This is a genomic window from Frondihabitans sp. GW821-FHT04F02 (assembly GCF_059420045.1).
In genome coordinates, this window is record NZ_JBWKSZ010000001.1 from 1 (window position 1) to 56,411 (window position 56,411).

Annotated in this window: 52 protein-coding genes (1 of these 52 running past the window's edge); 22 read left to right on the forward strand and 30 right to left on the reverse strand. The window is 71.5% G+C overall.

Features of this window, described 5'->3' with window-relative positions; genetic code table 11:
* The first annotated feature begins 335 nt into the window (after positions 1–335).
* Positions 336–1,160, forward strand: a complete 825-nt coding sequence (locus tag AC07TY_RS00005) for a helix-turn-helix domain-containing protein (protein WP_494783935.1) — start codon at positions 336–338, stop codon at positions 1,158–1,160.
* A 131-nt stretch (positions 1,161–1,291) separates the two neighbouring features.
* Here the strand turns inward: AC07TY_RS00005 and AC07TY_RS00010 are convergent, their stop codons facing one another.
* Positions 1,292–1,969, reverse strand: coding sequence for an SDR family oxidoreductase (locus AC07TY_RS00010; RefSeq protein WP_123505117.1), 678 nt, complete (start codon positions 1,967–1,969; stop codon positions 1,292–1,294).
* A 244-nt stretch (positions 1,970–2,213) separates the two neighbouring features.
* Between AC07TY_RS00010 and AC07TY_RS00015 the strand changes: the two genes are divergently transcribed.
* The 5 genes from AC07TY_RS00015 to AC07TY_RS00035 are packed head-to-tail and all read left to right on the forward strand — an operon-like array spanning position 2,214 to position 10,939.
* On the forward strand, positions 2,214–3,536 hold the full coding sequence (locus AC07TY_RS00015; RefSeq protein ID WP_123505116.1) for an ABC transporter substrate-binding protein: 1,323 nt from the start codon (positions 2,214–2,216) through the stop codon (positions 3,534–3,536).
* Positions 3,536–4,540, forward strand: a complete 1,005-nt coding sequence (locus AC07TY_RS00020; RefSeq protein ID WP_488626676.1) for a carbohydrate ABC transporter permease — start codon at positions 3,536–3,538, stop codon at positions 4,538–4,540. Before AC07TY_RS00015 ends, AC07TY_RS00020 begins: the two co-directional genes overlap by 1 nt.
* Positions 4,537–5,400: a carbohydrate ABC transporter permease gene (locus AC07TY_RS00025; RefSeq protein ID WP_488626675.1), complete on the forward strand. Its 864-nt coding sequence runs from the start codon at positions 4,537–4,539 to the stop codon at positions 5,398–5,400. Before AC07TY_RS00020 ends, AC07TY_RS00025 begins: the two co-directional genes overlap by 4 nt.
* Positions 5,397–9,896, forward strand: a complete 4,500-nt coding sequence (locus AC07TY_RS00030; RefSeq protein WP_494783936.1) for an alpha-galactosidase — start codon at positions 5,397–5,399, stop codon at positions 9,894–9,896. Before AC07TY_RS00025 ends, AC07TY_RS00030 begins: the two co-directional genes overlap by 4 nt.
* A 29-nt stretch (positions 9,897–9,925) precedes the next feature.
* Positions 9,926–10,939, forward strand: a complete 1,014-nt coding sequence (locus AC07TY_RS00035; protein ID WP_494783937.1) for a LacI family DNA-binding transcriptional regulator — start codon at positions 9,926–9,928, stop codon at positions 10,937–10,939.
* Between the two features lie 150 nt (positions 10,940–11,089).
* Here the strand turns inward: AC07TY_RS00035 and AC07TY_RS00040 are convergent, their stop codons facing one another.
* The gene (locus tag AC07TY_RS00040; RefSeq protein ID WP_494783938.1) at positions 11,090–11,845 is read right to left on the reverse strand and encodes a YqjF family protein; all 756 of its coding nucleotides are present in this window, start codon (positions 11,843–11,845) and stop codon (positions 11,090–11,092) included.
* Positions 11,846–12,006: 161 nt separating this feature from the next.
* Here AC07TY_RS00040 and AC07TY_RS00045 point away from each other — a divergent pair, with 161 nt between their 5' ends.
* The 3 genes from AC07TY_RS00045 to AC07TY_RS00055 all read left to right on the forward strand — a co-directional run bounded on the left by AC07TY_RS00045 (position 12,007) and on the right by AC07TY_RS00055 (position 15,821).
* A complete protein-coding gene (locus AC07TY_RS00045; protein WP_494783939.1) occupies positions 12,007–14,049 on the forward strand; it encodes an MDR family MFS transporter in 2,043 nt (680 codons plus the stop codon).
* An 11-nt stretch (positions 14,050–14,060) separates the two neighbouring features.
* Positions 14,061–14,696, forward strand: coding sequence for a TetR/AcrR family transcriptional regulator (locus tag AC07TY_RS00050; RefSeq protein WP_488626670.1), 636 nt, complete (start codon positions 14,061–14,063; stop codon positions 14,694–14,696).
* Positions 14,697–14,864: 168 nt separating this feature from the next.
* A complete protein-coding gene (locus tag AC07TY_RS00055; RefSeq protein ID WP_494783940.1) occupies positions 14,865–15,821 on the forward strand; it encodes an NAD-dependent epimerase/dehydratase family protein in 957 nt (318 codons plus the stop codon).
* Here AC07TY_RS00055 and AC07TY_RS00060 read toward each other — a convergent pair.
* Positions 15,818–16,624, reverse strand: coding sequence for a TspO-related membrane protein (locus AC07TY_RS00060; RefSeq protein WP_488626668.1), 807 nt, complete (start codon positions 16,622–16,624; stop codon positions 15,818–15,820). The two genes, AC07TY_RS00055 and AC07TY_RS00060, sit on opposite strands and share 4 nt — an antisense overlap.
* A 103-nt stretch (positions 16,625–16,727) precedes the next feature.
* Here AC07TY_RS00060 and AC07TY_RS00065 point away from each other — a divergent pair, with 103 nt between their 5' ends.
* From AC07TY_RS00065 to AC07TY_RS00075, 3 genes are read left to right on the forward strand one after another with little or no spacing between them, the layout of a single operon-like run.
* On the forward strand, positions 16,728–17,729 hold the full coding sequence (locus AC07TY_RS00065) for an SDR family oxidoreductase (RefSeq protein ID WP_494783941.1): 1,002 nt from the start codon (positions 16,728–16,730) through the stop codon (positions 17,727–17,729).
* Entirely contained in the window at positions 17,726–19,177 is a 1,452-nt protein-coding gene (locus AC07TY_RS00070; RefSeq protein WP_494783942.1) for a phytoene desaturase family protein, read from the forward strand. The genes AC07TY_RS00065 and AC07TY_RS00070 overlap by 4 nt, the downstream gene beginning before the upstream one ends.
* Before the next feature lie 10 nt (positions 19,178–19,187).
* Positions 19,188–19,628 (forward strand): SRPBCC family protein, encoded by a 441-nt coding sequence (locus tag AC07TY_RS00075; RefSeq protein ID WP_494783943.1) that lies wholly within the window; start codon positions 19,188–19,190, stop codon positions 19,626–19,628.
* Here the strand turns inward: AC07TY_RS00075 and AC07TY_RS00080 are convergent.
* Positions 19,625–19,858: a hypothetical protein gene (locus AC07TY_RS00080; RefSeq protein ID WP_233579825.1), complete on the reverse strand. Its 234-nt coding sequence runs from the start codon at positions 19,856–19,858 to the stop codon at positions 19,625–19,627. The two genes, AC07TY_RS00075 and AC07TY_RS00080, sit on opposite strands and share 4 nt — an antisense overlap.
* Before the next feature lie 31 nt (positions 19,859–19,889).
* Here AC07TY_RS00080 and AC07TY_RS00085 point away from each other — a divergent pair, with 31 nt between their 5' ends.
* The gene (locus AC07TY_RS00085; RefSeq protein ID WP_494783944.1) at positions 19,890–20,342 is read left to right on the forward strand and encodes a MarR family winged helix-turn-helix transcriptional regulator; all 453 of its coding nucleotides are present in this window, start codon (positions 19,890–19,892) and stop codon (positions 20,340–20,342) included.
* Positions 20,343–20,349: 7 nt separating this feature from the next.
* On the opposite strand, the gene AC07TY_RS00090 is transcribed toward AC07TY_RS00085, so the two are convergent.
* Positions 20,350–20,841 carry a hypothetical protein gene (locus AC07TY_RS00090; protein ID WP_494783945.1) on the reverse strand — a complete coding sequence of 164 codons (492 nt, stop codon included), beginning with the start codon at positions 20,839–20,841 and terminating at the stop codon, positions 20,350–20,352.
* A gap of 61 nt (positions 20,842–20,902) precedes the next feature.
* Complete coding sequence (locus AC07TY_RS00095; protein WP_488626664.1) at positions 20,903–21,304, reverse strand: DUF7882 family protein; 402 nt, start codon at positions 21,302–21,304, stop codon at positions 20,903–20,905.
* A gap of 274 nt (positions 21,305–21,578) precedes the next feature.
* Here AC07TY_RS00095 and AC07TY_RS00100 point away from each other — a divergent pair, with 274 nt between their 5' ends.
* Positions 21,579–22,943, forward strand: coding sequence for an amidohydrolase family protein (locus AC07TY_RS00100; RefSeq protein ID WP_494783946.1), 1,365 nt, complete (start codon positions 21,579–21,581; stop codon positions 22,941–22,943).
* Positions 22,944–22,963: 20 nt separating this feature from the next.
* Here the strand turns inward: AC07TY_RS00100 and add are convergent, their stop codons facing one another.
* The 12 genes from add to AC07TY_RS00160 all read right to left on the reverse strand — a co-directional run bounded on the left by add (position 22,964) and on the right by AC07TY_RS00160 (position 36,948).
* Positions 22,964–23,983: an adenosine deaminase gene (gene add / locus AC07TY_RS00105; RefSeq protein WP_494783947.1), complete on the reverse strand. Its 1,020-nt coding sequence runs from the start codon at positions 23,981–23,983 to the stop codon at positions 22,964–22,966.
* Between the two features lie 9 nt (positions 23,984–23,992).
* Positions 23,993–24,856 (reverse strand): alpha/beta fold hydrolase, encoded by an 864-nt coding sequence (locus AC07TY_RS00110; RefSeq protein WP_494783948.1) that lies wholly within the window; start codon positions 24,854–24,856, stop codon positions 23,993–23,995.
* Positions 24,763–25,752: an ABC transporter substrate-binding protein gene (locus AC07TY_RS00115; RefSeq protein WP_494783949.1), complete on the reverse strand. Its 990-nt coding sequence runs from the start codon at positions 25,750–25,752 to the stop codon at positions 24,763–24,765. The genes AC07TY_RS00110 and AC07TY_RS00115 overlap by 94 nt, the downstream gene beginning before the upstream one ends.
* 28 nt (positions 25,753–25,780) lie before the next feature.
* A complete protein-coding gene (locus AC07TY_RS00120) occupies positions 25,781–26,575 on the reverse strand; it encodes an ABC transporter ATP-binding protein (protein WP_123505101.1) in 795 nt (264 codons plus the stop codon).
* Positions 26,572–27,675 carry a FecCD family ABC transporter permease gene (locus AC07TY_RS00125; RefSeq protein ID WP_494783950.1) on the reverse strand — a complete coding sequence of 368 codons (1,104 nt, stop codon included), beginning with the start codon at positions 27,673–27,675 and terminating at the stop codon, positions 26,572–26,574. Before AC07TY_RS00125 ends, AC07TY_RS00120 begins: the two co-directional genes overlap by 4 nt.
* Positions 27,672–28,736 carry a FecCD family ABC transporter permease gene (locus AC07TY_RS00130; RefSeq protein WP_494783951.1) on the reverse strand — a complete coding sequence of 355 codons (1,065 nt, stop codon included), beginning with the start codon at positions 28,734–28,736 and terminating at the stop codon, positions 27,672–27,674. The genes AC07TY_RS00125 and AC07TY_RS00130 overlap by 4 nt, the downstream gene beginning before the upstream one ends.
* Positions 28,737–28,875: 139 nt before the next feature.
* Complete coding sequence (locus AC07TY_RS00135; RefSeq protein ID WP_494783952.1) at positions 28,876–30,678, reverse strand: hypothetical protein; 1,803 nt, start codon at positions 30,676–30,678, stop codon at positions 28,876–28,878.
* A gap of 121 nt (positions 30,679–30,799) precedes the next feature.
* Complete coding sequence (locus AC07TY_RS00140; RefSeq protein WP_494783953.1) at positions 30,800–31,825, reverse strand: aldo/keto reductase; 1,026 nt, start codon at positions 31,823–31,825, stop codon at positions 30,800–30,802.
* A 3-nt stretch (positions 31,826–31,828) separates the two neighbouring features.
* Complete coding sequence (locus AC07TY_RS00145) at positions 31,829–33,595, reverse strand: glycoside hydrolase family 35 protein (RefSeq protein ID WP_494783954.1); 1,767 nt, start codon at positions 33,593–33,595, stop codon at positions 31,829–31,831.
* A gap of 95 nt (positions 33,596–33,690) precedes the next feature.
* On the reverse strand, positions 33,691–35,034 hold the full coding sequence (locus tag AC07TY_RS00150; RefSeq protein ID WP_123505096.1) for an ABC transporter substrate-binding protein: 1,344 nt from the start codon (positions 35,032–35,034) through the stop codon (positions 33,691–33,693).
* A 67-nt stretch (positions 35,035–35,101) separates the two neighbouring features.
* Positions 35,102–36,043: a carbohydrate ABC transporter permease gene (locus AC07TY_RS00155; RefSeq protein ID WP_488626654.1), complete on the reverse strand. Its 942-nt coding sequence runs from the start codon at positions 36,041–36,043 to the stop codon at positions 35,102–35,104.
* Entirely contained in the window at positions 36,040–36,948 is a 909-nt protein-coding gene (locus AC07TY_RS00160; RefSeq protein ID WP_494783955.1) for a carbohydrate ABC transporter permease, read from the reverse strand. Before AC07TY_RS00160 ends, AC07TY_RS00155 begins: the two co-directional genes overlap by 4 nt.
* A gap of 96 nt (positions 36,949–37,044) precedes the next feature.
* On the opposite strand from AC07TY_RS00160, the gene AC07TY_RS00165 reads away from it, so the two are divergent.
* Both AC07TY_RS00165 and AC07TY_RS00170 read left to right on the forward strand, forming a co-directional pair.
* Positions 37,045–38,064, forward strand: a complete 1,020-nt coding sequence (locus AC07TY_RS00165) for a LacI family DNA-binding transcriptional regulator (RefSeq protein ID WP_494783956.1) — start codon at positions 37,045–37,047, stop codon at positions 38,062–38,064.
* A 99-nt stretch (positions 38,065–38,163) separates the two neighbouring features.
* Positions 38,164–39,054 (forward strand): aldo/keto reductase, encoded by an 891-nt coding sequence (locus AC07TY_RS00170; protein ID WP_494783957.1) that lies wholly within the window; start codon positions 38,164–38,166, stop codon positions 39,052–39,054.
* Between the two features lie 6 nt (positions 39,055–39,060).
* Here AC07TY_RS00170 and AC07TY_RS00175 read toward each other — a convergent pair whose 3' ends face one another.
* The 11 genes from AC07TY_RS00175 to AC07TY_RS00225 all read right to left on the reverse strand — a co-directional run bounded on the left by AC07TY_RS00175 (position 39,061) and on the right by AC07TY_RS00225 (position 50,838).
* Positions 39,061–39,744 carry a GNAT family N-acetyltransferase gene (locus AC07TY_RS00175; RefSeq protein ID WP_494783958.1) on the reverse strand — a complete coding sequence of 228 codons (684 nt, stop codon included), beginning with the start codon at positions 39,742–39,744 and terminating at the stop codon, positions 39,061–39,063.
* Between the two features lie 120 nt (positions 39,745–39,864).
* Entirely contained in the window at positions 39,865–40,527 is a 663-nt protein-coding gene (locus tag AC07TY_RS00180; RefSeq protein ID WP_494783959.1) for a hypothetical protein, read from the reverse strand.
* Between the two features lie 236 nt (positions 40,528–40,763).
* Entirely contained in the window at positions 40,764–42,311 is a 1,548-nt protein-coding gene (locus tag AC07TY_RS00185; protein WP_494783960.1) for a GMC family oxidoreductase, read from the reverse strand.
* On the reverse strand, positions 42,311–42,961 hold the full coding sequence (locus AC07TY_RS00190; RefSeq protein WP_488626645.1) for a thiamine pyrophosphate-dependent enzyme: 651 nt from the start codon (positions 42,959–42,961) through the stop codon (positions 42,311–42,313). The genes AC07TY_RS00185 and AC07TY_RS00190 overlap by 1 nt, the downstream gene beginning before the upstream one ends.
* On the reverse strand, positions 42,958–43,458 hold the full coding sequence (locus AC07TY_RS00195) for a thiamine pyrophosphate-binding protein (protein ID WP_123505089.1): 501 nt from the start codon (positions 43,456–43,458) through the stop codon (positions 42,958–42,960). The genes AC07TY_RS00190 and AC07TY_RS00195 overlap by 4 nt, the downstream gene beginning before the upstream one ends.
* Before the next feature lie 33 nt (positions 43,459–43,491).
* Positions 43,492–44,868: an NtaA/DmoA family FMN-dependent monooxygenase gene (locus tag AC07TY_RS00200; RefSeq protein WP_494783961.1), complete on the reverse strand. Its 1,377-nt coding sequence runs from the start codon at positions 44,866–44,868 to the stop codon at positions 43,492–43,494.
* The gene (locus AC07TY_RS00205) at positions 44,868–46,382 is read right to left on the reverse strand and encodes an aldehyde dehydrogenase family protein (protein ID WP_494783962.1); all 1,515 of its coding nucleotides are present in this window, start codon (positions 46,380–46,382) and stop codon (positions 44,868–44,870) included. The genes AC07TY_RS00200 and AC07TY_RS00205 overlap by 1 nt, the downstream gene beginning before the upstream one ends.
* Positions 46,379–47,443, reverse strand: a complete 1,065-nt coding sequence (locus tag AC07TY_RS00210; protein ID WP_494783963.1) for an adenosine deaminase family protein — start codon at positions 47,441–47,443, stop codon at positions 46,379–46,381. Before AC07TY_RS00210 ends, AC07TY_RS00205 begins: the two co-directional genes overlap by 4 nt.
* 8 nt (positions 47,444–47,451) lie before the next feature.
* Positions 47,452–48,798 carry an NtaA/DmoA family FMN-dependent monooxygenase gene (locus AC07TY_RS00215; protein ID WP_494783964.1) on the reverse strand — a complete coding sequence of 449 codons (1,347 nt, stop codon included), beginning with the start codon at positions 48,796–48,798 and terminating at the stop codon, positions 47,452–47,454.
* Between the two features lie 145 nt (positions 48,799–48,943).
* Positions 48,944–49,615 (reverse strand): response regulator, encoded by a 672-nt coding sequence (locus tag AC07TY_RS00220; protein WP_233579823.1) that lies wholly within the window; start codon positions 49,613–49,615, stop codon positions 48,944–48,946.
* A complete protein-coding gene (locus tag AC07TY_RS00225; protein WP_494783965.1) occupies positions 49,612–50,838 on the reverse strand; it encodes a sensor histidine kinase in 1,227 nt (408 codons plus the stop codon). Before AC07TY_RS00225 ends, AC07TY_RS00220 begins: the two co-directional genes overlap by 4 nt.
* Positions 50,839–51,052: 214 nt before the next feature.
* Here AC07TY_RS00225 and AC07TY_RS00230 point away from each other — a divergent pair, with 214 nt between their 5' ends.
* Entirely contained in the window at positions 51,053–51,799 is a 747-nt protein-coding gene (locus AC07TY_RS00230) for a response regulator transcription factor (RefSeq protein WP_488626638.1), read from the forward strand.
* Between the two features lie 8 nt (positions 51,800–51,807).
* Complete coding sequence (locus AC07TY_RS00235; protein ID WP_255410932.1) at positions 51,808–51,939, forward strand: hypothetical protein; 132 nt, start codon at positions 51,808–51,810, stop codon at positions 51,937–51,939.
* A gap of 39 nt (positions 51,940–51,978) precedes the next feature.
* Here AC07TY_RS00235 and AC07TY_RS00240 read toward each other — a convergent pair whose 3' ends face one another.
* A complete protein-coding gene (locus AC07TY_RS00240) occupies positions 51,979–52,245 on the reverse strand; it encodes a helix-turn-helix transcriptional regulator (protein WP_494783966.1) in 267 nt (88 codons plus the stop codon).
* Positions 52,246–52,278: 33 nt separating this feature from the next.
* On the opposite strand from AC07TY_RS00240, the gene map reads away from it, so the two are divergent.
* From map to AC07TY_RS00260, 4 genes are all read left to right on the forward strand, one after another.
* Positions 52,279–53,049 (forward strand): type I methionyl aminopeptidase, encoded by a 771-nt coding sequence (gene map, locus AC07TY_RS00245; RefSeq protein ID WP_494783967.1) that lies wholly within the window; start codon positions 52,279–52,281, stop codon positions 53,047–53,049.
* A gap of 60 nt (positions 53,050–53,109) precedes the next feature.
* The gene (locus tag AC07TY_RS00250) at positions 53,110–54,315 is read left to right on the forward strand and encodes an MFS transporter (protein ID WP_123505080.1); all 1,206 of its coding nucleotides are present in this window, start codon (positions 53,110–53,112) and stop codon (positions 54,313–54,315) included.
* A gap of 122 nt (positions 54,316–54,437) precedes the next feature.
* Entirely contained in the window at positions 54,438–55,718 is a 1,281-nt protein-coding gene (locus AC07TY_RS00255; RefSeq protein ID WP_123505079.1) for a Bcr/CflA family efflux MFS transporter, read from the forward strand.
* Between the two features lie 123 nt (positions 55,719–55,841).
* On the forward strand, positions 55,842–56,411 hold the 5' portion of the coding sequence (locus tag AC07TY_RS00260; protein ID WP_494783968.1) for a carboxylesterase/lipase family protein. Its footprint extends 951 nt past the window's final position; only the first 570 of its 1,521 coding nucleotides appear in the window; its start codon is at positions 55,842–55,844; its stop codon lies beyond the right edge, outside the window.

The window sequence follows — 56,411 nt, forward strand, 5'->3', positions numbered from 1 at the left end:
TCCACGTTCAAGACCGACGCCGTCAAGCCCGGACTCCTCGTCGGCACCGCCACCATCGCCGCCCAGATCGCCGAGTAGCACCCACCATCACTGAAGAGCCCGCCGCCATCGCGGCGGGCTCTTCCGTGTCTCCGACTGCGCCGCGCCCGAGGGTCGACGGCGGGAGGAAGTCTTCACCGGGCTCGCCCGGGGGAGATCAGTCCGGGGATTGGATGCTCCGGACGACCCGATGGGGCCCGTCACGTCGAGAGGCGCGGCGGGCTTCGGTGCGTCCGCCGCCGTACTGGTAGCGGCGCACCCACCCGGAGTCGGGCGCGATCGGCCTACCGTGGAGCATGACCGAAGAGCCGAACCCCCTCGGCGAGTTCCTGCGTGCGCGTCGCGAGCTCGTCACCCCCGAGCAGGCGGGACTCCCCGTCGTCGGCACCCGCCGGGTCGCGGGGCTGCGCCGCGAGGAGGTCGCGATGCTGTCGGGCATCAGCGCGGAGTACTACCTGCGGCTGGAGCAGGGCCGCTACCGAAACCCGTCGCTGCAGGTGCTGGAGTCGATCGCTCGCGTGCTCCTCCTCGACGACGAGAGCTCCGCGTACCTGCTCGCGCTCGACGCCGAGAAGCCGCGCGTCGCCCGCCGTCGGCCCCAGCGCGAGACGGTGCCCCCGGGTGTCCGGCGGCTGCTCGCGCAGCTCCCGCAGCCCGCGTTCGTCGAGGGACGCTACCTCGACGTGCTCGCCGCGAACCCGATGGCCACGGCGCTGTCGCCTCGCCTGGCCTCAGGGCGCAACCGGCTGCTCGACGTCTTTCTCGACGCCGACGAGCGCGCGCTGTTCGTCGACTGGGAGCCCGCCACCGAGCAGCTGATCGGGCACTTCCGGCAGGCGGCAGGCATGGACACCGACGACCCGAGGTTCGTCGAGCTGGTCGGGACGCTCTCGATCGCGAGCCCGCGCTTCCGGCGGCTCTGGGATCGTCACGACGTCGGCGGGCGGCGGGGTGCGATCCTGCGCCTCGACCATCCCCAGGTCGGCGAGCTCGAGCTCGGCCGCGAGAAGCTGGTCGTCGGCGAGGCCCCGAACCTCACGGTCGCGATCTACCACGCCGAGCCCGGCAGCGAGTCGGCCGAGAAGCTCGCGCTGCTGCAGGCTGTCGCCGTCGCCCCCTGAGCCCCCGACCCCTGAGCCGCGGCCGGTGCCAAGCGCGCACCGCCCGCTGCTCGCGAGATGGCCGTGGCCGTCGGGTCGCGTTGCCGCCCCCGACGCCCACGGCCACCTCGGCGGCGGCATCCGCCGTCGGGTCAGGCGCTGGCGATGCCCAGGACCCGGTGGCCGACGGCGATCTGCTCGCCCGACGTCGACGAGAGCGGCGACGCGAGGAAGGCGATCAGGTCGGCGATCTGCTGCGGGCTCGACTGGCCGGCTCCCGCGCGCGAGACCTCGGCTCGGGGCTCGTCGGCCACGACGCCCGGGTTGACCGTGTTGACGGTGATGCCCGAGCCGGCGAGCTCGTCGGCGAGGTTCTTCGCGACGATGTTCAGCCCCGCGTTGCGGATCGACGCCGTGATGTTGCCGGTGAAGTACGCGTTCTGCCCCGAGACGCCGATGATCCGGCCGAAGCCGCGCTGCCGGAGGTGGGGGATCACCTCGTTCGCGGTGCGCAGGAAGGTCATCGCCTTGCCGTCGAACGCGCTGAGCACCTGCTCCGGGTCGGAGAGCCGCTCCGCGTCGAGCGTCGACGCGCTCGGGGCGGCCGTCACGATCAGGCCGTCGAGGTGGCCGTGCTGGGCCACGGCGGCGTCGACCCCCGCTTTCACGGACGCAGGATCAGCACCGTCGATCGCGATGCCGTCGACGGCGTGGCGCGACGCCGAGATGGCGATGGCCCCCTCGGCGCGGAGCCGGTCGACGATGGCGGAGCCGATGTAGCCGGCGCCGCCGAGAACGAGGTAGACGCGGTCGGAGATCTGAAGGTCCATGGCTCGACGCTACCCCCGGGGCCCGTCGTCACGATTTTGATAACGTTTTCAGGGGCACCCCTTGCGCCGCCCGAGTTCTCTGATAACGTTTTCAAAAATCGACGGACCGGCACCCTCCGCCCCACCTGACGAAGCCGTCGGGCACTGCGGCCGGCGGCTCCGTCGACCCCGTCTCGCTGCCCACCCGGCGGCGATCTCGGCGACCCCGCACCACTAACCCCTCGCTACGAACTCAGGACACTCAATGAAGAAATCCTCCCTCGCGACCGGCCTGGCGCTGGTCGCCTCGGCCGCCCTCCTCCTCACGGGCTGCGCTTCCGGCGGCAGCCTCTCGGGCTCGGGCGGCGACGACTCGGGCAAGGTCGTCTGGAACGACCCGGGCAAAGACCTCTCCGGCGTGACGCTCACCTACGGCGGCGGCGTGGCCGGCGGGCCCATCGACCAGGTCATCAAGGCCTTCGAGAAGAAGACGAACGTGAAGTTCAAGAAGGTCGCCTACCCCGACCCCTACGAGCAGAGCCTGCTGACGAAGGTCGCGACCGGCGACAAGCCCGACCTCGCCAGCTGGCAGCCGACGACGAGCGAGCTGACGGCCCTGCAGGCGCCGACCAACCTGCTCAGTCTCGACGGGGCGCCGTGGCTCGAGAAGATCGACCCGTCGGTCCGCGACATCACCGGCTTCGTCGGCAAGACCCGCTACGCCGCGCTCGTCACCTCGCCGAGCGTCATGGGCATGTACTACAACAAGCAGGTCTTCGAGGACGCCGGCATCACCGACGAGCCCACCACCTGGGACGAGATGCTCGCCGACGCCAAGAAGATCAAGGCGGACGGCGGCACCGCCTTCTACGAGGCCGGCGCTACTCAGTGGCCGACCCAGTGGTGGCCGCAGGCCCAGCTCGGGTCGAAGGCCCCGACCTTCTGGAAGGACGTCAACGAGAACAAGCAGCAGTTCACCTCGCCGACGATGCTCACCGCGATCCAGAACTACAAAGACCTGATCGACCAGGGCTACTTCAACTCCGACATCAAGACGGGCACCTTCGAGAAGCAGGCGACCTCGCTCCTGTCGGGCAAGGTCGGAATGGTGCTGCAGGTGAACTCGTACCTCAACCAGATCCAGACCACTGCGTCGACGTCCGAGATCGACAAGAAGCTCGGCTGGTTCCCGATCTCGGGGGACGGCGCCATCGGCACCAACATCCCCGACAACAGCAACGCGGTCGTGGCCTTCAAGACCGGCGACGCGAAGCGCGAGGCGGCCAGCCGTCAGTTCCTGAACTTCTGGATGACCACCGACTACGCCTCGTTCATCAAGGCCGCCGGCACCCCGTCGATCGAGACGGGCGTCGACAGCCCCGCCGGAGTGCCGAAGATCGCCGACACCATCGCGGCGTCGCTCGGCACGTCGGTCGGCTCCATGCAGTCGCTCGCCATCGCCAACCCCGACCTCTACATCAACCTCGCCAACATGATCCAGGGCACGCAGACCCCGGAGCAGGTCGCCGAGACCACGCAGAAGCAGTTCGCCCAGCTGGCGAAGGCCCAGGGCGCGAAGGGATTCTGATGACATCCGCCACCGAAGCGCCGAACTCCGACGTGCTCCGTCGAGACGCCGGCCCTGCCGAGAGGCCGGGCCGGGCTCCCGGAGGGCCGTCGAAGACCGAACGGCACAACACGAAGAAGCTCCGCTCGCTCGCGCGGGCTCAGGCGAGGTCGTACCCGGCCTGGTTCCTGATCCCGGCGTTCGCGATCCTCGCGGTCTTCTTCTTCGTGCCGACGATCCTCAACTTCGTCTACGCGTTCACCAACTGGTCGGCCTTCCACCCGGGCGTCGCGTTCATCGGCTGGGACAACTTCGTCTCGCTGTTCAGCGACGGCCAGGTGCTGGTGTCCCTGCGGACGACGCTGATCTACGCGCTTCTGGTGGCGGTGTTCCAGAACCTCTTCGGGTTCGTCCTCGCGCTCTTCCTGGAGAAGGACACGCGGCTCAACCGCACGGCCCGCGTGTTCTTCTTCATCCCCGTCCTGATGTCGTCGCTCGCGGTCGGCTACATCTTCCAGGCGATCCTGCAGCCCGACGGCGCCCTCAACGGCTTCCTCGGCCTGTTCGCCGGCCACTCGGTCTCGATCCCGTGGCTCGGCTCGACGACCTGGACCATCGTGGTCGTCGCCCTCGTCCAGTCGTGGAAGTTCATGGGCTTGAGCATGCTGATCTACCTGGCCGGCTTCAAGACGATGTCGGAGGACGTCCTGGAGGCGGCGAAGATCGACGGCGCCTCCTGGCTCCGCACGCTCCGCAGCATCAGGTTTCCGCTGCTCGCCCCGGCCCTCACCTTCAACGTCGCCACGGCGCTGCTCGGCTCCATGAACGGCTTCGACGTCGTCCAGGGCACCACGAAGGGCGGGCCCGCCCAGACCACCGAGGTGCTCAACATCTTCATCTACCGCACGTTCGGCCAGGGCCTCTACGCCCAGGCGACGACCATGAGCCTCATCCTGTTCCTCGTGGTGATCATCATCGCGTTCCCCGTCATCAAGTTCCTGCGCAAGAGGGAGGAAGTCCTGTGACCGCCATCGGAAGAACCGCTCCCGTCCGGACGTCGCGCCGCCACGCCCGCGACTACGTCCGGCCCATCGGGGTCGTCATCGTCACGCTCGTCGTGGTCGGCATCCCGATGTGGATGGTGCTCGTCAACTCGTTCAAGACCACGGGGGAGTCGCAGTCGCCGAACCTGGCCCTGCCGAAGGTCTGGAACATCGCCGAGAACTACGCCCAGGTCTTCACGCAGGGCGACATCGTCGGCGGCTTCCTCGGCAGCCTCCTGGTCACGGTGCCGAGCGTCGTCGGCGTGCTCGTCGTCGGCTCGGCCGCGTCGTGGGTGCTCGCCCGCCGTACCACCCGCGTCATGTCGTTCCTCTACTCGGTCGGCATCTCGGGCATCGTGCTCCCGCCCGCCGTGATCACGATCGTGCTCACGCTCAAGAACCTCGGCCTCGCCGGTACCGTCCTGGGCATGGTCGGCGTCTACATGGGCATGTTCATGGCGACGGTCATCTTCTTCGTGACCGGATTCGTCCGCAGCATCCCGGTCGAGCTGGAAGAGGCCGCCCGCATCGACGGCGCCCGCCCGACCCAGGTCTACCTGCGGATCATCCTGCCGCTGCTCGGCCCGGTCATCGCGACCGCGACGATCCTCGTCACCCTCAGCGTCTGGAACGAGGTCTTCTACGCGTTCTTCGTGCTCGGCGGCGGCTCGACCTCGACCCTCCCGCTCAACCTGTTCCAGGTCGCGTCGCAGACGCAATACACCCAGAACTGGAACCTCATCTTCGCGTACGTGGTGATCATGAGCCTTCCGATGCTCATCGTCTTCATCGTTGCCCAGCGCCGGATCGTCTCCGGCATCACCGCAGGAGCAGTCAAGTGACCCTCGCCCCCGAGCGCACGTCGGGCCGCCTCGACAGCGTGACCATCGAGTTCGGCAACGACGACCTCGAGATCGTCCTGAGGCAGGATCCGGGCGAAGCCCTGCGCGTCCTCCGCCTGGGGCGCCGCGGGTCCGCCGCCGATGCGCCGTCCGGCCAGCCTGCCGTCGAGGTCGTCACCGTCGACTCGGGGCACGCTCCGTCGACGTCGCGGCTGACGCTGGGCGACGTGAGTGCGCGGCTGCGCTACGCCTCCCACGTCGAGGAGGTCGACGAGCGGGGGTGGCGGTCGCTGGTGGTGACCCTCGAGGAGGACGGCCTCGCCGGCGGGCTGTCGGCGTTCCTGCGCCTCTCGCTCCCGTCGACGGGCCTCGCCATCCGCTCGACCGTGCGACTGGAGAATGCCGCGGGCGCAGGAACTCGGGTCGTGCGCTCGGTCGCGAGCCTCGCGCTCCGGATCGGGCTCGGCGACGCCGCGGTCTCGAGCCCCGACGGCCTCCTTCTCGCCAGCGCCGCCAGCGACTGGATCGGCGAGGCGCGCTGGTCGCGGAAGCCGCTCCGCGAGGCGGGTCTCGCCGACCTCCGTCTCGCCGAGCACCGGACCGGCAGCCGCGGCGCGATCGTCGCCGCCTCCGAGGGCACCTGGTCGACCTCGCGGGCACTGCCCACCGGCGTGCTCGAGGCCGTGTCGGGCGGAGCACTTGCCTGGCAGATCGAGCACAACGGCGGCTGGCGCTGGGACATCGGCGAAGACGAGCAGGGCACCTCGCTCGCCCTCTCGGGCCCCACCGACGCCGACCACCAGTGGCTGGGCGTGCTCGCGGCCGGCGAGTCGCTCGAGACCGTCCCCGCGACCGTGGCCGCCGGCGACGACCTCGAGGGCGCCATCGCGGCCCTCACCGACTTCCGGCGTGCGGCCCGGCGCCCGCACCCCGACGACGCGGCGCTCGGCGTGGTCTTCAACGACTACATGAACACGCTCATGGGCGACCCGACGACCGAGAAGCTGCTGCCGCTCATCGACGCGGCCGCCGAGACCGGCGTCGAGTACTTCGTGATCGACTGCGGCTGGTACGACGACGACTCGGGCTGGTGGTACTCGGTGGGCGACTGGCAGCCGTCGACCGTGCGGTTCCCCGGCGGTCTCGACCGCGTCATCGCGCACATCCGCGACCGCGGCATGATCCCGGGACTCTGGTTGGAGCCCGAGGTCGTGGGCGTCACGAGCCGAGCCGCCGACTCGCTGCCGGCCGACGCCTTCCTGCAGCGGCACGGGGTGCGCATCGTCGAGCACGGCCGCTACCACCTGGACTTCCGGCACCCGGCCGTCGTCGCCCACCTCGACGAGGCCGTCGACAGGCTGGTGACCGAGTTCGGCGTCGGCTACTTCAAGCTCGACTACAACATCAACCCGGGCGCCGGCACCGACGTGGCCGCCACGAGTCCCGGGGCGGCCCTGCTCGACCACAACAGGGCGCACCTCGCGTGGCTCGAGTCGGTGCTCGATCGCCACCCCGGGCTCGTGCTCGAGAACTGCGGGTCGGGCGCCATGCGCATGGACCAGGCGATGCTCCAGCGCCTGCAGCTGCAGTCCACGAGCGACCAGCAGGAGCCCGAGACGTACCCGCCCATCGCGGCGGCGGCTCCGCTCATGATGCTCCCGGAGCAGGCCGCCAACTGGGCCTACCCGCAGCCGGGCATGGGCGACGAGGAGCTGGCCTTCACCCTCTGCACCGCCCTTCTCGGGCGCTTCTACCTCTCGGGCCACGTCGACACGATGTCGATCGCGCAGACCACCCTCGTCGCCGAGGCCGTTGCCGCGCACAAGCGCATCCGCGCCGATCTCGCGGTCGGGCACGCGTCGTGGCCGCTCGGCATCGACCAGTGGGACGCCCCCTGGGTCGCACTCGCCATCGGCTCCGCCGACGCGCGCTACCTGACGCTCTGGCGCCGCGCGGGCTCCGTCGCGACGATCGAGGTGCCGCTGCCCGACCTCCGCGGTCGCGAGCTGTTCGTCGACACGGTCTTCCCCGCGCGACTCGACCCGTGGCAGACCGAGTGGGACGCCGCCGCAGGGATCCTGCGCGTGCGCGCCACCGGCGGCGAGGTCGCCGCGCGCACCTTCCGGCTGACGACCGAGCGGCCCGCTGTCACCGTCGTCGTCGACGCGACCCAGACAGGCAGCGACGTCCACGGCGGAGCGGCCGGCATGCTCTACGGCCTCGGCGAGCCCGGCGTGCCGTCGCGCGCGCTCGTCGAGGGAGTGAAGCCGCGCACCATGGCTCAGAAGGCGCCGGGCGGAGCCCAGCACCCCGGCGGCGACGCGGCGGTGCTCGCCGACGGCTACTTCGCCGCCGGCGGCGAGGAGATGGTCGTCTACCTCCAGGACGCCCTCCGCGAGTGGCCGTACGAGCAGCTCGGCATCGACGCCTACGCCGACCTCGTGCGCGACCTCGTCGGCCGGGTGGCCGATCGCCGCCGCTTCACCTGGGTGCCCTTCAACGAGGGCGACTGGATCTGGTACTCCGACTGGTCGGAGGCGGGCCGCGCCCGGTTCCTCGCCGACTGGGCGACCGTCTACCGCGCGATCCGCGAGGTCGATCCCGGCGCACGCATCGCCGGCCCCAACGAGTCGCAGTACTTCCCGGCGCGCGTGACGGACTTCCTGGAGTTCGCCCGCGACGAGGGCGTCCTGCCCGACGTGATGAGCTGGCACGAGCTCTCGCCGTCGTCGCTCGAGCGCTACCCGGCGCACTTCGCCCACTACCGCGCCCTGGAGCGCCGGCTCGGCGTCGGCCCGCTGCCGATCAACATCGACGAGTACGGCAACAAGCGCGACATGTCGAACCCCGGCCAGCTGATCCAGTGGCTGGCGCTGTTCGAGGGCACCGGGGTCGACGCCGACCTGGCCTACTGGACCATGGCGGGCAACCTCGACGACCACGCGGTCGGCACCAACCAGGCCAACGGCGGCTGGTGGCTCCTGCACTGGTACGCCTCGCTCCGAGGCCGCACCGTCGGCGTGACCCTCCCGCACGCCGGCGTCCGCGACAGCGTGAGCGCGCTCGCCGCAGTCGACGCCGACTCGCTCGTGCTCCGCGTGATCGTGGGCGGCACGGCAGACGAGGTCGACCTCGAGCTGCGAGGCGTCGACTGGGCGGGGGAGTCCGCGCGCGTCACCGTCTCGCGCACGACGTGGACGGGCTACGAAGGCGACGCAGGAACTCCTCCGATCATCCTCTCCGCCGAGACGCCGGTGACCTCGGGTCGGGCCTCCGTGCGCCTGCCGGGTGGCGACCCGCAGGCCGCGTACCTCGTCGTCGTGACTTCCGCAGGCCCCGGCGCCGCCCCCGCGGTGGCGCCCTGGTCGGCAGCCGTCGGCGTCGAGTCGGCGCGCATCGTCCAGGCGCCCCTGCGTCGCCACGGCGACGACCCGCAGGAGTACACGGGAGCCGGCCGCTATGCCGTTGCGGGCCTCCCGCACGCGGCGAGCTCGGTCGAGTTCGACGTCGCCGTGCCGGAGGCGGGCGAGTACCTGCTGGGGCTCGTCTACGGCACCGACGCGCGCCCCGGCCTGGTCGAGCTGCTCGTCGACGGCGTCTCGCTCGGCGGCATCGAGCTGCCGGCGACGCTGTCGCGGTTCTACTTCGGCCGGGCCGACGTGCCGGTCGAGCTCGCCGAGGGGTCGCACCGGGTCATGGCCCGCCGTCGCGCCGACGACGAGTCGGGAGCCGGCGATGTGGCGATCGACGGCCTGCGGCTCGCCCGCGCGACGACGGGCGGCACGCAGCGCCACGGGGCGCTCGACGCCTGGCTCGACGAGGGGGCGGAGCTGGTGCACGAGCGCGAGGGCGCCCTCACCGGGCCGGTCGCGGTTCGGGTGGGGCCGAGTTCCTGCGCCCGGTTCTTCGTGGCGGTCGCGCACCGGGGTGCGCACTGGATCTCGGTGGCGACGAGCGCAGGAACTCCCCGCCTCGCCGTCGACGGCAGGTTCGTGCCGCTGGACTCCCACGGCTCGGCCACCGTGGCCCTGCCCCTCGGGCTCTCCGTCGTGACGGTCGGCGCCGCCGATGCCGCCGTGGTGGAGCACGTCGACGTCACGGCGTCGTCGACCCCGCCCGTCGCCGTCTGGGATCTCGGTGCGGGCGCCGAGCACTCCCTGCCGCTCGACGCCTCCGTCTCGCCGGCGGGCGGGGGTCGTGCAGGCGAATACCTGCTCACGATCGAGTTCGCGAACGCCGACCGCGCGACCGGTCACCTCTACAACGCCGACGTGATCACGAGGTTCCTCGAGCTGAGCGCCGGCGACGCCGTGCAGAGGGTGCCGTTCCGGTTCACGTCGTCGTGGGAGAGCCCCCGCGAGATCAGCGTTCCCGTCACCATCGGCGTCGGCGTGACCGAGCTGCGACTCGGCGCCGTCGACGGCGCACCCGGTCCGCGGCTCGTCCGGGCGACCCTCGACGCGTTCACCACCGGGGTCGCGGTCGTCGGATCGTGACGGAGGTCAGCCAGTACAGTGGGCACACCATGTCGCGTGCCACTGCAAAGCCGGCCAGCATCGCCGACGTCGCCCGTGTCGCCGGCGTCTCCGTGCCGACCGTCTCGCGCGTGCTGACCGGCGCGGCGAAGGTGTCGCCCGACAAGCGCGACCGGGTGCTGCTCGCCATCGACGAGCTCGGCTACCGGCCGAACGGCGCCGCGCGCGCCCTCGTCAGCGGCAAGCAGCGGATCATCGCCGTCATGACCAGCGAGACGGCCATCTTCGGCTACTCCGCGACGATCCAGGGGATCGAGACCGCCGCTCGCGCCGAGGGGTACTTCGTCGTGATCTCCGTCGTCGAGAACCCCACGGAAGACGAGGCGCAGAGGGCCGTCGAGCTCGTGCTCGGCCAGCCGCTCGCCGGCATCATCGTGCTCAAGTTCGACCCGGTCGGCGTCCGGGTGCTCGAGGCGCTGCCGCCCGACATCCCGCGGGTCGCGGTGTCGGGCGAGGTGTCCGACGAGGTCTCCCAGGCCTCCATCGAGGAGGTCGCCGCCGGCGAGGAGATCGTGCGGTACCTGCTGTCGCTCGGGCATCCGACCGTGCACCACGTCACCGTGCCGGCCTCGCGCGACGAAGACCACCGCACGACCGGCTGGCGCAACGCGCTCGTGGAGGCCGGGGCCGAGGTGCCCGAGATCATCCCGGCGACGTGGGACGCCTCCTCCGGCGTCCGCATCGGCCGCCGCCTCGCCGCCGACGACTCGGTCACCGCGATCTTCTGCGGCAACGACGAGATCGCCATGGGCGTCATCACGGGGCTCAGCGACGCCGGCAAGAACGTGCCCGCAGACGTCAGCGTCGTCGGGTTCGACGATCACCCCCTGGCGCGGATCTGGCGGCCGGGAATCACCACGATCGCCCAGGACTTCCCGGGGCTCGGGCGCCGGGCGTTCGAGCTGCTGCAGGCGCAGCTCGACGGCGATGCCGCGGTCGCGCGGTCGACGTCGCGGCCGCCGCTCGTCGTGCGCGAGAGCGCCGGGCCTCCGCGCGTCCGCTGACGCGCCGCCCGGACGCCGCCGTCGAACCCGCCGGATCGGCACACGCCCGCCGTCGCGACGGCGGGTCTGCGCCGATCCGGCGGGTTCGAGGCAGACCCCGCGAAGCGGCACCCGTGCCGGCGGCAAAGGACCCGCAGCCGCGGCGGGTGCCTACACCGCGCGCCGCGCCGGCAGTGCGAACCGCGTCGACACGCCCCGTGAGTACAGCACCGAGTCGGGCGGCCGCGCCGCGACGCCGGCGAACCCCGTGGCGGCGAGCAGCTCGTCGTCGAGCTCGACGAGGTCGGCCGCCGTCAGGCTCCACGACGCGTGGTGGTTCGGCCAGAACCGGGTGCGGCCGCCGCGCGCGACGTGCATTCCCCAGCGGGCGGTGAGGAAGTCGGCGAGGGGGTCGTCGACGACGGCGCCGGGCCGCGGGCGCACGACGACGCGGGTGCGGGGGCGGGGCACGGGGCCGTCGGCGGCGGGCCAGTTCCTGCGGCTGGAGTAGGCGATGAGCCCGCCGCCGCGCACGATCGACATGTCGGCCCAGGTGTACGGCAGCCCGAGCCCGACGCGGGCCGTGACGACGGGGATGAGCTTCGACGCCTCGAGGGTGCGGAAGACGACGCTGCGGCGTCCGTCGGGGCCGACGCCGTAGAGCCGCATGTTGGTCTCGGCGAAGCGGCCGAGCCACGGCACCGGCGGAAACGGCCCGATTGCGGAGCGCGACAGCTCGAAGGGGATGAGGCCGACCCAGCTGGACCCGTCGAAGACGTCCGGCTCGACGCCGGGTGGCAGGTGCGGCGCCACCAGGGCGGGGTCGACGCGCCAGTGCAGAAAAGCGAGGTCGCCCCAGTGCTGCGAGATGACGGCGCGACCGGGCAGCGCCGGGGCGAGACGGCTGAGGGGTTCGGGGGCGGGCACCGGTCGAGCGTACGCGCCGCACATCCGACCGGGCATTTGCGTTGACGGCACTTATGCATGGTGTGTAATCTTGCAACCCTGCAAAACGTCGCCCGCCTCCCGTGCGCGCACTCACCGCAGCGACTTCCGACACCGCACCCCAGCACGCCCCGAAGGACCCCATGTCGACAGCTACCGCACCGCGCCCGGTGCAGACCACGGACGGCTCCAGCCGCCCGATCATGTCTCACCGCCAGATCCTCCTGGTCATCTACGGCCTCATGGCCGGGATGTTCCTCTCCGCTCTCGACCAGACCGTCGTCGGAACAGCGATCCGCACCATCGGCGACGACCTCCACGGTCTCAACCAGCAGGCCTGGGTCACCACGGCCTACCTGATCGTCTCGACGATCTCGACGCCGATCTACGGCAAGCTGTCGGACATCTTCGGCCGACGCCCGCTCTACATCTTCGGCATCTGCATGTTCATCCTCGGCTCGCTGCTGTCGTCGTTCTCGACGACGATGCTGATGCTCGCCGGGTTCCGCGCTGTCCAGGGCATCGGCGCCGGCGCGCTGATGTCGCTGCCGCTGGCCATCATGGGCGACATCCTCGCGCCGCGCGAGCGCGCCAAGTACCAGGGCTACTTCCTCGCCGTCTTCGGCATCTCGTCCGTCATCGGGCCGTTGATCGGCGGCCTGTTCTCGGGCGCGAACGAGATCCTCTTCATCTCCGGCTGGCGCTGGGTGTTCCTCATCAACGTGCCGATCGGAATCGCCGCGCTCCTCATGGTGATCGCCTTCCTGCACCTCCCGAAGGTCGGCGAGAAGCGCAGCCCGCGCATCGACTGGCTCGGCGCCACGTCGGTGATCCTCACCCTCGCTCCGCTCCTCCTCGTCGCCGAGCAGGGCCGCACCTGGGGCTGGGGCTCCGGCCAGGCGATCGCCTGCTACGTGATCGGCCTCGTCGGCCTGGTCGCCTTCCTCGTCATCGAGACGAAGATGAAAGACGACGCGATCATCCCGCTCAAGCTCTTCCGGTCGAGCACCTTCTCGATGGCCACGCTGCTCGGCTTCCTGGTCGGCTTCGCCATGTTCGGCGCGATGCTGACGATCCCCCTCTACCTCCAGATCGTCACCGGCCTCACGCCCACCGAGTCGGGCTTCGCTACCCTGCCGATGATCGGCGGCCTCATGATCGCCTCGATCGTCTCGGGCCAGATCGTCTCGCGTACCGGCCGCTACCGGATCTTCCCGATCATCGGCACCGCGTTCACCGCCATCGGCTTCGCCGTCCTGACCTTCATGACGATCGATCGACCGCTCTGGTTCCTCATGATCGGCATGTTCTTCATCGGACTCGGTCTCGGCCAGCTGATGCAGACGATCACCCTCGCCTCGCAGAACTCCGTCGCCCCACGCGACATGGGCGTGGCGACCTCGTCGGCCACGTTCTTCCGCCAGATCGGCGGCACGCTGGGCACTGCCGTGCTGCTCTCGGTGCTGTTCTCGCTCCTGCCGACCAACATCGTCCACGCGACGGCCGACAGAGACAACCTCACCGCCGCCCTCGACGCCGCCACGAACCCGACGGTCGCGACCGCGAGCGAGAACGCCGGCGTCATGAAGCAGATCTGGACCCCGATCGTCGCTCCGATCCAGAAGCAGATCCAGGCGGGCCTCGACAAGGGCACCGCCGCCGCGAAGCAGGCCGCCGACGACGCCGTCACCCAGCAGGTGACCGCCGCCGTCGAGAAGCAGGTGGCCGCAGGAACGGTCCCCGCCGCCGCCCAGCAGACCGTGATCGACCAGCAGGTCGCCGCCGCGACCCCCGCCGCGGAGGCCGCCGCCCTGAAGGCCGCTGCGACGAAGGCCCACGCCACCGTGCAGAACGGCGCCCTGACGGTCGACTGGTCGAACGCCTCGCAGCGCGAGCACTACGTCGGCCAGGTCGTCCCGGCGCTCGTCACGCAGCTCGGCAAGGGCACGTCGTCGAACAGCTCCTCGGCAAGCGAGACCAGCGACACGTCGTACCTCAACGGCGCCGACAAGCGCCTCACCCGCCCGTTCATGACCGGCTTCAACGCCTCGGCCGTGAGCATCTACTGGGTCGGGCTCGGCGTCGTGCTCCTCGCGTTCGTCCTCTCGCTGTTCTTCCGCGTCCCGCCGCTGCGCCAGCACTCGGCGCTGCAGGAGCAGTCGAACTCCGCCGCCGCGGCCGCCTGATCGACCGCATCGTGACGACCAGCACGGCGCCCGCCCCCGAGTGGCTCGCCTCGTCCGACCCGGACGAGGCCGCCTCCCTCCGGGCGCGCAAGAAGCAGCGCACCTGGCAGGCCCTCCACGAGGCCGCGACGACGCTCGTGCTCGAGCGCGGCCTCGCCGGAGTGACAGTCGAGGAGATCTGCGCCGAGGTCGACGTGTCGACCCGCACGTTCTTCAACTACTTTCCGTCGAAGGCCGCCGCCGCTGTCGGGCTCACCCCTCCGGTGGTGCGCGACGACGTGCTGGAGCGGTTCCGGCAGGGGAGGGGCCAGGCCGACCTCATCGGCGACCTGTGCGAGCTCGTCGCCCACACCATCGACCTCCCGGCCGACCGGGTCCGCATGAAGCGGCTCATCGACCAGCACCCCGAGCTCGTGCCGACCGTGCACGCGTGGATGGAGGAGCTTCGCGGGGCGATCGTGTCGGCCGTCGCCGAGCGCACCGGAACGGCCGAGCCCGCCGGAGACCACGTGGCGTACGTCGCCGTGGCGTTCGTCATGAGCGCGTTCATGGTGGCCGTGCACGGCGAACCGGTCGTGTCGCGGACGGCGCTGGCCGCCGCGCTGCGCGGGACCGTCGCCGAGATGGTGGCGCTGGCGGGCGGCTGAGTTCCTGCGCTCCTGCGCTCCCAGAAATGCAAGGAGATTCTCACCCTGGGGGCCGCGGCACGGCGATCGACCCGGGGCCGACGTCACAATCTCCTTGAATTTCTCTGCGGCGTCTGCCGGGAGCGGACGGGCCAGCCGCGCCCGGGGCCGGCGTGGTTGCGTGGGGGCATGAGACGCGTGCTGATCCTCGGCGGCACGGCCTGGCTGGCGCGCGAGATCGCCCGCCGGGCCGTCGACAGCGGCGCGGAGGTGGTGTGCCTCGCGCGCGGCGACTCCGGCGACGTGCCCGTCGGGGCCCGCCTGGTGCGCGCCGACCGCCGGCAGCCGGGCGCCTACGACGCGCTGACCGGCGACTGGGACGACGTCGTCGAGATCTCGTACGACGCCGAGCTCGTGCGCTCCGCCCTCGAAGCGCTCGCCGCTCGGGCCGCGCACTGGACGCTCGTGTCGACGATCTCGGTCTACGCCCGCGACGACGAGCCCGGCGCCGACGAGTCGGCCCGGCTTCTCGAGCCCGGGCCCGACGGGTACGGCGAGCAGAAGGTCGCCGCAGAACGCGACACGGCGGACGCGGTGGGAGACCGCCTGCTGATCGCCCGGGCCGGCCTCATCGTCGGCCCCGGCGACCCGACCGACCGCTTCGGCTACTGGCCGGCCCGCCTCAGCCGGGGCGGCGCGGTCGTCGTGCCCGAGACGGACGACCGGTTCGTCCAGGCCATCGATGTCGGCGACCTCGCCTCCTGGATCACAAGCGCAGGAACGCGCCGCCGCACCGGCATCGTCAACGCCGTCGGCGAGCCCGTGCCGTTCGGCATGTACCTCGCCGAGGTCGCCGACGTCGTGGGCTTCGACGGCGCACTCCGCCCCCTCGACGACGCCGCGCTGATCGCCGCCGGAGTCGACTACTGGGCGGGCCCCCGCTCGCTGCCGCTGTGGCTTCCCGCTGACGCGACGGGTTTCGCCCGGCGCTGCAACAGGGAGTTCGTGGCGTCGCGCGGCGTGCTCCGGCCGTTGCGCGAGACGATCGCTCGGACTCTCGTCGACGAGGTCGAGCGCGGTGTCGGCCGGGTGCGGCGGGCGGGGCTGAGCGTCGCTGCGGAGGCCGAGCTGCTGGCGGGCGGCTAGCGGGGCGACGGCACGCGCGCGGGGTGGCGCGATGGGCGCCGGCCCCGGAACACTGCGGTGACGACGAGCACGCCAGCCACGACGACCAGGGCGGCGACCGCCGTCGGCGTCGACTGCGGCGCACCCGAGAGTCGGGCGATGGCGATCCAGACCAGCCCCCACGAGAGCGAGATCGCGGGCGTGAGGCGCCCGTTCCCGACGACCGCCAGCAGGACGCCGACCAGCCCCGCGACGATGACGACGGCGGCCGACCAGGCCTCGGGGGCGATGCCGAGGCCGTCGAAGCCGAGGTCGACGAGCCACGCCGTGACGTTGGCGACCGTCGCGACGCAGACCCAGCCGAGGTAGAGGCCGATCGTGCCGTCGGTGAACACCGCGTCGAGGGGGTTCGTCGAGACGGTCGAGTACGCGATGCGGAACGTGATGCCGAGCACGACGAGAAGCACGACGATGACCGGCACGCTCAGCCACAGCTGGTCGAACTGGATGCTGAGGATCCACGCCGCGTTCAGCAGCAGCGATGCGGCGACCCACCAGCCCAGCCGGCGGTGGCGCTCGGCCGTCGCCTGCGCGGGCACGAACTGCCACACGGCGTAGGCGAGGAGGCCGACGTAGATGATGCCCCAGATCTGGAACGCGCCGGTGCCGGGTGCGACGAGAGTGGCGTCGGCGGCGAGCGCCCCGCCGGCGGCCTCGGCGATCGGCGTGCCGCCGGCCGCGCCGGAGCCGATGAACGACCCGACGATGGCGAGAACGGCGCACACGGCGACGGTGATCTGGCGGATGCGGTCGAGCGTCGTCATGGGGCCATCTTGCCCGGCTCCGCGGCGTTCGGCGCGCGCACTCCTCCCTGTACCCCTCCACAGCGGCGAGTGAGCAGACTGGAGAGCCGACCCAAGGAGTTCCATGCCCGCCAAGATCGCAGTAGTCACCGGAGGAACCGCAGGCCTCGGCCGCGCCATCGTGCGAGAGCTCGCCGAGCGGGGCTGGGACGTCGCGATCCTGGCCCGGGGCGAGGACGGCCTGCAGGGCGCCGCGGCCGATGTGAGGCGCGCTGGCCGGCGGGCCCTGCCCCTCTCGGTCGATGTGGCCGACAACGACGCCGTCGAGGCGGCGGCCGAGCAGATCGAACGCGAGCTGGGCGAGATCGACCTCTGGGTCAACGACGCGATGGCCGGCGTGTTCGGCGAGTTCGTCACCACCGAGCCGCGCGACTTCGAGCGCGCTGTTCAGGTCAACTTCTTCGGCTTCGTCAACGGCACCCGCGCAGCCCTGACGCGCATGAAACCGCGCAACCGCGGCCACATCATCCAGATCGGCTCGGCGCTGGCGCACCGCGGCATCCCGCTCCAGGCGGCCTACTGCGCGTCGAAGCACGCGATCACCGGCTTCACCGAGTCGGTTCTGACCGAGCTGATCCACGACAAGAGCGCCGTGCGCATCTCGCAGGTCGACATGCCGGCGATGAACACCGTCCAGTTCAACTGGGTGAAGTCGCAGCTGCCGCATCACCCGCAGCCGGTGCCCACGATCTTCGAGCCCGAGACGTGCGCCCGCGCCGTGGCCGACGTCGCCGACAGCCCGCGACGTCGCAGCTGGATCGGCGAGCCGACCGTCATGACCGTGCTGGGCAACCGCTTCGTCGCTCCGTTCCTCGACGTGTACCTGGCGAAGACGGGCTACTCCGGCCAGCAGGCTCCTGATAAGAAGGACCCCATGCTGCCGTCCAACCTCTACGAGCCTGTCGCCGGCGACCACGGGTCGCGCGGCATCTTCAGCGACAAGGCGAAATCGACCAGCCCGCAGATCTGGTACACCCAGCACCGCACCGTGTCGTACGTCGCCGCCATCGGCGCTGCGGCGGCCGGCGTCGGCGCCCTCGTGGCCGGTCTCAAGAAGCGCGCGTGACCGACGACGCGATCGTGGTCGGCGCCGGGCCCAACGGCCTGGCGGCTGCGGTCGTGCTCGCGCGCGCCGGCGTGAAGGTCACCGTCCTCGAGCGGAACGACACGATCGGCGGGGGAGCGCGCACAGCCGAGCTGACCCTGCCCGGGTTCCGGCACGACGTCTGCTCGGCCGTGCACCCGATGGGCGCCGTGTCGGGGTTCTTCCGCCGGTTCGAGCTCGACAAGCGCATCCGGATGCTCACGCCGGACGTCAGCTATGCGCACCCCCTCGACGGCGGCCGAGCCGGCATCGCCTACCGCGACCTCGAGCAGACGGTGGCCGGCCTCGGCGTCGACGGCCCCTCGTACCGCCGTCTGCTCGCCGACCTCGTCGACAGGGACGATGCTCTGGCCGAGTTCTCCCTCTCCGCCCTGCTCCAGGTTCCCCGACACCCGGCAACCATCGCCCTGTTCGGACTGTCGATGCTCGATCAAGGCATGCCGTGGTGGAACGAGCGCTGGCGCAGCGACCTGGCACCGTCCATGCTCGCGGGCGTCATGGCGCACGCGATCCGGCCCATGCCCAGCCTCTCGGCGTCGGCGGCAGGCCTCGCGCTGGCTGTGCACGCTCACGCTCGCGGCTGGCCTCTCCCCGAAGGCGGCAGCCAGAGCATCGTCGACGCGATGGCCGCCGACGTCGTCGCCCACGGCGGCACGATCGAGACCGGCGTCGAGGTCGCCTCGCTCGACGAGGTCGGCCACGCCCAGGCGGTCGTGCTCGACGTCAGCGCCCGCTCGCTCGCCGACATCGGCGGCGAACGCCTCCCGGGCTGGTACTCCCGTGCGCTCCGCCGCTTCCGCTACGGCAACGCCGCCTCCAAGGTCGACTTCGCGCTGTCGGAGCCCGTCCCGTGGCTGAACGAGACCGTCCGCCGCTCGCCCACCGTCCACCTCGGCGGAGACCGGGCCGGCGTCGCGCTCTCGGAGCGCCAGGTGGCGCAGGGCCGCCACGCCGACGTGCCGTTCGTCCTGGCCGTCCAACCCGGCACCGTCGACCCGACGCGCGCGCCCGAGGGCAAGGCCGTGCTCTGGACCTACAGCCACGTGCCCCGCGACTCCGACGTCGACCAGACCGAGACGATCACCCGGCAGATCGAGAAGTACGCCCCGGGCTTCCGCGACACGATCCTCGCGTCGGCATCGAAGACGGCGCAGGAACTCGGCAACTACAACCCCAACTACGTCGGCGGCGACATCGCCACCGGCGCACCCAGCGTCCGGCAGCTCATCGCCCGACCGGTCGTCGACGTCGATCCGTGGCGCACGCCCGTCCGCGGCGTCTACCTCGGCTCGTCGTCCGCGCCGCCCGGGCCGAGCGTCCACGGCCTCGGCGGCGCCTACGCGGCGCGGAGCGCTCTCCGCCACGAGTTCTGCATCCACACCCTTCCCGATCTGTCCGTCGGGGCTTGAGAGGAGCACCGTGTCCGTCCGCCACCGCTTCATCGCCGCACCGCCCGAGGCCGTCTTCGAGGTGCTGGCCGACGGCTGGCTCTTCCCGAGCTGGGTCGTCGGGGCCTCGCGGATCCGCGGGGTCGACGACGCCTGGCCCGCCGTGGGCGCAGAGATCCACCACTCCTTCGGCGTGTGGCCGGCCGTCATCGACGACACGACGCACGTGGTCGCGTGGGACGCCCCGCGTCACGCGCACTTCGTGGCTCAGGGCTGGCCGATCGGCGAGGCGACGGTCATCATCGACGCAAAGCCGCGGCCCGGCGGGTGCGTCGTGCGCATGGAGGAGTACGCCTCGAAGGGCCCGGGCCGGCTCGTGCCGGCGCCGCTGATGGCGGCCACCCTGAACGTCCGGAACGTCGAGGCCCTCCGGCGCCTCGCCTGGCTCGCCGAGGGCCGCGCGGGCGTCTAGACGGGGCAGTTCAGCTGCGACGGACGCGACGCGGTGCCGCGCTGGATGTCGTGCAGGCGGAGCGGAGTGCCGCAGACCGGGCACGACGGATCCGCAGGCGCCCGGTACGGCTCCTCCGGGTGCCCGGCGCCGAGCGAGGCCGGGCCGGCGATCGGGTACAGGAAGCGGTTGAGCCGCCCGATGAGGCCGCGGGAGTGCTCGTACGGGTTCGGTGCCTTCTGCTTGTCCACGAATAGTTAGTGTACGCGCTAATCTAGGCGCATGTCGAAGACCGATCTCGCCGACCCGCTAGCCGACCCGCTCGCCCTCGATCGCCAGGTGTGCTTCGCCCTCGCCGCCACCAGCCGCAGCGTGATCGCGCTCTACCGGCCTGTGCTCGAGCCGCTCGGGCTGACGCACCCGCAGTACCTCGTCATGCTCGCCCTGTGGGAGCGCAGCCCGCTCCGGGTCCGCGACCTGGGCGACGAGCTGTTCCTCGAGCCGGCCACGCTGAGCCCCCTGCTCAAGCGGCTCGAGTCGGCCGGGCTGCTCACGCGCGAGCGCAACCCCGGCGACGAGCGGTCGCTCGACGTCGCACTGACACCCGCCGGGCAGGCGCTCCGCGAGAAGGCGCTGGCTGTGCCCGGCCAGATCGTCGAGCGGCTCGGCGTGCCGCTGGCGCAGCTCGAGCGGGTGCGAGACGAGCTGACGGCGCTGCTCGCCGCCACCCGTTGACCGCCGCCTAGGGCGTCGCCTCGTGGTGCGGCGCCCCGTGGGTGCGCCGGTCCTCTTTCATCTCGGCCTCGAAGAGGTGCCGCCTGCCGTCGGCGAGCTCGTCGCGCGCTCGTGCTTCGAACGCCTTGGCGGTGGCGTAGTAGCCGTCGTCGTAGTCCTCGACGATCTGGAAGGTCCAGCGGCCGCGGATGGCGTTGCGGCCGATGACGTCGTGCTCGAGGGCGTCGGCGAGTTCCTGCGCCCCGGCTTCTCTCAGCAGCTCGGCGGCCTCGCCCAGCGCCAGGTCGCCCATGCCGGTCAGGCGGTGGAAGCCGTAGAGGAGGCCGCGGGCGTGCTCGATCACCTCGAGGCCCTCCGAGAGCTTGCCCAGGGCGGTGACCACTTCGTCGCTGACTCCGTCGGGGCGGGTGTGCTGGGGGTCGGGGCCGTCGTGGGAGGGCGCAGGGCCGTCGGAGGAGGGCGCGGGGCCGTCGTGGGTAGTCGCAGTGTCGTCGCTCATGAGTGCAGTGTGCCCGCGGCCCGGGGTGACCGACCGCTCCCTGCGGAAAGCACGGTGCGGATCAGGATCCCGCCGGACGTGCAGCCCGGGTCGCCGTGCCCAGGGGGCGCTCGGGGAGCCCCACCGGCGTCGTGGCGTCGGCGTCGATCGTGACGTCCACGGAGTCGGTCGGCTCGTCGACGACGTACAGGCCGCGTCCCGAGCCGGCGGCTTCGTAGAGCACCTGCAGCCAGGCTGCACTGATCTCGGGCATGCGGCTGCCGGCGAACTTGAAGTGGAGGCCGCTCGCGGGCGTCACCCAGATGGTCGACCGCCCGTCGCCCGACTCGCGGGAGTCCATCCACGAGAACGCGAAGCTCTCGTTCTTGCGGAGCTTGTTGATGATGACTATCTGGAGGTGGGCCAGGGTGCGGTCCTCGATCTGGAGGTCGAGGCGCTCGCTGTTGTAGACCAGGTAGCCCATGGGTGTCTCCTTCGGAGTGTGCGCCCGACCGGACACTCCGAAGGAGCTGTCGAGCGAAGCCCGTGAGACCCCGCTCGTCTCGCACGCCTGATCCATCTAATCGCGCGAGTGAGAATAATCCTCACTCATCGAGATAAACCGGCCTAGGGATGGACATAATCGAGCCTGTCTGTTATGCACCTGTCGAACAGTCGCAGGCGCTCACGCGAGTCGAGTCGCACCCGTTCTCCTCCGTCGATCACGTTGGGGGAGTCGGGCAACTAGTGTCGTCTGCATGCGCATCCTGACCGCCGACCACCTCGTCACCATGAACGCCGCCCTCGACGTGATCGTCGGGGGAGCGGTCGCGATCGACGGCGACGCCATCTCCGCGGTCGGCACGATCGACGACGTCGTGGCGGCGCATCCCGGCGCTGCGCGCGACGACCTGGGCGCCGTCGTGCTGATGCCCGGCCTGGTCAACGCGCACCATCACTCGGGCATGCTGCGCGGCACGGCCGAGCACCTGCCGGTGTGGGAGTGGCTGCGGCTGCACATCGACCCGATGCACCGAGTGCTCCGGCCGGAGGAGGCCGAGGCCGCCGCGTGGCTCTGCTACGCCGAGGGCATCCTGTCGGGCACGACGACGGTCGTCGACATGTGGCGCTACCTCGACGGCGCGGCGCGGGCTGCCGAGACGCTCGGCAACCGGCTGGTGACTGTCAACTACACCGGCGCGCACCCCGACTACGACTACTTCGACACGCTCGACGACAACGAGCGCATGCTCCGCGACTGGAGCGGGGCGGCGAACGGCCGCATCGTGCCGTGGGTCGGCCTCGAGCACCCGTTCTACGCCGACGACGCCGGCCGCGAGCGGGCGATCGCGATGGCCCGCCACTACGACACCGGCCTCTACACGCACCTGAGCGAGTCCGAGATCGAGCTGGCCGAGTTCGACGAGCGGTACGGCGCGCGCCCGATCCAGGCTCTTGAGAAGCTCGGCTGGTTCGATGCGCCGCGGGCGTTCTTCGCCCACGCCGTGTGGCTCGACCAGTCCGAGATCGAGGTGCTCGCAGGCCGGGCCGTCGGCATCTCGCACAACCCCGTCAGCAACATGAAGCTCGCGAGCGGCATGGCGCCCGTCGCCGAGTTCCTGGCTGCCGGGATCCCCGTGGGCCTCGGCACCGACGGCGAGAAGGAGAACAACAACCTCGACATGTTCGAGGAGCTCAAGACCGCGTCCCTCCTCGGCAAGCTCCGCACGATGGACGCCGCCGCCATGGACTCGTGGGAGGTCCTCACCATGGCGACGGTCGGCGGTGCGAAGGCGCTGGGGCAGGAACTGCGGCTCGGCTCTCTCGAGGTCGGCAAGCAGGCCGACCTCATCGCCGTGCGCTCGGACACGCCCCGCATGACACCGCTGATCGGCGAGGGCCCGTACGCGAACGTGCACCACAACCTCGTGCACGCCGTCCAGGGCTCCGACGTGTCGCTGACCATGGTCGCGGGCGCGGTCGTCGCTCGCGACGGCGTCCTCGTGAACGCCGACCTCGCCGAGCTGATCGCCCGCGTGCGCTTGCTCGTGCCCGGCCTCTTCGCCCGGCGCTCGGCGTACCTCGCGTCGGTGGGCGACCCCGACGGGCTCTTCCCCGCCTAGGCGCCCCGCCGTCGGCGGCCCTACTGCGCCGCCACGAACTCCCGCACCTCGGCGACGTAGGCCGCGACGCGCTCGGCGGGCAGCCAGCTCGCCTCGAACGAGTTGATCGCCAGCTGGGCGAGAGTGTCGCGGCCGAGCGAGCACTGCTCGGCGAGGCGCACGTAGTTGTCGGCGACGTAGCCGCCGAAGTACGCGGGGTCGTCGGAGTTCAGCGTCACCCTCGCGCCTCGCGCCAGCAGGTCGACCATCTCGGCTCCCTTCATCGAGGCGGTGACGAACGAGTTCGAGACGGGGCAGCAGGTCAGGCCGATGCCGGAGCCCACCAGGGCCTCGACGAGCGCCGGGTCTTCGACGATGTTGGTGCCGTGGTCGATCCGGTCGACGCGCAGCTCTTCCAGCACCCAGCGGATGCTGTCGATCGAGCCGACCTGGTCGATGTCGCAGTGCATCGTGAGCCGAAGCCCCTCGGCGCGCGCTCGGCGGAAGACGGCCTCGAACCTCGTCGGCGGGTTGTCGCGCTCGTCGGAGTCGAGACCGACGCCGACGATCCAGTCGCGGTAGGGGAGCGCCTCCTCGAGCGTGGCCATGGCGGAGTCGGCCGGCAGGTCGCGGAGGAAGCACAGCACGAGCGCGGCGTCGATCCCGAGCTCCGCCTCGGCGCGGACGACGGCCCGCCGCAGGCCCTGGATCACGGTGTCGAAGGCCACGCCGCGGCTGGTGTGCGCCTGCGGATCGAAGAACATCTCGACGTGCCGCACCCCGTTGGCCCGGGCGCGCTCGAGGTAGGCCCAGGCGAGGTCGTGGAAGTCGTCGGCCGTCACCAGGACCGCCATCGCGGGGTAGTAGACGGCGAGGAACGACGTGAGGTCGTCGAACACGTACGTCGCCCGCATCTCGTCGACGGTCTTCTCGGCCAGCTCGATGCCGTTTCGCTCGGCCAGGGCGAACCGCAGCTCGGGCTCGAGACTCCCTTCGAGGTGCACGTGGAGCTCGGCCTTGGGCAGGCCGTACGCGAAGGCGGCCAGGTCGTCGGAGGTCATGCGCTCAGGCTAGCGACTGCCCGCCACGAGCTCGGCCACCAGCGCCGCGCACGCCTCCGGCGCCTCCGCCACCTGCAGGTGCCCGGTCCCGGCCACGACGGCGAGCCGGGCGCCGGCGATGGCGGCGTGGATGCTCAGCGTGTGGGCGCGCTCGATCGAGTCGCGCTCCCCGCAGGCCACGAGCACGGGGCAGGTGATGCGCACCAGGTCGTCGGGGGTGAGGCTCGGCTCGGAGTACCAGAGGGCGACGGCCTTGTCGACGACCACGGCGAGGTGCCCGACGCCGTCGGGCGAGACGGCGGCGTAGTCGGGAGCGACGGCCTCGACGAGGGCCTCGGCGAGCTCCGCGCGGGAGAGGGTGCTCGGCGCCATGCCCGACGGGTCGAGGTTGCCCGAGAAGGCCGCGACCGACGACACGAGCTCGGGCCGCCGGGTGGCCAGCATCAGGCCGAGCGACGCGCCGTCGCTGTGTCCGACGACGTGCACGGGCCCGCCGATCGGCCCCTCGATCATGGCCACGGCCTCGGCGAGCATCTGCTCGAACCCCAGGGGGCCGTCGGTGTCGGGCGTCCGGCCGTGCGCGCGCCGGTCGTAGGCCCAGAGGTCGTGGTCGACGGCCAGTCTGCGCGCCAGCGGTTCAAAGACCCGCGAGTCGGAGAGCCCGCCGTGCAGCAGCAGGACCTTCGGCGACCCGGCCGGAGCCTCGCTCAGCCGGCGGAACCAGACCGGGAGGCCGCCGACGTCGTGCGTGCTGCCGCGCAGGCTCAGCGGATCGGGGCTCAGCTCGTCACGACCTTCGACTTGGCGAGGTAGCCGGCGAGCTCGGTCATGTAGCCCGCCTGGCCGACGTAGTCGAGGCCGGCCGAGAGCCACGGGTAGACCTGGTCGGAGGTGATGGCCGCCGTCTTCGCCAGCGTCGGCTGCGCGGCGAGCTCCTTCTTCTGGTACCCCGACTGGTTGAGCAGGATCACGTCGCCGCCCGCCTTGCCCGCGTTCTCCCACGAGTAGATGCCCCAGTAGTAGCCCTTGGGCGTCGGCTTCACGAAGTCGACGCCGAGGTCGGCGTAGAGATCGAGTGCGGGGTCCTCCGCCGCCTTGACGACGTAGTAGCCGTCGGCGTCGGCGTAGACCGTCGCGACCTTTACCTTCGACTCCTCCGCCGCGGCCTGGAGCTTCGCGCTCGCAGTGTCGAACGCCTTCTTGGCGGTCGCGATCGTTCCGGACTCGGCGCCGAGCGCCGACGACAGCTTCACGATGCTCGAGATGACGTCGGCGCCGTCGCCGCCCATGACGATCGTCACGATGGGCGCGATCGCCTCGACCTGCTTCATCTGCGCGAGGTCAGAGAAGCCGAAGTCGGGCTGAGCCTTGTCGATCGTGCCCTTCGCATCGACCGGGTAGACGTCGGCGACGATGAGGTCGGGCTGGAGCGCCGCGAGCTTCTCGAGGTCGAACGAGCCGTACTCGGTGCCGACCTGCGTGATGCCCTTCGTGTCGAGCTTCTCGTAGCGGGCGTCCTTCGTGATGTCGAACGAGCCGAACGTGCCGACCGGCGTGATGCCGTAGTTCATCAGCGAGACCACCGTCTCGCCCTGGCCGACGATCTTCGTCGGCCGGTGGTCGAGCGTGACGGTCTTGCCGAGGTCGTCGGTGAACGACCACGTCGCGGTCGTGGCCGTGCCGGTGCTGTCTCCCGACGTGGCGGAGCAGCCCGACAGGGCGAGGGCGGCCGCGGCGACGACGGCCAGGGCGGTGGCGATTCTCTTCATTCAGGATTCCTTCGGTGGTGGCAGGGGGTCAGTCGTCTTCGGGGACGACCAGGGGCGTCCCGGTGACGGGGTCGGGGATGACGCGGGCGCGCAGGCCGAACGCGAGCTCGAGCGTGGCCGGCGTGATGACCTCGGCGGGCGGGCCGTCGGCCACGACGCCGCCTCCGTGCAGGACGACGAGGCGGTCGGAGTAGCGCGCCGCCAGCGACAGGTCGTGCAGCACCATGACCACAGTGGAGCCGCTCTCGCGGTTGATGCGGCGGACCAGGCGGAGCACGTCGAGCTGGTGGGTCAGGTCGAGGAAGGTCGTCGGCTCGTCGAGCAGGAGGGTCGCGGCCTCCTGGGCCACGACGAGGGCGATCCAGACGCGCTGGCGCTGTCCTCCCGACAAGGCCGCGACATCGCGGTCGGCGACGTCGGTCAGGCCGGTCGCCTCGAGTGCGCGGTCGACGACGGCCGCGTCGTCGGGCGACCAGGGGCGCGCCCAGGTCTGGTGCGGGTTGCGGCCGCGGAGCACGAGGTCGCGCACGCTCATGCCCGGGGGAGCGCTCGGGCTCTGCGGCAGGAGAGCCAGGCGGCGCGCGACCTCCTTGGTGGCGAGGCGCGCGATCGGCTCGCCCTCGAGCAGCACCTCGCCCGCGGAGGGCTTCAGGATGCGCCCGAGCGCCTTCAGCAGCGTCGACTTGCCGCTGCCGTTCGCGCCGACCAGGGTCGTGACCGAACCCGGCTCGATGCGGAGGTCGAGGCCGGCGAAGACGGTGCGCCCGTCGTAGGCCAGGCGGAGGCCGCGGGCCTCGAGGGCGGGAAGCGTGGTCGTCGTCACGACACGAGCTCCTTTCGGTGGCGGACCAGCAGCCAGATCAGGTACGGAGCACCGACGACCGTGGTGACGAGGCCGACGGGCACCTCGCCCGGGAAGACTGTCCGCCCCGCCAGGTCGGCGGCCAGGACGAGCGCGGTGCCTACCAGGCCGGAGAGGACGATCGGGGGGCGGGAGGTTCCTGCGACCCGGAGAGCGACCTGGGGCACGACGAACGCGACGAAGCCCACGGGGCCGGCAGCCGCCACGGCCGCGGCCGTCAGCACGACGGCGAGGGCGATCACCGTCAGGCGGTGGCGCTGGATCGACAGGCCGACGCCCACCGCCGTCTCGTCGCCGAGCTGCGACAGCCCCAGCGCCGTGCTCGTCGCGATCGACAGCGGCACGGCCACCGAGGCGACCGCCAGCAGGGGCCAGAGGCTCGGCCACGACGCGCCGCTCAGCGAGCCGACGAGCCACACCGTTGCCCGCTGGGCCTCTGAGATCTGGGCGCGGACGAGCAGGTAGCTGGTGATCGCGGTCAGGACGGAGCCGACGCCGATGCCGACCAGGATGAGGCGGTAGCTCTCGACGCCGCCGCGCCAGCCGAGTCCGTAGACCAGTGCCGCCGCGATGAGGGCGCCGAGGGTCGCTGCGACCGGGATGCCGCCGCCCAGCAGGAGGGTGCTCACCGAGTAGGTTCCGCCGCCCAGCACGATCGCCGCGACGGCGCCCGCCGAAGCGCCCGAGGTGACGCCGATCACGTCGGGCGTCGCCAGCGGGTTGCGCGTGAACGTCTGCGTGAGGGCTCCGGCGATCCCGAGCACGAGGCCGACCAGGGCGCCGGTGAGGGCGCGGGGCAGACGCAGCTGCAGCACGATCAGGCGCTGGAGGTCGGTGCCGCCGCCGGTGAGCGCGCGGACAACGTCGACCGGAGTCAGCGCGACGCTGCCGACGCCGATGCTGACGACGAGCAGCACCAGGGCCGCGGCGAGAGCCACGACCGTCACGGCGATCAGGCGAGGCCGCCAGGCGAGGCCGATCGGGCCGACGACGACGCCTGCTCGCGGGTTCCTGTCCGGCCCGCGCACAGCAACGGGCGACGTCGACACGCGCCCGCTCACAGCGCCACCAGCGACCGGCGCCGCGCCACCGCGACGAAGAACGGCCCGCCGAGCACCGCAAGCACGATGCCGACCTGCACCTCGCCCGAACCGCCGATCAGCCGCCCGACCACGTCGGCCCCGAGCACGAGCGCGATGCCGATGAGCATTGACGCGGGGATCAGGTACCGGTGGCTCCCGCCGACGATCGCCCGCGCGAGGTGCGGCACGACGAGTCCGACGAAGCCCACCGGCCCGGCGGCGGCGGTGGCCGCCGCCGTCAGGAGCGTGATCGACGCGAGGCCGGTGATCCGGGCGACGAGCACGTTCTGGCCGAGGCTGCGGGCCATGTCCGAGCCGAACCCCAGGTTGTCGAGGGCGCGCGAGTTCAGGAACGCCAGCACCAGGCCGGCCAGCGCGAACGGCACCACTGACGAGATCACGCCGGCATCGCGCCCCGACAGCGATCCGACGACCCACAGGCGGTACGCGTTCAGGGCGTCCTTGTCGGTGAGAACGATGAACGAGGTGAAGGCGTCGAGCAGCGCCGAGACCGCGGCTCCGGCCAGTGCCAGCGGGACGGGGCTGGCCGTGCCGCTGCCGGCGGCCGTGATCGAGAACACGGCGACGCTCGCGACGAGGGCTCCGGCCAGGGCGAACCAGACGTCGAGCCCGGTGTCGGCGACCCCGAACACGAAGACGCCGATGACGACCGCGAGACCTGCGCCGGCCGAGACGCCGAACAGCCCGGGGTCGGCGAGCGGGTTGCGCGTCTGCCCCTGCATGACCGCGCCGGCCACGCCGAGGCAGGCGCCCACGACGATGCCGAGAATCGTCCGGGGGATCCGCACGCCCTGGACGATCGTCGTCGCCTCGTCGTCGCCGGGGTGGAGAAGGGCCTCGAACACGCGCAGGAACTGCACGTGGTTGCTCCCGAACGCCACACTCGCCGCCGCCGTGACTGCGACGGCCACGACCAGGCCGAGCAGAATGCCCACGCGCCTGCCCCCGGGGCCGCGCCGCCGGTCCGCGACTGCGGCGCCGTGCGCGGGCGTGGGGGCAGGCGCGGCGGTCTGGGTCACGAGAGGTTAGCTTAGGCTATCCTCACCTACCGCGCGTCGACGTTGCTCGGCGTCGAGTGTCGCTCAACGAAGAGACTCCAGCACCTGTCGATCGCGGCTGCGCCGGACCACCAGGTGCTGGAGTCTCTAGTGATCGGTTCTACTTCGAGCGGACGCCGAACGGGTCGCTCAGGATCGAGGCGTCGTCGTAGCCCGTGTTCGAGGCGCGGACGCCGACGGTCAGGCGCTTGCCCACGTCGCCCGAGGTCGACTTGTACGTCTTCTTCGTGGCGCCGATGATCGGCGTGCCGTTGCGGTACCAGCGGTACGTCAGCTTCGCCGTCGACGGGGTGAGCGAGTACGCCTTGGCCGTGAGGGTCGAGCCGGCCTTCGACTTGCCCGAGATCTCCGGGTAGAAGTCGATGGTGCCGTTCAGCGGCTTGGCGGTCTCGGCGCTGGTCTGCGTCGCCGGGGTGAACCCGGGGCCGGAGCCCGTGACTCGCACGCTGATCGCGTGGCCGTAGTCGCCGACCGTCACGCGGTGGCGGGCCTTGGTAGCGCCCTTCACGGCCTTGCCGTCGCTCAGCCACTGGTACGAGAGCTTCGCGGTGGCAGTCCAGTCGCCGCCGAGGGCGGTGAGCACCTTGCCGACCGTCGGGGTGCCCGTGATCGTCGGCACGGAGGACTCGACGACGGTCGCGGGATCGCTCGTGGTCGCCTTCGGGTCGTAGATCCAGGTGTCCGTGCCGTCCCATCCGTCCGCGGCGTAGAAGAGCTTCGAGTCGAACTCCTGGAAGACGGCGGAGTCGTAGTCGGTGGTCCCGATCGGGCCGGCGCTCGCCGTGGTCGTCCCGTCGAAGGTGTAGAGCGTCGGCGTCTTGTCGCGCTTCTGGCCGGTGAAGGCCAGGTCGCCGTCGAACGTGCCGACATCGGGCAGGTTGTACGCGCCGGCGAACGAGACGCCGGTCTTCACGAGAGTCGGCGTGGCGGTGCCGTCGAAGCGGTAGATGCCCTCGACCCCCTTGGCCGAGACGCCGCCGTAGTAGAACGCGCCGTCCCACTCGACTCCGGAGTAGCCGAAGGGTGCGGTGCTGATGCGCGTGAGGCTGCTGCCGTCGAGGCGGTAGATGGCCGAGTTCACCGTCGACGAGGTGATCGAGACCGCCATGAAGTACTGCGTGTCGCCGATCGCGATGGGCGCATAGAGCACTTTCTTGCTCTCGAACGGCGTCGTGAAGGTGGTGCCGTCGTACTGGGAGACCGTGGCGGTCGGCAGGTTGAACTCGAAGAAGGAGTCTTCCTCGTCGTCGGCGTAGGTGTACTGGAGCAGCGTCAGCTTCGAGCCCGCGGCTGCGAGACCGACCTCTCCGTCGAACTTCTTCAGCGCGCTGAACGTCGTGCCGTCGTAGCTCCAGAGGGTGGCGCTCGCGTTGTAGTTCTTCGAGTAGGTCGTCACCGTGAAGTAGACGGCGTCGCCGACCTTGACGACCTGCGAGTCGATCTCGTGCGGCGAGCCCGCAACCGGCTTCCAGCCGACGTTCGTCCAGTGCTCGAGGTCGGAGGCGTCGGCGTTGTAGCCCTCGCCCGCTCCGTACAGCTCGTCTCCGAGAACGGCCTGGCCGACGACCGCGTCGCGGTTCGCGTTCTGGTCGACCTCGGCCGCGGGACGCACCCCGGCGGGAGCGGGTGTGACGGCCGACGGCGCGACGGTGCGCGACTGCGAAGCCGACGAGGTGATGCCGGAGTCGCTGAGGGCGCGCGCGACGGCTGAGCGGCTGCCCAGGGTTCCGAGGCCCTTCTCGTGCAGAGCCTCGACGATGCGGCTCGACACAGCGGAGCTCGTGGTGCTCGTGGACGGCGTGGCGGCGGTCGCCGGACCGACGCCGGCGAGCGCGAGCCCGACGGTGCCGGCGAGAGCGGCGGTGATCGTGAGCGCGCGACGGCGCAGACGTGGTGCTGACATGTGGTGTGTTCCCCCGTGCTGTGGTGATGCGAACGATGTGATCACGGCTCGCTTTTTGAGAATCATAGGGGAGCGGGGTGTCGCATCTCGCCAGGCGTCCGACCCCAGTCCGGGGCGGCGGTCAGCGCTTGGAGCCGGTGCCGTCGACGGCGAGCGGCTCGATGGCGGCGAGCTCGTCGTCGGTGAGGTCGGCGCCGTGCAGCGCGTCGAGGCTGTCGTCGAGCTGGGCGACGCTGGAGGCGCCGATCAGCGCCGAGGTCACGGCCTGCTGGCGCAGCACCCAGAGCAGCGACAGCTGGGCGAGCGACTGCCCTCGGGCCTCGGCGATGGCGTTGAGGCCGCGGGCGCGGGTCAGGTAGTCGTCGTCGAAGGCGTCGGAGGTGAACCAGCGCCCCTCGGCGGCGCGCGATCCGGCCGGCGCGATGCCGTCGAGGTAGCGGCCGGTCAGGAGTCCGCCGGCGAGCGGCGAGAAGACGATCGAGCCGATGCCGTTGGCGAGGAGGGTGTCGAAGAGCCCGCCCTCGGGCCTGCGGTCGAACATGTTGTAGCGGGGCTGGTGGATGAGCAGCGGCACGCCCTCGGCTGCGAGCGCATCGACGGCCGCCTGCGTCTGGGCGGGGTCGTAGTTCGAGATCCCGACGTAGAGCGCCTTGCCCTGGCGGACGGCCGTGGCGAGCGCGCCCATGGTCTCCTCGATCGGCGTCGTCGGGTCGGGTCGGTGCGAGTAGAAGATGTCGACGTAGTCGAGGCCGAGGCGGCCGAGCGACTGGTCGAGCGACGACAGCAGGTACTTGCGCGATCCGCCGTCGCCGTAGGGGCCGGGCCACATGTCGTAGCCGGCCTTCGTCGAGATCAGGATCTCGTCGCGGTAGGGGCGCAGATTCGCGTGGAAGACGCGGCCGAACTGCTCCTCGGCCGAGCCGTAGGGCGGGCCGTAGTTGTTGGCGAGGTCGAAGTGCGTGACGCCGCGGTCGAACGCCCGCAGCAGGATGTCGCGCTGCGTCTCGAGCGGACGGTCGGAGCCGAAGTTGTTCCAGAGCCCGAGCGAGATCCGGGGCAGGCGCAGGCCGCTTCGGCCGATCCGGTCGTAGGGCAGCTTGGCGTAGCGCTCGTCGTCGGCGACGTACGGCGTGAGGGGCGATCGCACTGGTCAGGCTCCTTGTACTGAGAGGGTGTCGCGGACGACGGGGCCGAGGTCGGCCCGCGGCGCGAACGAGGGCAGGAACTCCGGCCCGGCCAGATCGAGGATCACGAGCTCGTTGGCGCCCGCCCGCGTCGCCGGCCCCGGCACGTACAGCGTGTGCTGCGGGCCGACGCTCCAGTATCGACCGAGCGCGAAGCCGTTGACGAACGCCGCGCCCTTGCCGAGGCCCGACGTGTCGAGCTGGAGGTCGGCCGCTTCGTCGAGGTCGAACTCGAACCGGTGCACGCCGGCGGCGGCGGGGTCGGCATCCGCTGTCACGGGAAGGTCGCCCAGGTGCGCGACGTCGAGGGCGAGCGCCTCCCACTCGGCGTCGTGGCCGTCTAGCTCGACCGGCCCGATCAGGCCCTTGGGCTCGCCGATCCGCCGCTCGTAGTTGACGCGGCCCTGGTCTTCCACGACGACGGTGAGGACGCGACCGGCCGGGAGTTCCTGCGCCCGATCGCCGCTGGCCCGGTCGAGGACGCCGACGAGGACGCCGTCGACGAACAGGGTGGCGCGGTCGCGCACCTCGCCGACCCGCAGCGTCGTGGCGTTGCCAGGGAGGGCGGTGCGAAGCGCCATCAGGCCGCGGAAGTGACCGATCTCGTCGAAGGTGGCCGGCGTCGTGCCGGTGCCGCGCCAGGAGCCGAGGTGCTCGAGCGCCTCGAGGAGGCCGATGGCGCCGATCGAGCGGACGGCCGGGGTCCGCAGGTCGGACTCGCCGCGGTCGAGGCGTCCGGAGGGCACGTCGGTGTACTTCGCCAGGACCTCGCGGAAGGCGAAGTACTTCGGCGTCGGGTTGCCGGCCTCGTCGAGCGGGGCGTCGTAGTCGTAGCTGGTGACGGTCGGCTCGTAGACGCCCTTGTCGTTCGCGCCGTTCGTGAAGCCGAAGTTCGTGCCGCCGTGGAACATGTAGAGGTTGACCGAGGCCCCGGTCGCGAGGAGCGCATCGAGGTCGCGCGCCTGCGCTTCGGCCGACGTGACATGGTGCTCGCCGCCCCAGAAGTCGAACCAGCCGTTCCAGTACTCCGACGACATGAGGGGGCCGGTCGGCTGATGGGCGCGGAGGGTCGCGAGGCGCTCGGGGCTGCGCGATCCGAACGAGCCGGTCTTCAGGAGGTCGGGGAGGCTGCCGTTCTCGAGCATCTCGGGCTCTGGCTGGTCGACGGTGGTCAGGGGCACGGTGATCCCGGCGTCGCGGGTGATGTCGACGAGAGCGCGGAGATACTGCCTGTCGGAGCCGTAGGCCCCGTACTCGTTCTCGATCTGCACCAGGATCACGGCGCCGCCGGCGTCGATCTGCCGGGGCGCGACGATGTCGTAGACGCGACGGAGGTAGCTCTCGACCGCGGCCATGAAGCGCGGCTCGAACCGGCGGATGCCGACCTCGGGGTCGGTGAAGAGCCAGGCGGGGAGTCCGCCGTTGTCGTACTCGGCGCAGATGTAGGGGCCGGGTCGGACGATCGCGTGCATCCCGGCGGCCTGGACGAGGTCGAGGAAGCGCGCGAGGTCGAGGGCGCCGTCGGCCGTCCAGGCGCCAGGGACGGGCTCGTGGTCGTTCCAGGGCACGTACGTCTCGATGGTGTTGAGGCCGAGCAGGCGGGCCTTCTCGATGCGGTCGGCCCAGTGGTCGGGGTGGACGCGGAAGTAGTGGAGGGCGCCGGAGAGGATCCGGTGCGGTGCGCCGTCGAGCAGGAAGTCGGTCGCGCCGAGCGCGAAGCGGCTGCTGGTCATGGTGGGTCTCGTTCCTGGTGTGATCGACAGAACGGGCGCGGCCCTGCGAGGGCGCCGCGCCCGTTCTGCTGAGGAGTGCTGGTGGTGCTGTGCTGCTACTTGGCGGAGACCGTGAAGCCCTGCTCGTTGCCGTACTTCACGAGCGCCGACTGCCAGGCCTTGAGACCCGTGTTGATGTCGGAGAAGTTCGCGTACGACTGCCCGACGGTGTCGGCGTAGATGCTGTTCGCGTACACCTGGAAGGGCAGGTACTGCCATCCGGAGGCGACCGAGTCGGAGGCGCCCTTCAGCACCTCGTTGATCGGCTGCTTCGAGAAGTAGTCCGGCTTGGTGGCGAGGAAGTCGCTCGACGTGAGCGTGGCGGTCGTCGAGGGGAAGCCGCCCGAGGCCAGGAACGTGTTGACGCTGCCGTCCGACGAGTTCAGCCACTTGACGAAGCCGGCCGCGAGAGCCTGGTTCTTCGACTGCTTCATGACGACCTGTGCGCCACCGCCGTTCTCGGCCGTGACGGCGGTCTTGCCGTCGTAGGTCGGGATCGGAGCCACGGCCCAGTCGCCCGAGCCGCCCTTGGCGCCCGACTCGATGACGCCGGGGAACCAGGCGCCCGAGATCTGCGTGGCGATCTCACCGCCGGCGAGCTGCTTGTACCAGTCGTCGGTGAAGCCGGGGGTCTGAGCGAGGAGCTTGTTCTCGACGAGCTCGTTCCAGGTGTCGGCCCACTTCTTGGTGCCCTCGTCCTGGAGGTTGACGGTCACCTTGGTGCCGTCGACCTTGAACGGACGGCCGCCGGCCTGCCAGATCATGCTCGTCGTGAAGCCGGCGTCGCCGGTGTCGGAGTTGATGTAGGCGCTCGGGTCGGCCTTGTGCAGCTTCTTCGCGGCGGCGATGTACTCGTCCCACGTCTTCGGCACGGCGATGCTGTACTTGTCGAACAGCGTCTTGTTGTAGAACATCGCCATGGGGCCGGAGTCCTGCGGGAGGCCGTAGAGCTTGCCGTCGAGGTCGACGGAGCCCCAGGTGCCGGACGTGTACTTGCTCTTCAGGTCGTCGAAGCCGTACTGCGACAGGTCGGTGAGCGAGTCGGCCAGGGCGAACTGCGGAAGCGCGAAGTACTCGACCTGGGCGACGTCGGGCGCGCCCGAGCCGGCCTTCACGGCGTTCTGCAGCTTCGTGTACTCGTCGTTGCCGGTGCCGGCGTTGACGAGCTTGACCTTGACCTTCGGGTAGGCCTTCTCGAACGCGGCGACCTGCGCGGCGCCGGACGGCGTCCACGACCAGTAGGTCAGCGTTCCGCCGGCCTTCAGAGCGGCGTCGACCTGGTCGGCGTTTCCGCCGCCTCCGCCGGTGCCGCCCGTGCTGCTGGAGCAGCCGGCGAGGGCTGCGGTGACTGCGACCGTCGTCAGCGCTGCGCCGACGATCGTCCTCAAGCGCTTGTGCATGAGGGTCCTTTCACTTCGTTGTGTGTGTGGTGTTCAGGAGGGTGGTGCGGGAGGAGAGGAAAAGGGGCTACATCTTGACGCCGCCGGCGCCGAGGCCGGACTGCCAGTAGCGCTGCAGGAGCAGGAAGACCACGACGATCGGCACGATGGTGATGAGCGAGCCGGTGACGACGAGGTTGTAGATCGGGTCGGCGGCCACGCCGTTCGCCTGCTGCGACCACTGGTTGAGGCCGACGGTCAGCGGGTACCACTTCGGGTCGCTCAGCATGATGAGCGGCAGGAAGTAGTTGTTCCAGGTGGCGACCACCGAGAACAGCAGGACGGTCACGATGCCCGGGGTGAGCAGTCGGATCGCGATCGTGAAGAAGATGCGGATCTCGCCGGCCCCGTCGATGCGCGCGGCCTCGAGGAGCTCCTCGGGGATGGCGTCGACCGCGTACGTCCAGACCAGGTAGAGGCCGAACGGGCTGATCAGCGACGGCAGGATGATCGCCCACGGGGTGTTGGTGAGGCCCAGGTGCGAGAACAGCAGGAACGTCGGCACGGCCAGTGCGGTCCCGGGGATCGCGATGGACCCGAGCACGACGGCGAAGACGGCGCGGCGCCCGGTGAAGCGGAACTTCGCGAGCCCGTAGCCCGCCAGCGTGGCGAGCAGGGTGGCGCCGCCGGCGCCGACCACGACGTACAGCAGCGTGTTCCGGAACCAGGTCAGGAAGATGCCGCCGTTGTAGGTGAAGACGTCGTGGATGTTCTGGAACAGGTGGAACCCGTCGCCGAACCAGAGGCCGAAGGACGCCAGCAGGGAGTCCTGCGACTTCGTCGAGTTGACGAGCAGGTAGAACAGCGGGACCAGCGAGTAGACCAGGAAGATCACCATGACGGCGGTCAGCCCGAGCGACTTCTTGTCGCGGTAGCCGCTGGGCCCGGGGCGGCGGGCGGCCTTGCGGAGGCTGCGCGATCCTGCGCGCCTCTCTTCGGGGATGACCTCGGGTGTGGTGAGCGCGCTCATCGGTTCTCCTGCCTCGTGCCGCGGACCTGGACGACGTACGCGATCACGGCGGTGATGACGCCCATGACGATCGCGACTGTCGCGGAGTAGTTGAACTGCTGGCCGGCGAACGAGAGGTTGTAGGCGTACATGTTCGGGGTGAAGAAGGTGCCGATGACGTTCGGCGCCAGGGTCTTGAGCAGGTTCGGCTCGTTGAAGAGCTGGAAGCTGCCGATGATCGAGAAGATCGTGGCGATGACGATCGCGCCGCGGAGGGCCGGGAGCTTGATCGAGATGATCGTGCGGAGGCTGCCGGCGCCGTCGAGCGATGCGGCCTCGTAGAGCTCGGTGGGGACGACGCGGAGGGCCGCGAAGAAGATGATCATGTTGTAGCCCAGGAACTCCCAGGTCACGATGTTGCCGATCGACGTCAGGATCCAGGTCGAGGTGAACGGCTTGAGCAGGTCGCTGCCGAGCAGGTCGTTGAACGAGCCGGTCAGGCCGAACTGCGGGCCGTAGATGAAGCCCCAGATCAGGGCCGCCACGACGCCGGGGACGGCGTAGGGCAGGAAGATCGCGATGCGGAAGAAGCCCGCGGCGTGCAGCCTGGCGCTGTCGAGGGCGAGGGCCGCCACCAGCGCGAGGATCAGCATGACCGGCACCTGGATGACCAGGAAGATCAGCACCCGCAGGAAGCTGGACCAGAACTTGCTGTCCTGCAGCAGCTGGATGTAGTTGGCGAACCCCACGAAGTGGTTGCCGCCGATCAGCTGGTCGCGGAACAGGCTGAGGTACAGCGCGTAGCCGATCGGGACGATCAGCATGGCGACCAGGACCACCATGAACGGCGCCACGAACAGCCAGCCGGTCTGCTTCCCGCGGCGCGTGCGCCCGGAGCGCGTGGCCTGGATTGCTCTCGAACTCATCGAAACTTCCTTGTCTCACTCGCAGATGTTTACGTCAACATCTCGGAGGGGACCGTATCATGTCAACGTCGCCATCGCCACATCGAAAGGGAAGTCGTGATCACTGAGCCCAGCGCGCGCAAGGCTTCCGCCGCCGACGTCGCGCGCGCCGCCGGCGTGTCGATGCAGACCGTCTCGCGCGTGGCGCGGGGTCTCGACAACGTGCAGCCCGCGACGGCGACCCGCGTCCGCGAGGCGATGGCCGAGCTCGGCTACAGCCCCAATCGCGCCGCCCGCGCGCTCCGCTCCGGCCGGTTCCACACGATCGGCGTGATCATGTTCACGCTGTCCTCGTACGGCAACGCGAAGTTTCTCGAGGCGATCGCCGAGGCGGCCTCCGACGCCGGCTACACGATCACCCTCCTGCCCGTCTCGCACCGCACCCAGGGCGACGTCACCGGCGCGTTCGCGCGGCTCTCCGAGCAGGCCGTCGACGGGATCGTCATCGTCATCGAGGCCGACCTGCTCTCGGAGAGCAACGTCGAGCTGCCGGCCGACCTCCCCGTCGTCATCATCGACTCCAGCCGCCAGAGCGAGCGGCCGTTCATCGACACCGACCAGGCGCTCGGCGCCCGGCTCGCGACCGAGCACCTGCTCGACCTCGGCCACGAGACGGTGTGGCACGTCGCCGGGCCGAGCGGCTACTACGCGGCCCGGCGCCGCGAGGCCGCCTGGCGCGAGACGCTCGAGGCGCACGGGCGGGTCGTGCCCGAGCCGTTCCGCGGCGACTGGAGCACGGAGTCCGGGTACGCGGCGGGGCGCGAGATCGCGCGCCGAGCCGACATCACCGCCGTGTTCGCCGGCAACGACGGCATGGCGCTCGGAGTCCTGAGGGCGGCGCACGAGGCCGGGCGGGCAGTTCCTGCGTCCCTGAGCGTGGTCGGGTTCGACGACATGACCGAGGCCGAGTCGTTCTGGCCGCCGCTCACGACCATCCGGCAGAGCTTCGACAGCGTCGGCCGCAGTGCAATCGCCCTGCTGCTCGGCGAGATCGCCCACGCCGCTCGGCCCGAGGACGTCATCGTGCCGACCGAGCTGGTCGTGCGGGGGAGCACGGCGGTGGCGCCGGGGCGGTGACTGGGGCGCAGCCCTGTCGAGTCGGGCCTGCCGGGTACCGGCCACCGGGGTACTGACCCGCCCTCTCAGCCGCACCGCTCCCGGGCATAGCGTCGAGGCATGACAGAGATCCTCACCCTCAACAACGGCGTCACGATGCCCGCACTCGGCCTCGGCGTCTTCCAGAGCGCGCCCGCCGAGACCGTCGACGCGGTCGACGCCGCGCTCCGCGCCGGCTACCGCCACATCGACACCGCCGCCGCCTACCGCAACGAGCGCCAGGTCGGCGAGGGCATTCGCCGGTCGGGCGTGCCCCGCGACGAGGTGTTCATCGAGACGAAGGTCTGGATCAGCCAGTACGGCTACGACGAGACCCTGCACGCCTTCGACATCGCCACGGCGAAGATGGGCGTCGAGCAGATCGACCTGTACATCCTCCACCAGCCGGCGCCGTGGCTGTTCGACAAGACCCTCGAGGCGTACCGTGCGCTCGAGACCCTGCTGGCCGACGGCAGGGTCCGGTCCATCGGCGTCAGCAACTTCACCGGCGAGCACCTCGATCGGCTGATGCAGGATCGCACGGTCGTCCCGGCGGTCAACCAGATCGAGCTGCACCCCTACTTCGCGCAGCACGAGAACGAGGCCGCCGATGCCGCGCTCGGCATCGTCACCCAGGCCTGGTCGCCGATCGGCGGCATCACGTTCTACCCGGGCTTCAACGAGGCCGGCAACAAGAACCCGCTGAGCGACCCGGTGCTCACCGGCATCGGCGAGGCGCACGGCAAGTCGGCCGCCCAGGTCATGCTGCGCTGGCACCTCCAGCAGGGCCGCAGCGCCATCCCGAAGTCGGTGAACCCCGGCCGGATCGCCGAGAACTTCGCGGTGTTCGACTTCGAGCTGACGGCCGCCGAGCTCGCCGCGATCGACGCGCTCGACCTCGGCGTGCGCAGCGGGCCCGACCCCGACGCGGTGCGGCCCGACTCGGCGATCTTCGCGATCGACGACGAGTAGGAGCCCCTAGCGCGGCGGCGTCACGTCGACGACCTTCGAGGTGCGCCGCACGACGAAGCCCATCGCCTCGTACAGGCCCTGCGCGGGGTTGCCGGCTGCCACGTGCAGGAACGCGCGATCCCCGTCAGCCCGGACGCCCCGCGCGACCTCGGTGATGAGCCGCCGGGCCAGCCCCCGGCCGCGTGCCTCTGGGTCGGTGCACACGGCGCTGATCTCGACCCACCCGGGCATGCTGAGGCGCCGCCCGGCCATCGCGACGAGCCGGCCGCCGTCGACGACCCCGACGTAGCCTCCGAACGCGATCGTGCGCGGCAGGAACGGGCCCGGCCGGGTCAGCGCCGTGAGCCGCAGCATCTCGGGCACATCGGCGTCGGCGAGGTCGACGATGTCGTCGCCGCGCGTGCCCGACGTGTCGACGTCGTCGTCCGTGAGCTGCACCAGGCCGAGCTCGAGGTGCGTGCTCCACCCGTCGGCCACGACGAACTCGGTCGGCACGAACATCGCGACGGCGTCGTCGGTCGCGATCTCGGCCAGCGACGCCCAGTCGGCGGGGGTCGGCGAGAGCGGCATCGAGCCGAACGGCGCGACGTCGCCGGGGTAGCGCTCGGCCGTGCCCGAGGTGATCGCCATCGGGGCGTGGCGGCCGGTGAGGGCTGAGCGGATGGGGTCGTCGAGAGGGTGCTGCTGCATGGTCCGACAACCGTATCGCGGGGCGGGCGGCGGCCGGGGCGAGGGGCACAGGTGGTACCCGTCAGGACGTTCCTGCGCCCCGGTCGTGACGCGCCGCCGGATATCCCGCCGCCGCGGGCGTCAGGCGCCGAGCTGCGCCTGGAACGACCGCAGCAGGCTCTTGAGCACGTCGAGGCGGTAGGCGCCGGCTCCGAGCGGTCGCCCGAGATCGGCCCGCGGAACCAGCACGATCGGCCGCTTCGCCCCCAGCACCCGCACCCCGTAGTCGATCCGCTGCCCGTACACCGGCGCGCGGTCATTGGTCGCGAGCTCGAAGCCCGTGATCGTCTCCCACGGCAGGTCGAGCACCGGCTTCGCCTCCGACGGCGTCCACGCGTGCAGCCCGGCGGCGTCGACGGTCCAGATCGTCGGGCGGGGCGCGGGGAGATCCTCGCTCAGGAACTGGCCCTTCGCCACCACCGGAACGAACAGCACGGGCGCCCCGCTCGTACCATCAGCGCCCCCTCGGATCCTCGCGATCATGACGCGGTCAGATCTCTGGCGCCACCAGGAGGCGATGGCGAGGGCGATGCCGCCGACGACCATGCCCGGGGGGCCGATGACGAACGCGAAGCCGCCGCAGCCGGTCGTCGCCTCGGCGAGGAAGCGCGGGTGCGACCACTCCAGCACGGTGAGCCCGACGCCGGCGACGACGAGCACGATGACGGCGATCGCGACTCCGCGTGCACGCGGCACGACCCCGGCGCGCAGCCGCTCGACCCAGGCTTCCCCCGCGTACTGCATGATCAGTGCCCCCTCGCAGCCAGCTTAGAGCGCGGAGCCGGACTCCCGGCCCGCCGCGGCACCACGATCGGGACAAGGCACCATAAAATCCCGTGGTGCCGAGTCCCGATCGTGGTGCGGTGCTCAGCCGCGGTGGTGCCGAGTCCCGATCGTGGTGCGGTGCTCAGCCGCGGTGGTGCCGAGTCCTGATCGTGGTGCGGCGCTCGCGGCAGGCAGGCAGGCAGGCAGCGACGGCGTCAGACCGCGGCGGCGATGAGCGCGGCGGCCCGCTCGGCGATGGCGATGACCGGCGCCTGCGTGTTGCTCGTCGGGATCACCGGGATCACGCTGGCGTCCGCCACCCACAGCCCGTCGAGCCCGCGCACCCGCAGCGAGGCCGGGTCGACGACGGCGAGCTCGTCGGTGCCCATCCGCGCGGTGCCGCACGAGTGGAAGAACGTGTCGACGCCGTGCCGGATGAAGTCCACGACGGCCGACCGGTCTCCCGGGGCGAAATCGACGAGCGGCCGCGCGCCGAGGGAGCGGAACGGCGCCGTGCCCAGCAGCTCCAGCACGCCGCCGACCGCTTCGACGAGGCGATCGAGGTCGGCCCCCTCGCGCAGGAAGTTCGGCTGCACCTCGGGTGCTTCGAACGGCGACGCCGACCGCACCCGCACGTGCCCGCGGCTGACCGAGCGCATGAGGCCCGGCGACACGGCGAACACGTCACCGTCGAGGTCCTGGTGGATCCCCGCCGCTGGCCGCGACTCCTGCACGATGAACGCGTGCAGGTCGGGCCCTGCCGAGGCGTGCGACGAGCGCCAGTTCATCATGCTGCCGCCGCCGTTGTCGCGCATCGGACCGAGGGGCACGCTCGAGGCGACATTCATCCCCGAGACGAGCGGGTGGTCCTGGTAGTTCTCGCCGACTCCGGGCAGGTCGTGCAGCACGTCGATCGACAGCGAGCGCAGGAACTCGGGCCCCCCGACCCCCGATCGCTGCAGCAGCGCGGGCGTGTCGATGGCGCCGAGCGCCAGCACCACGCCGGAGGTCGCGAACGTGGTGGTCGCCTCGCCCGCCGACGTGTGCACCACGCCGACGCAGCGCCCGCCCTCGAGCACGAGGCGCAACGCCGTCGTGTCGGTGAGCACTATGAGGTTCGGCCGGTGGCGCGCGGGGTCGAGGTAGCCGCGCACGGTGCTCCACCGGCTCATCGTGCCGTCGGCCTCGGTCGTGGCGTTGAGGTTCGCGAGCGTCGCGCCCTCGTTCGAGGCGCCGTTGGGGTCGGCGACGACCGGCACGCCCATCTCGGGCGCTCCGGCGAGCATGGCCTCGGCGATCGGGTGCGGGTCTCTCGACGTCTCGATCCTCATCGGGCCCCCGGCTCCGCGGAAGGCGTCGGCGCCGCCCTCCCAGTCCTCGCTCGCGCGGAACGCGGGGAGCATGGTCGCCCAGCTCCACCCCGTGGCGCCCGACGCCTCCCACGCGTCGTAGTCGTCGGGGTGGCCGCGGTACCAGAGCATCGCGTTGATGCTCGACGAGCCGCCGAGCACGCGCCCGCGTGGGATCGCGATGCTGCGGCCGGCGACGTCGGGGGTCGGCTCGTACTCGTAGCCCCAGTCGTACTCGGAGCCGAGCAGCGACACCCACCGGGAGGCGTCGCGGATCTCCGGCACGCCGGCGTCGGTCGGCCCGGCCTCGATCAGCAGCACGGTCGCCGCCGGGTCGGCGGAGAGCCTGTTCGCCAGCACGCAGCCCGCGGCGCCGCCGCCGACGATCACGAAGTCGTAGCCGACCGCCGCCATCAGTTGTGCTCGCTCGGGCCCATGATGACGATGCCCTCGGTCTCCTCGACGTGGCGGACGAAGATGTACTTGTCTTCCCGGCCGTCGGAGTGCTTGCGCTTGATACCGGGCTCGAGGATGCCGTCGGTCTTGGCGACCAGCAGGTACGGCTCCGTCGCGGCGAGGCCGGCGGCGCAGTGGGCGTCGAACTCGTCCAGGGTGTCGACGGTGAAGGCGTTGGCGATGCCGCAGCCGCGGGCGATCGCCGCGAGGTCGACGCGGCCCGAAGCGGTGTGCGTCTTGGGCCCGCCGATGGACTGGTACTGCTCGTTGTCCCAGACGACGATGAAGAGGTTCGCCGGCTGCTCGTTGGCGACGGTGGCCATGATGCCGAGATTGAACAGCAGGCCGCCGTCGGTGTCGAGCGACACGATGCGGCGGTGCGGCAGCCCGACGGCCAGGCCGAGGGCCTCGCCGGTGACGCAGCCGAGCTGCTGCTGGAACAGGCTGGCGGCACGCATGTGCGGGGCGGCGTTGTACCACTCGTCGACGGCGCCCCCGAGCGAGAGGATCACGAGGGCGTCGTCGAGGCGCCGGCCCAGGGCCTCCATGGCCGCGTAGCGGCTCATGGTGCCGTGCTCGGGCTTCACGAACGGTGTGGCTTCGGTCATCGGACGATCTCCCCGCTCAGCGCGACTGCGGAATGGTAGTAGGCGGTGTGCGACCAGGTCGACGCGTCGACGATGGCCTGCTCGATCTCGTCGGCGTGGCGGATCACCTGGTAGGGCGTGCGGAGCGCGTCGAGGATCGGCTCCATCGTGATGCCGTGAGGGATGGCCCACCAGTTGTTCTCGCCGAGGTCGCCCCGGTAGCTCATGAGCATGACGACGGGGATGCCGGCGCCGAGGCCCATCCGGGCCAGGTGCTCGACGGCGGCGCGCAGGCCCGAGTTCTCCATGATGAGCACGGCGCGCTTGCCCGACAGGAAGACCCCGCCGGCGATCGCCGCGCCCTCGCCCTCGTTGGTCACCTGGATCGTGCGGATGTCGGGATCGGCGTCGAGCGCCGGGTACAGCTCCTTGAAGAGCGAGTCGGGCAGGTAGCAGACCACGCTGATCCCGGCTCGTTTGAGCCCGCGGATCACCGCGTCGACGGCTTCGGCTTGCATAGGGTGCCTTTCTGGCAGGGGGCGAAGGGGCGGTCAGAAGGTGCGGAAGCGCGCGCCCGGGTGGGCGGACGGGAGGTGCGGTGTTCCTGCGCCCGTGACCCTCTCGCGGAGGGTGGGCTTCGAGGCCGAGCGGGCCGCCGGCAGCAGGCCGCGATCGCGCAGGATCGGCTGCACGAGATCGATGAAGGCCTCGAACGCCTCGGGCCCGCCGAACGTCGGCTCGAGCATGATGCCGTCGATGCCGGTGCCCTCGACGATGGCCTGGAGCTCGTCGGCCACCTCGGCGGGGTCGCCGGTGATCTGGAAGCCGCGGTTGGCGCGCAGGCGGAAGTCGCCGAGCACGTCGCCGACGGTTGGGACGGGCTGGCCGGGCCGCACGAAGCGGTCGACGAGGGTCTGGCCCTGGTCGGAGGCGATCGCCGTCAGCGGCTCGGACGGGTCGAACGCCGAGAGGTCGACGCCGGTGAAACCCGCGAAGATCACGGCTGCGTCTTCGACCGCGTAGAGGCCCTCGAGCTCTGTGCGCAGGGCGACGGCCTCGTCGTGCGTCGGCGCGACGGTGATCGTGACGCCGGTGACGACCTTCACGTCGTCGGGGGAGCGGCCGTGGGCGACGGCCTGGGCTCGGATGTCGTCGACGTGCTCCCGCGCCTTCGGGATGGACTGCCCCTGGATCAGGACGGCCTCGGCGTTGCGGGCGGCGAAGGCGCGGCCGCGGGCGGAAGTGCCGGCCTGGAACAGCACCGGGGAGCGCTGCGGCCCCGGCGGGATCGCGAACACGCCGCTGGATGCGAAGTGCGTGCCGCGGTGCGCGATCGGGTGGAGCTTGGCCGGGTCGACGAACAGGTTGCGCGACGGGTCGCGGACGAGCGCGTCGTCTTCCCAGACGCCTTCCCACAGCTCGAGGCAGACATCGACGAACTCGTCGGCGACGTCGTACCGGGAGTCGTGCGTCCCGCTGTCGGCGACGCCGAACAGGTCGTCGGTGGTGGCCTGCGAGCTGCCGGTGACGACGTTCCAGCCGATGCGGCCGGCGGTGTAGTGATCGAGCGTCGCGAACCGGCGCGCGGTGGCGTATGGCCGCTCGACGGTGGTCGGCGAGGTCAGCACGAAGCCGAGCCGGTCGGTCTCGCGGGCGAGCGCCGAGATCAGGAGCATCGGGTCGAAGCCCGGAAACTGGATGCCGTGCGCGGCGACCAGGTCGGGCATGGCGCCGTCGATCGTCGCGTAGCCGTAGGTATCGGCGAAGAACAGGAAGTCGACGTCGGCGGCGTCGAGCATCCGCGCGACCTCGACCCAGTACTCGACGCTGTCGTAGCGGTCGCCCTTGCCGAGCGGGTGCGTCCACGTCGGCATGCCGTTGTTCGGGTTCATCATCTCGAAGACCCCGAGGCTGATCTGCTTCGGCATCAGTAGACCGTGACGACGGTCTTGGTCTCGAGGTAGTTCTCGAGGCCGTTGGCGCCGTTCTCGTAGCCCCAGCCGGACTCCTTGTGGCCGCCCTTCGGCAGCTCGGGGCCGAAGTACGAGTGGCAGTTGATCCACACGGTGCCCGAGTCGATGCCCCTCGAGATCCGGTGCGCGTTCGACAGCCCCTCGGTCCAGACGCTCGCGGCAAGGCCGTACGAGCTGTCGTTCGCCCAGGCGAGCACCTCCTCAGGTTCGTCGAACGGGGTCACCGTGACGACCGGTCCGAAGACCTCCTCGCGCATGATCCGCATGCTCTGCGTCACGCCCGTGAGCACCGTCGGCCGGTAGAACGTGCCGAGGTCGCCCTCCTGCTCGCCGCCCGAGACGACGTCGACGCCGTCGCCCGCGGCCTCGCGCACGAACTGCTCGACGCGGTCGGACTGCGCCCGGCTGACCAGCGGACCGAGGTCGGTGCCCTCGGCGAGTCCGTGCCCGAGCGTGAGGGTGCGGCTGTGCGCGGCGAGGCGGTCGACGAGCTCCGCGTACACGTCGCGGTGCGCGTAGACGCGGCTGCCGGCGACGCAGACCTGGCCGCCGTTGTCGAAGATGCCCGCGGCGACCCCTGGCACGGTGCGGTCGAGGTCGGCGTCGCCCATGACGATGACCGGGCTCTTGCCGCCGAGCTCGAGGGTGAGCCGCTTCAGGTTGCCGCTGGCCGCGGTGACGAGGCGCTTTCCGACGGCGGTCGAGCCGGTGAAGGCGACCTTGTCGACGTCGGGGTGGTCGGCCAGGGCCTGGCCCGCCTCCGGACCGTAGCCGGTGACGACGTTGACGACGCCGTCGGGCACGCCCGCCTCGACCAGCAGCTCGCCGAGGCGGATCGCCGTCAGCGACGTGTTCTCGGCCGGCTTCAGCACGACGGTGCAGCCCGCGGCCAGCGCCGGGGCGACCTTCATCGCGGCCATCAGCAGCGGCGAGTTCCACGGCACGATCGCGGCGACCACTCCGACCGGCTCGCGGGTCGTGTAGGCGAACACCTGCCTGTCGGGGCCCTGCCGGCGCAGCGACGACGGGATCGTGGTGCCCAGGATCTTGGTCGGGTAGCCCGCGTAGTAGCGGAACTGCGCGATCGCCGCAGGGATCTCGCCGAACCGCGCGGTGCCCCAGGCCTTGCCCTGGTCGAGGGACTCGAGCTGCGCCAGCTGGTCGAGGTTCGCCTCGAGCAGGTCAGCGACGCGCCAGAGCAGCGCGCCGCGGTCGGCGGGCGTCATGCCCTTCCACGCGGGCGACGTGAGGGCCGTGCGCGCGGCGGAGACCGCGGCGTCGACGTCGGCCGAGTCGGCGCGGGCGCAGTCGGCGAGGTGCTCGCCGGTCGCGGGATCGTGGCTGGCGAAGGTGGCGCCCGATGCGGCGGCGACCCAGGTGCCGCCGATGAGCAGCCGCTGGGGCGACGCCGCCAGGAAGGCGTCGATGCGGGAGTCGCGCCGCGTCTGCGGGCCGAGGGAGAGGGTCATGAGCCGGTTCCTGTCGAAGACGGGGTGGATTCGAGGGCGCCGTGGAGCGCTCGCAGCTGGCGGCGGAAGTCGGCGCGGAGGGCGCGCTTGCGCTCCTCGGGCAGCCAGGTGGCCTCGATCGAGTCGAGCACGATGCCGTCGATCACGTCGGGCCCGAAGCCCATGCCGAGGCCGACGTGCTCGAACTCCTCGCGCAGGGTCGTGCGGAAGAACACCTGGTCGTCGGTGGCGAGCGTCACCCGGAGGCCGGCGCGGATCATCGCGGCGATGGGGTGCTCGGCGTCGAGCGCCCACCCCGACAGGAACTGCGTCGACCGCGGCGTGCAGGTGAACGGGATCCTGCGCTCGCGGGCCTCGGCGACGCGGGCCCCGTCGTCGGCGACGTGGTAGCCGTGGTCGACGCGGTCGAGCCCCAGGGCGTCCCACGACTCGACGACCGAGGCGGCGTTCGACGACGGGAGCTCTCCGACGTGAGCGGTGAGGCGGACCCCGAGTTCCTGCGCCCGCCGGAACGGCTCGGCCCAGTCGAGCGGCGACTCCTGCCCGTCGGCGCGGAGGTCGTCCTGGCCGAGGCCCAGCACCTCGGGCCGGGGGTTGGCCGCCATCGACTCGACGAGGGCCATCGCGACGTCGATCCCCATCGAGCGGTTGATCGCAGGAACGAGCCCGAAGCCGACCCCGAACTCGTCTTCGGCGCGGCGCAGCCCGTCGATCAGCCCGTCGACGACGTCGGTGTAGCCGAGGCCGAGATGGCTGAAGTTGTCGGGGTTCACGAAGTACTCGCGATAGCAGAGATTGCCGTCGGCGACCGCGTCGGCCACGCCCTCGTAGGCGAGCGTCGCGAAGTCCTCCCGGGTGCGGAACACCTCGTGCGCGGCGTTGAACACCGCCAGGAAGTCGACAATGTTGTCGTAGTCGAACAGCGCCTCGGCGGTGTCGGCCGGCAGCGCGACGCCCCGCTCGGCGGCCCAGCCGAGCAGCCGCTCGGGCCGGATCGTCGAGACGATGTGGCAGTGCAGCTCGATCTTGGGCACGAGGCGGAGGTAGTCGCGGTACTCCATCGGCGGGCCTAGCGGCCGACGCGCAGCGCGTGACCGGGGTGGCTCGGCGGCAGGTGCGCGGATCCTGCGGGGAACAGCCTCTCGCGGAGGGTCGTCGCCTGGGCGGGGCCCTCCATCAGGCCGCGCCGCTTCAGCTCGGGCACGACGAGCTCGAAGAACGACGCCGAGTCGCCGGTCGGGCCGGGCTGCACGAGCACGCCGTCGGCGCCGGTGTGCTCCATCAGCGCGACCGTCTGGTCGACGGCCTCCGCGGGCGTGCCGAGGAACGGACGGCTCATCACGCCGTTCACGCGGAACTCCTCGAGGATCTCGCCGACGGTCGGGGCGTCCTCGCCGGTGAAGCGCTCGATGTTGGTGCGGCCCTGCTCGCTGGCCGTCGACTGCAGGGGCTTCGACGGGTCCATCTTCGTGAGGTCGAGGCCGGTGAAGAACGCGTACTGCACGGCGGCATCGGCGGTCGTGACGAACGCGGTCACGGTCTCGCGGAGGGCGAGGGCCTCGTCGTGCGTGGGCGCCACGACGTAGGTGCCGGCGATCAGGAACTTGATGGCGTCGGGCTCCCGGCCGGCCGCCACTGCCCGGGCCCGGATGTCGGCGATCTGGTCGCGGACCGCGTCGGGCTCGGCTGCCAGGAAGACCGCCTCGGCGTAGCGGGCGGCGACGTCGCGGCCCTTCGTCGAGGCGCCGGCCTGGAAGAGCAGGGGCGTGCGCTGGGGCGACGGCGGCACGGTGAACACGCCGTCCGAGCGGAAGTGCGTGCCGTCGTAGTGGATCTCGTGGACCATCGCAGCGTCGGCGTAGACCCCGGCTGCGCGGTCGACCTTCAGGGCGCCGTCCTCCCACGACCCCTCCCACAGCGTCATCGCGAGCTTCAGGTAGTCCTCCGCGGCCGCGTAGCGGTCGTCGTGCGCCTTCATCGGCTCGCCGAACAGGCGCGCCGACGCGTTCTGGCCGGCGCCGGTCACGACGTTCCAGCCGATGCGGCCGTTCGTCACGTGGTCGAGCGTCGCCATGCGGCGCGCCAGCGCCGGCGGGCGGTCGACGCTCGTCGACATCGTGACGACGAGGCCGAGCTTCTCGGTCGCCGCGGCCATCGCCGACATGACCATCGACGGGTCGCCGCGCGGGAAGAGCAGGGCGTGCTCGACGGCGGTCGGAGACACCTCGCCGTCGATCAGCGGGTAGCCGAAGTCGTCGGCGATGAACAGGAAGTCGACGCCGGCCTCCTCGCTGCGCTTGGCGAGCGTCGTCCAGTAGTCGAGGGTCAGGAAGCCCGGCGTCGTGTTGTCGGGCAGACGCCACGAGCCGGAGAGCCCCATCGTCTGGAACATGCCGAAGGTGAGGGGGGCTGTCATGGCGTCTCCGAGGTCAGTGAACCGATGGGTTCACTCTGCCGCACGGATGTGTCGGCTGTGTTACGCCGGTGATACGGGGAGCGACCCGCGCCGGCGGCAGGAACGGCCCGCCGCGGCGGCGATCCTCGGCCGCACGCGCGGGTGGCTACGCCCCAGGGACCAGCAGCCCGTTCTCGTACGCGAAGACGACGATCTGCGCCCGGTCGTGCGCGCCGATCTTGGCCATGATCCGGTGCGCGTGCGTCTTCACGGTGTGGGGTGAGAGGTAGAGGTCGGCGGCGATCTCGGCGTTGGTGCGGCCTCGCGCGATCCGCTCGAGCACGTCCGCCTCGCGCTCGGTCAGGTCGTCGAGCTCGCGCGGCCGAGGCCGCACGGGCGGCTCGGCGGGCACGAGCCACCGGTCGATGAGCGCCTTCGTCGCCTTCGGCGAGAGCAGGGCGTCGCCGTCGTGCACCGTCCGGATCGCGGCGACGAGGGCCTCGGGGTCGGTTCCCTTGCCGACGAAGCCGCTCGCGCCGGCGCGGAGGGCGTCGAGCACGTTCTGGTCGTTCTCGAAGGTGGTGAGCACGATCACGCGGGTGCCGGCGAGCGCGGGGTCTCCGCAGATGGCGGAGGTGGCGGCGATGCCGTCGGTGCCGGGCATCCGGATGTCCATCAGGATCACGTCGGGCCGCAGCTCGCGGGCCGTCCGGATCGCCTCCGCGCCGTCGGCCGCCTGCGCCACGACCTCGATGTCGTCCTCCTGCGACACGAGGTCGGCGACGGCCTGGCGGATCAGCGTCTGGTCGTCGGCCAGCATGACGGTGATCGGGCTCACGGGGCGCTCCTTCGAGAGGCGGGGGTCTGCAGCGGCAGCCGCAGCCGGAAGACGAAGCTCCGGCCGATCGTCTCGGCGAGCTCGAGGGTGCCGCCGACGCTGGCCACCCGCTCGCGGACCCCGGCGAGACCGTAGCGGTGCCGGTCGGGGGCGTCGGGCAGAGGTGGGGCATCGGGCGCAGGAGCCGCGGTGCCGTTCTCGACCTCGACCTCGACGGCGCCCTCGCCCCAGTCGAGCCGCAGCACGGCCGTGCCGCCCGCCCCGTGCTTGTGCGCGTTCGTCAGCCCCTCCTGGATGCACCGGTAGGCGACGATGTCGACGGGCTGATCGAGGGCGACACGGGCGCCGGTCTCGACGAGCTCCACGCGGAGTCCGTCGGCGGCGAACACCCGCAGCAGCGCCGGGACCTCCTCGAGGCCGGCGATGGGCGCCTGGCCTCCGCCCTGGGCGTCGCCCTGCCGCAGCACGTACAGCATGTTGCCCATGTCGGCCAGCACGGTGCGCGCGGCGTCGGTCACGGTGTCGAGCGATCGCGCCGATGCGTCGGCGCCCTCGGGGAGGGCACGCCGCGCGGCCGCCGCCTGGAGGTTGATCACGGCGATGTGGTGCGCCACCGCGTCGTGCAGGTCGCGCGCTAGCCGGAGCCGCTCCTCGACGACGCGGCGCTGCGCCTCCGCCTCGAGATTCGCCTCGGCTCGGCGCGCGCGTTCCTGCACCCCTTCGATGTAGGCCGCCCTCGACCGGGCCGCGTCTCCGGTCATCGCCGCGAGCACCGTCAGGACGACCCAGAGGATCACGACGCGCGAGTCGCGGAAGAAGTGGGGGAGCACGCCGGTCGCGACCTCGCCGGCCACGCTCGACGCGATCACCACGGCGACGGCGGTCGTGATGCGGTCGGTGAGCACGGCGGTGGTGAACACGGTCAGGAGCACGGCGGGCAGGAAGGCGAACGTCGGGCCGCCGGTAGCGATGCCGAGCGCCGCCGACACGATGGCGACCACGGTGGCGGTGCGGCAGAAGCGCTCGCGGAAGACGATCGCCGCGAGGGCGGCCCCGACCGTGATCGCCGCGACCGGGTGCGCCGGGATGCCGCTGCCGCCCACGTCGGTCGGCGTGACCGCGAACGCGAGCGTCATCAGGCCGAAGACGACGGTCGTCGGCCAGCCGAGACCGCGCGGTCGGATGTAGCGCGGGGTCGGCGACGCGCGACGGACGACACTCATCGCGGGCTCCTCCCAGCGCCGACGGTCGCAGCGCGGCGCCATCCCATCCTGCCCAACGCGCATGTGCGTCGCATCACCCGCCCGGGTCGCGGCCGTGAGGGTCTCGTACTCCGATCGCAGTACGCGGATCGATTCGCCCGGGGGACGCGCCCGCGGCGCCGGCTGGCGAGAGTGGACGTACCGAATCCGAAGCACCGACCGAAGGGAACGCATCATGGTCACGACCGCAACCGGCGTCGCTCCACAGCAGGGCGACACTCCGACCCGCGAGCCGCAGGGGCCCATCGGCGTCCTGCGGGTCTTCGTGGTCGACGAGGAGGACCCGATCACCCGCCTCCTGTCGATCGCCCTCGGCATGGAGGGGTGGCAGGTCACCCGCTTCCCCGACGGCCTCAGCGTGCTCGAGGCGGCCACGATCGACGCCCCCGACGCGATGCTGCTCGACATGATGCTGCCCGACGTGCTCGGCACCGAGGTGGTGTCGCGGCTGCGGGAGCGCGGCGTCGACACGCCCGTGCTCTTCCTCACCGGCCGGTCGTCGATCGACGACCGGCTCGCCGCCTACGCCGCCGGTGCCGACGACTACATCACCAAGCCGTTCGCGCTCGAGGAGGTCGTCGCCACGCTCGCCGCTCTGTTCCGCAAGCAGGGCAAGCTGCCCACCAGCGTCGTGCGGGGCGACCTCGTGCTCGACACGGCGACGGGTCAGGCCTGGATGGGCGGGCGCCCCCTCCTGCTCGCCCCCCTCGATTTCGCAGTGGTGCAGGAACTCGCGCAGTGGCCGTCGGGCCGGCAGTCGCGGCGCGCCCTCGCCGACCGCCTCACCGACCGGGGGTTCGACTTCGTCGCGCCGAACGCGCTGACGACCATCCCCGCCGTGACGGGGGCCGGCCCCGGCGGCGAGCTCTCGGCCGTCCTCCGCGTGTCGGGCGCCGACCTCGTTCTCGTGGACGTGCTCTGATGGCCGCCGTGAGCACCGCCTCCGCGGCCTCGCAGGTCGTCCAGATCGACGCCGCGGGCGCCGTGTCGCACGGACCGGCCGACCTGCCGGCCGAGACGCTGCCCGACGGGTGGCACTGGGTCGAGATCCCGCTCGACTAGGCAGGGCTGGCGGGGAGGGGAGGGCGCGGCGGGGCGAGGTCAGCCGGCGAGGGCGCCGAGTTCCTGCGCTCGGATCGCGGCCCACACCTCGTCGAGCGAGAGCCCCAGCACGTCGGCCAGCGCGGCGATGGTCGGGAACGACGGCGTCGCCACGCGGCCGGTCTCGATCTTGCGGAGCGTCTCGGGCGACAGCCCGGCGGCGAGGGCGACGTCGAGCATGGAGCGGTCGGCGCGCGCTCGCCGCAGAAGGGCCCCGAGGCGGCGGCCGCGCTCGACATCGGCGGGAGAGAGCGGGAGGCGGACCATGCGCCCAATACTAGTACCGGTATAGTTATTGGAATGATCGAGATCCTCACCCCCTCCGAGCTGGCCAAGGCGCGGGTCAGCGGCGCGCTGGTCGGCACGATCCTTCAGACGCTGAAGAGCCGCACGACCGTCGGCACCAACCTGCTCGAGATCGACCGCTGGACCCACGAGATGATCGTCGAGGCCGGCGCCGAGTCGTGCTACGTCGACTACGCGCCGTCGTTCGGGCGCGGTCCGTTCGGCCACTACGTCTGCACCGCGGTGAACGACGCCGTGCTGCACGGCCTGCCCCACGACTACGCGCTCCTCGATGGCGACCTCCTCACCCTCGACCTCGCGGTCCTCACAGACGGAATCGCCGCCGACGCGGCCATCAGCTTCGTGGTCGGGCCGACGCAGCCCGCGTCGAGCCTCGCCCTGATCGAGACGACCGAGCGCGCCCTCGCCGCCGGGATCGCCGCGGCCCGCCCCGGTGCCCGCATCGGCGACCTGTCGTCGGCGATCGGCACCGTGCTCGACGACGCCGGCTACCCGGTCAACGTCGAGTTCGGCGGCCACGGCATCGGCTCGACGATGCACCAGGACCCGCACGTCGCGAACACCGGGCGGCCGGGGCGCGGCTACACGCTGCGGCCGGGCCTCCTGCTGGCGCTCGAGCCGTGGATCATGGCCGACACCGACGTGCTCGTGACCGACCCCGACGGGTGGACGCTCCGCAGCGCGACCGGGTGCCGCACGGCCCACACCGAGCACACGATCGCGATCACCGCCGACGGGGCCGAGATCCTGACGCTGGCGCGGTAGCGCCGAAGGGTGTACTCGCAGGAACTCCCACGCGCCGCCCGTGTGCGCTTGGCTGGGGGCATGAACCGCCGCCTCACCCTCCTCTTCGCCATCGCCGGTGGCGCCGCCGTCGGCAACCTCTACTGGTCGCAGCCCCTCCTCGACTTCATCGCCGACGACCTGAAGACCGACACCTCGTCGGCGGGCCTGCTCGTCACGGCCACCCAGATCGGCTACGCGCTCGGCGTGCTGCTGTTCGTTCCGCTCGGCGACGTCGTGAACCGGCGGATCCTCGTGCCGATCGCGCTGCTGTGCGCGACGGCGGCCCTGCTCGCCAGCGCGCTCGCTCCCACGTTCGCCGTGCTGCTCGTCACGCTGGCGCTCGTCGGGCTCACGACGGTGTCGGGGCAGATCCTGGTGCCGCTGGCCGGCGACCTCGCCGACGACTCGAGCCGCGGCCGGGTGGTCGGTGCCGTCGTGTCGGGGATCCTGATCGGCATCCTGGTCTCGCGCACCGTCTCGGGGCTCATCGCCGGGGCGGCCGGATGGCGCGCGATCTACGTGGTGGCGGCGGCGCTCGCCCTCGTGCTCGCCGTGCTGCTGTACTTCGCGATCCCGCGCCTCGAGCCGCGCACGGCGATGCGGTACCCGGCCCTGATCGCGTCGGTGTTCTCGATCGTGCGGCGGGAGCGCGCCGTGCGGTGGCACCTCGTGCTCGGCGGCATCTCGTTCGCCGTCTTCACGATGTTCTGGACGTCGCTGACCTTCTTGCTGAGCGCGCCGCCGTTCTCGTTCGGGGTGACGGCGATCGGGCTGTTCGGCCTCGTCGGGCTCGCCGGAGCCGCCGCCGCCCAGCGCGCCGGACGCCTCAGCGACCGCGGACTCGCGATGCCCACGATCGGCGTGACCTGGGCGCTCGTGCTCGTCTCGTTCGTCGTGGCCGGGCTCGCCGCGGACAGCGTCGTCGGGATCGTCGTCGCGATCGTGGTGCTCGACGTCGCCATCCAGGGGCACAACATCACCGTGCAGTCGCGGATGTTCCTGATCGACCCCGCCGCACGGAGCCGCCTCAACACGGCGTTCGTGACGAACAACTTCATCTGCGGGGCGATCGGCTCGGGGCTGGCGACGCTGCTCTGGGCCCACGGCGGCTGGACGGCGGTCACCCTCGGGGGGGCCGTGCTGTGCGGGGTCGCGCTCACGGTGTGGGCCGTCGGGCGCCGGGGCGGGCTGCTGCTGCGGCACGAGGGGGCGGGCGGAGTTCCTGCGCCCGTGGCCTCGGCCTAGGCCGCGCCGGCGCCACGCCCGCGCAGAGGCGTAAACCACCCGTAACGCGCGCGGACCCGCCCGGAAATACGCCGCCCCCACTCTGAGAACGTCGGGGAGCCCGGCGCGAACGGAGCACCGCCATGACCACGATCGACATCGCCGCCGATACCGCGACCCGTTCCCGGGCGGGGCTGGTGCGGCGGATCGTCGTGGTGGCCGTCTTCCTGACCTGGCTCGGCCCGTTCACCATGGACGCGTACAGTCCCGGCTTCCCATCGATCGCCCGCGAGTTCGGGGTCGGCGACTGGGCAGTGCAGCTCACCCTCACCGCCAGCCTCGCCGGGCTGGTGCTCGGCCAGCTGCTCGGCGCGCCGCTCGCCGACCGGTTCGGCCGGCGGGGTCCGCTCATCGGCAGCCTCGTCGTCTTCCTGATCGCGACGCTCGCCTGCGCGCTCGCCCCGCACATCGCCTTCCTGATCGTCGCGCGGCTGTTCCAGGGCGTCGCCGCGGCGATCGGGGTGTCGACGTCGCGCACGCTCGGCCGCGACGTGCTCGAGCGCAGGCGCCTGGCCCCGTTCTTCTCGCAGCTCGCCGCCATCACGAGCATCGCGCCGGTCGTCGGCCCGCTCGTCGGCTCGGCCCTCATGAACGCCGGCGGATCGTGGCGCTGGATCTTCGCCATGATCGGCGCCCTCGGCTTCGTCGTGCTCGTCGTCGTCGTGCTCGCCCTGCCCGAGACCCACCCCGACCGCATCGACCGGTCGCTCGCGCCCGCCGAGCGCGAGGTGCCCTCCGACGTGTCGACGGGAGGCCACGGGAAGGTCCGCACCCTGCTCGGCCAGCGCGCCGTGCTCGCATCGGCCCTCGCGATCGGCCTGTCGTCGGGCGCCCTGCTGTCGTATCTGGCAGGCACGAGCATCCTGCTTCAGGATCGCTACGGACTCTCGGCCACCCAGTACGCCGTCGTCTTCGCCCTCAACGCCGTGGGTCTCCTGATCGCCGCGCAGGTCAACGCCCGTCTCGTGCGCAGGATCCGCCCCGGCGTCGTCGCCACGGCCGCCGCCGGCGCGCTCGCCGCCGACGGCCTCGCCCTCGTCGTCGCCTTCGCCGCCGCCGCGCCCCTCGGCGTGATCCTCGGGATGCTGGCCGTCGTCGTGATGTGCGCCGGCTTCCTGGGCTCGAACGTCATCGCGATCGGCATGAGCGTCGACCGGCACGCCGGGAGCACGGCGTCGGCGATCCTCGGGGTGGCGCAGTACAGCTTCGGCGCGCTCTCGGCCCCGCTCGTCGGGCTCGGGGCGGCGGCGGTGGTTCCGAGTCAGGCGTGGCTGGTCGCCGGGTACGGTGCCGCGACCGTGGTCGCCGTCGTCGTGGTCGGCGGGCGGGCGTTCCGCGATCGACTGGCACCGTCGGGCCGGTAGGCCCCGTGCAGCGTCACTCACGCCACGCCGCGGCCCAGGGCGGGTGCCGGAACGCGGACTCCATCGGCCCGCCGCCGCATACCGACCGGCGGTAGGCTCGCCCCGTTGCCAAAGGAGGCCGCCATGACTCTCGTTCAGTCCACCGTCGTCACCACCGCGTCGGGCCGGGTCCAGGGCGTCGTGCAGACGCCGCACTCGGTCGCGTTCCTGGGGATCCCGTTCGCGGAGGCCCCCGTCGGCGAGCTGCGGTTCACGGCCCCGCGTCGCCGCGCCGCCTGGGACGGCGTCCGTCCCGCCGTGGAGTACGGCGCCACGGCCCAGCGCGAGCCGTTCGGCCCCTTCGTCACCATCCCCGAGCCGTCGATTCCCGGCGCCGACACGCTCAACGTCAACGTCTTCACGCCCGCACCGGGCGACACCGAGGCGAACCTGCCGGTGTTCGTGTGGATCCACGGCGGCGGCTACTTCGCCGGATCGCCCGCGAGCCCCTGGTACGACGGCCGCTCGTTCAACCGCGACGGCGTCGTCACTGTGTCCGTGTCGTATCGCCTGGGCTTCCAGGGCTTCGGCTGGGTCGACGGCGGCGGGTTCAACCGCGGCCTTCTCGACCAGCTGGCCGCACTGGAGTGGGTGCGAGAGAACATCCGCCAGTTCGGCGGCGACCCGGCCAAGGTCACCATCGGCGGTCAGTCG

Excerpts from the sequence above, each read along its gene's own strand:
- AC07TY_RS00180 (WP_494783959.1), bottom strand. The coding sequence starts at position 40,527 with ATGCAGTACGCGGGGGAAGCCTGGGTCGAGCGGCTGCGCGCCGGGGTC.
- AC07TY_RS00225 (WP_494783965.1), bottom strand. The coding sequence starts at position 50,838 with ATGAGTGTCGTCCGTCGCGCGTCGCCGACCCCGCGCTACATCCGACCG.
- AC07TY_RS00020 (WP_488626676.1), top strand. The coding sequence starts at position 3,536 with ATGACATCCGCCACCGAAGCGCCGAACTCCGACGTGCTCCGTCGAGAC.
- AC07TY_RS00090 (WP_494783945.1), bottom strand. The coding sequence starts at position 20,841 with ATGAGCGACGACACTGCGACTACCCACGACGGCCCCGCGCCCTCCTCC.
- AC07TY_RS00100 (WP_494783946.1), top strand. The coding sequence starts at position 21,579 with ATGCGCATCCTGACCGCCGACCACCTCGTCACCATGAACGCCGCCCTC.
- AC07TY_RS00190 (WP_488626645.1), bottom strand. The coding sequence starts at position 42,961 with ATGACCGAAGCCACACCGTTCGTGAAGCCCGAGCACGGCACCATGAGC.
- AC07TY_RS00035 (WP_494783937.1), top strand. The coding sequence starts at position 9,926 with ATGTCGCGTGCCACTGCAAAGCCGGCCAGCATCGCCGACGTCGCCCGT.
- AC07TY_RS00150 (WP_123505096.1), bottom strand. The coding sequence starts at position 35,034 with ATGCACAAGCGCTTGAGGACGATCGTCGGCGCAGCGCTGACGACGGTC.
- AC07TY_RS00170 (WP_494783957.1), top strand. The coding sequence starts at position 38,164 with ATGACAGAGATCCTCACCCTCAACAACGGCGTCACGATGCCCGCACTC.
- map (WP_494783967.1), top strand. The coding sequence starts at position 52,279 with ATGATCGAGATCCTCACCCCCTCCGAGCTGGCCAAGGCGCGGGTCAGC.
- AC07TY_RS00185 (WP_494783960.1), bottom strand. The coding sequence starts at position 42,311 with ATGGCGGCGGTCGGCTACGACTTCGTGATCGTCGGCGGCGGCGCCGCG.
- AC07TY_RS00210 (WP_494783963.1), bottom strand. The coding sequence starts at position 47,443 with ATGGAGTACCGCGACTACCTCCGCCTCGTGCCCAAGATCGAGCTGCAC.
- AC07TY_RS00095 (WP_488626664.1), bottom strand. The coding sequence starts at position 21,304 with ATGGGCTACCTGGTCTACAACAGCGAGCGCCTCGACCTCCAGATCGAG.
- AC07TY_RS00195 (WP_123505089.1), bottom strand. The coding sequence starts at position 43,458 with ATGCAAGCCGAAGCCGTCGACGCGGTGATCCGCGGGCTCAAACGAGCC.
- AC07TY_RS00010 (WP_123505117.1), bottom strand. The coding sequence starts at position 1,969 with ATGGACCTTCAGATCTCCGACCGCGTCTACCTCGTTCTCGGCGGCGCC.
- add (WP_494783947.1), bottom strand. The coding sequence starts at position 23,983 with ATGACCTCCGACGACCTGGCCGCCTTCGCGTACGGCCTGCCCAAGGCC.
- AC07TY_RS00015 (WP_123505116.1), top strand. The coding sequence starts at position 2,214 with ATGAAGAAATCCTCCCTCGCGACCGGCCTGGCGCTGGTCGCCTCGGCC.
- AC07TY_RS00215 (WP_494783964.1), bottom strand. The coding sequence starts at position 48,798 with ATGACAGCCCCCCTCACCTTCGGCATGTTCCAGACGATGGGGCTCTCC.
- AC07TY_RS00200 (WP_494783961.1), bottom strand. The coding sequence starts at position 44,868 with ATGCCGAAGCAGATCAGCCTCGGGGTCTTCGAGATGATGAACCCGAAC.
- AC07TY_RS00175 (WP_494783958.1), bottom strand. The coding sequence starts at position 39,744 with ATGCAGCAGCACCCTCTCGACGACCCCATCCGCTCAGCCCTCACCGGC.
- AC07TY_RS00045 (WP_494783939.1), top strand. The coding sequence starts at position 12,007 with ATGTCGACAGCTACCGCACCGCGCCCGGTGCAGACCACGGACGGCTCC.
- AC07TY_RS00230 (WP_488626638.1), top strand. The coding sequence starts at position 51,053 with ATGGTCACGACCGCAACCGGCGTCGCTCCACAGCAGGGCGACACTCCG.
- AC07TY_RS00005 (WP_494783935.1), top strand. The coding sequence starts at position 336 with ATGACCGAAGAGCCGAACCCCCTCGGCGAGTTCCTGCGTGCGCGTCGC.
- AC07TY_RS00160 (WP_494783955.1), bottom strand. The coding sequence starts at position 36,948 with ATGAGTTCGAGAGCAATCCAGGCCACGCGCTCCGGGCGCACGCGCCGC.
- AC07TY_RS00115 (WP_494783949.1), bottom strand. The coding sequence starts at position 25,752 with ATGAAGAGAATCGCCACCGCCCTGGCCGTCGTCGCCGCGGCCGCCCTC.
- AC07TY_RS00255 (WP_123505079.1), top strand. The coding sequence starts at position 54,438 with ATGACCACGATCGACATCGCCGCCGATACCGCGACCCGTTCCCGGGCG.
- AC07TY_RS00060 (WP_488626668.1), bottom strand. The coding sequence starts at position 16,624 with ATGACGACGCTCGACCGCATCCGCCAGATCACCGTCGCCGTGTGCGCC.
- AC07TY_RS00085 (WP_494783944.1), top strand. The coding sequence starts at position 19,890 with ATGTCGAAGACCGATCTCGCCGACCCGCTAGCCGACCCGCTCGCCCTC.
- AC07TY_RS00155 (WP_488626654.1), bottom strand. The coding sequence starts at position 36,043 with ATGAGCGCGCTCACCACACCCGAGGTCATCCCCGAAGAGAGGCGCGCA.
- AC07TY_RS00205 (WP_494783962.1), bottom strand. The coding sequence starts at position 46,382 with ATGACCCTCTCCCTCGGCCCGCAGACGCGGCGCGACTCCCGCATCGAC.
- AC07TY_RS00135 (WP_494783952.1), bottom strand. The coding sequence starts at position 30,678 with ATGTCAGCACCACGTCTGCGCCGTCGCGCGCTCACGATCACCGCCGCT.
- AC07TY_RS00145 (WP_494783954.1), bottom strand. The coding sequence starts at position 33,595 with ATGACCAGCAGCCGCTTCGCGCTCGGCGCGACCGACTTCCTGCTCGAC.
- AC07TY_RS00240 (WP_494783966.1), bottom strand. The coding sequence starts at position 52,245 with ATGGTCCGCCTCCCGCTCTCTCCCGCCGATGTCGAGCGCGGCCGCCGC.
- AC07TY_RS00065 (WP_494783941.1), top strand. The coding sequence starts at position 16,728 with ATGCCCGCCAAGATCGCAGTAGTCACCGGAGGAACCGCAGGCCTCGGC.
- AC07TY_RS00055 (WP_494783940.1), top strand. The coding sequence starts at position 14,865 with ATGAGACGCGTGCTGATCCTCGGCGGCACGGCCTGGCTGGCGCGCGAG.
- AC07TY_RS00250 (WP_123505080.1), top strand. The coding sequence starts at position 53,110 with ATGAACCGCCGCCTCACCCTCCTCTTCGCCATCGCCGGTGGCGCCGCC.